Raw genomic sequence first — 57,671 nt, 5'->3', positions numbered from 1 at the left:
CTGGCCAGGTTGTAGAGTGCCGGGACAAGAAGACGGTGCGTCAGGTCCCCGCCCCCGCCGAATATGACAAATACCCCCGGTGGCCCGCGACGCGGCACGTTTTCATGCTGCGTGTCGTCAATCTGCGAGGACGCGGATGCGACAATGCTCTCCATCTTGCTTCTCCCTGAACTCTTTAGCGTTAAAACCCGACGGGCCGCCCGTGGTCGTTATGGTGCCTGCGTGGTCTGGCCTGCCGGGTGGGTTATCAGGCGCGCGCCATCAGTTGTTCGTGCCTTCGATATGGCCACCAAAGCCGAAACGCATGGCAGACAGCATCTTCTCGGCAAAGTTGTTGCCTGTGCGGGAACGGAAACGCGTGAACAGGGCTTCCGTCATCACCGGAACGGGCACGGCTTCTTCAATCGCGGCCTCGATGGTCCAGCGGCCTTCACCGGAATCCGCTACGTCGCCCTTGTAATTGGACAGGTCCGGGTTGCCCGCCAGCGCGCATGCCGAAAGGTCGAGCAGCCAGGACGAAACCACGCTGCCACGCCGCCACACTTCGGCAATATCGGCCATGTTCAGCTCGAAGCGCTGGTTTTCAGGCAGATCGGTGGAATTCTTGGACTTCATGACATGGAAGCCCTCGGCAAAGGCCTGCATGATGCCGTATTCAATGCCGTTATGGACCATTTTGACAAAATGGCCTGAACCCGCAGGCCCGCAATGCAGGTAGCCCTGTTCGGCGCGCGGGTCGAAACCGGGTTTGTCACGGTTCGGCGTGCGGGGGATATCGCCAAGCCCGGGTGCAAGGGCCGACAGGATGGGGTCGATATGATCGGTGGCGTCCTTCGTGCCGCCGTACATCATGCAGTAGCCACGTTCCAGGCCCCACACGCCGCCCGATGTGCCGACATCAACGTAGTGAACGCCCTTTTTCGTGAGTTCGGCGGCCCGGCGGATATCGTCCTTGTAGAAGGAGTTGCCACCGTCGATCAGGATATCACCCTTGCCCAGCAGGCCACCAAGTTCCTTGACTGCTGCCTCGGTAACCTCGCCTGCGGGCAGCATGAGCCAGATGATCCGCCGCTCGGCGGTCAGTTTCGTCACCATGTCCTTCAACCCGGATGACGAGACGGTTTTTCCAGCCTCGGCCCGTTCCGCCACTTTGGACATTACGGCAGGCGTACGATCATAAAGCACCACATCGTGCCCGTGACGTGTCAGGCGGATGGCGATGTTGCCGCCCATCTTGCCCAGACCCACTATACCAATCTGCATGATTTTTACTGCTCCCGTGGCAGGGACCGGCCCTGCGCCTCGGCCCATATTCGGGCTGGTGAAAAAAGAGGCCCCACCATGTCCACCGGTCATGACGGGGCGGTTTCGCCGCGCGATCAGACCGCGGACTTGATGACCTGCGCCAGTTTTTCAAGGCCGGATTTCAGGTCGCCGTGGATATGCACGCGCAGGGCGCGACGGCCGCGTTCGCCCAGCACTTCCAGGTCCCCACGGGCCTGGGCTTCCTTCACGATGCTGAAGGTATATTTCTCACCCGGCACCGGCAGGTTGACATCGTCATCACACGTGATCTGCACGAATACGCCCGTGTTGGGCCCACCTTTGTAGGCCTGTCCGGTGGAATGCTGGAAACGCGGGCCGAATTCCGCAGCCGTGGCCAGTTTCAACCCATCACGCACCGACAGCCGCACCTGCTGGAGCCATTCGCGCGTGGCGGTGTCGCGGTCGATATAGGCCAGCAGGGCGACATAATCGCCTGCCCTGCCCCGGGCGAAATGGGCCTTCAGGATGGCTTCCGCCGTGCCGCCCTTCAGGGCCGCAGCGTTTTGGGGGTCGGCATAGAAGGCGAACGGGCCATCCTTGGCGAACGGCTCGTAAGGCGGGAGCTTGCCAGTCTCGTTATAGGCAGTGGTGATCTTCTTGGTCTCGATCTTCGAGGCCTCGACATCGGGCTGGTTGAAGGCATTGATGCCGATGATCGAACCGGCGACGGCGGTGGCGAATTCCCAGCGGAAGAATTCCTGGGCAATCTGGTAGCGGTCATGCAGTTCGATGGTGACGACCGGCTCCCCCGCCGCGATCAGCTTCTTGAACGCCGCATCCTGTTTCTCACACGGTTTTTCGCCCAGGCGCAGGTAGATGAACACGCGGTCCTTGCCATAAACGGAGGCGGGGCCGGCGGTTTCCCCATCAATGGGGATCAGGCCGCGGCCGTCCTTGCCCGTTGATTCCGCCAGCAACTGTTCCAGCCAGGCGCCCATGTCATATATGGCAGGCGATGCCAGCAGCGTGATCTTGTCGCGGCCAAACGAGCGGGCTGCCACGCCGAGCACCGCGCCAAGCACCACGCCGGGGTTCTGCGCGGGCGGGACGGAGGCCGCGCAGGATTTTTCACCCCGCAGGGCGGAATCCAGCAGCCGCTTCAGCGGCAGGCCCGCGATGGCTGCGGGCACCATGCCGAAATCGGACAGCACGGAATACCGGCCACCGATCTGTTTGTTACCGTAGAAGATTTTCCAGAACTTATCCTTCTTCGCCACGTCTTCCATGTGCGAGCCGGGGTCGGTCACGGTGATGAAGTGCGACCCGGCCTTGTCACCGAGCACCTTTCTGGCCTGATCAAAGAAATAGGCCTTGAGGATGTTGGGCTCCAGCGTGCCGCCGGATTTGGACGAGACGATGAACAGCGTCTTGCTGATGTCGATCCTGTCCTGAAAATCCCGGATCTGCTGCGGGTCGGTGCTGTCGAGCACATACAGGCGGGGGAAGCCTTCATGTTTGCCGAACGTGACTGACAGCACTTCCGGCCCAAGGCTGGAGCCACCCATGCCCAGCAGCAGCGCGTCACGGAAGCCGCGCGCCTTCACCTCGGCCTGGAATTCCTCGAACTTCGCCAGATCCAGCAACTGGTCATCGACAATGCTGAGCCATTTCAGCCAGCCTGCCTCGTCATGGCCCGTCCACAGCGTGGCGTCCTTTGACCACAGGCGGCGGACGTTACCCTGCGTGCGCCATGTTTCCAGTTCGGCCCTGACCGCCGTATCAAGGTCGGCAGGCAGGTTGAGCGTGGTGGTGGTAAGCCTGTGGCCAAGGAACGCCGCCTGCTTGGCGGCAATCGCGCCAAGCAGGGCGTCGAAGGCTTCCTCGAAGCCGCGCACCCCTTCATCCACAAGGGTCCGGGTCACGCCATCCAGATCAAGGCCAAGGCGCCGGGCTTCGCCGATCACCGCATGCGCGCCCGCCACGTCCTGTGTCAGGGTCGGGGCGACCCTGCCGTGATCGCGGAAATCATCAAAGGTGGCAGGCGGAATGGTGTTGACGGTTTCCGGGCCGATCAGGCCGTCCACATACAGCACGTCGCTGAACGTCTTGTCCTTCGTGCTGGTGCTGGCCCACAACAGGCGCTGGGGCATGGCGCCTGCCTGCGCCAGTTTCTGCCAGCGCGGGCTTTTCACCACGCCCTGCCAGTATTCATAGGCCAGCTTGGCGTTGGCAATGGCCACCTTGCCACGCAGGGCCTTCAGGGCGGCGGCGTCCCTGTCACCTGCCGCGACACGATCATCAATTTCCTTATCAATTTTGACGTCAATGCGGCTGACGAAGAAGGAAGCGACGCTTGCGATCCCCTTCACGCTTTCGCCACGGCTCAGGCGGTCCTCCAGCCCGGCGATATGGGCTTCCACTACCTTCTTGTACGCATTGAGCGAGAACAGCAGCGTGACGTTGACATTGATCCCGGCGGCGATGGCGGCCTGTACCGCGGGCGCGCCTTCATCCGTGCCGGGTATCTTGATCATGAGGTTGGGTGCCCCCACCGCAAGCCACAGCCGCCGTGCTTCGGCAAGCGTGGCATCGGTATCACGCGCCAGATAGGGCGAGACCTCAAGGCTGACATAGCCATCCACCTTCGCGGTCTGTTCATAGACCGGGTGCAGCACCTTTGCCGCGGCACGGATGTCATGGATCGCCAGTGTTTCATACAGCGTTCCGGCATCCACGATCTGATGGGCAAGGATCTGGCGGATCTGCGGATCGTAATCGGTGCCGTGGCCCATGGCTTTCTGGAAAATGGACGGGTTGGAGGTGACCCCTTTCAGCCCGTCTTCCTCCACCAGCTTTTTCAGCCTGCCGCTTTCGGTATAGGAGCGCTGGATGAAGTCCAGCCACGGGGACTGGCCAAGGCGGGCCATCTGCTTCAGCGGATTGGCGGCGTCACTGGTGCCGGCGTCATACGCGGTCATGGTATGTTTCCTTCATGTGTTGCTGGCAGCCACCCGGCGCGTGGTGGCTGTGCTGTCGCAATTATGGTTGTGCGGGCGGTCAGCGCCGGGCGGCAAGCTGCTGGCGGGCTTCGGTCAGGACGGCGTCCACCGTGAATCCGAATTTGACCTCCAGTTCACCCGCCGGGGCGGACGCGCCAAAGCCATGCATGACGATGGTCGCCCCCTGCAGGCCGACATAGCGTTCCCATCCTAGGCGGGCAGCCTGTTCCACCGCCACGCGGGCAGTCACATCGGGGGGCAGGACGCTGTCGCGGTAGGACCGGGGCTGGGCCTCGAACAGATCCCATGACGGCATGGAGACGATGCGGACCTTGACCCCTTCGGCCTTGAGCTGTTCGAAAGCCTTCACGATCAGCCCGACCTCGCTACCCGTTGCCATGAGGATGACATCAGGCGTGCCGGGGCTGCTGTCGGCCAGCACGTAGGCCCCCTTTGCCAGGCCGGTGGCCGGGGCATAGGTCTTGCGGCAGAGGGTGGGCAGGTTCTGGCGGGTCAGCACCAGGACGGTGGGGCGATCAGCCAGCGGGACAAGGGTGCGCCAGGCCTCGGCTACCTCGTTGGCGTCCGCCGGGCGGATCAGGGTGACACCCGGCGTCGCGCGAAGCTGGGCCAGCTGTTCGACCGGCTGGTGGGTCGGGCCGTCCTCCCCTACCCCGATGGAATCATGGGTGAAGATATACAGCACCGGCAGCTTCATGAGTGCTGCAAGGCGGATGGGTGGCTTCATGTAGTCGGAAAAGATGAAGAAGCCAGAGCAGTAGGGCCTCAGGTAAGAGAGCGCCAGCCCGTTGCAGATCGACCCCATGGCATGTTCCCGCACGCCAAAGTGCAGGTTGCGCCCGCCATAGGTTCCACCCCATTGCGGGGGCTGGAAATCACCGGCGCCATCGAATGTCAGGTGCGTCTTGGTAGAGGGCGACAGGTCGGCTGAGCCACCGATCATCCACGGGTAGCTGGCAGCGACCTGGTTGAGCACGGTCGCGGAACTGGCGCGGGAGGCAAGGCCCTTCGCGTCAGCAGGGAAATCGCTGATCTGTGCATCCCAGCCTTCGGGCAGCTTTCCGGCCAGGATCAGGTCGAGTTCGGCCGCAAGGTCGGGGTGCGCCGTGCGGTAACGGGCCAGCAGGTCGTGCCATGCCTTGCTGGCGGCCGCCCCGCGTGTGGCGATGCCCTGCTGGAAGTGTTCGGGCACGCCCTCGGGCACATAGAAGCTCCTGTCTTCCGGCCAGCCGTAGAATTTCTTGGTTTCGCGTATTTCTTCCACGCCCAGGGGCGCGCCATGCGCCGCAGCCGTGCCCGCCTTGTGCGGCGAGCCCCAGCCGATGATGGAATGCACGATGATCAGCGTGGGCCGGGATGTTTCCGCCTTGGCTTCAGTCAGCAGGCGGCGGAAATCAGCCGTATCGTTCGCATCCTTGAGTTCCAGCACATGCCAGCCATAGGCCTCGAAGCGTTTATGCACGCTTTCGGTAAAGGCGATGCGGGTATTGCCCTCGATGGAAATATGATTGCTGTCATAGATCCATGTCAGGTTCCCCAGCTTCAGGTGACCCGCGATGGATGCGGCCTCGCTGGATACGCCTTCCATATTGTCGCCATCACCACAGAATGTGTAGGTGTGGTAGGTGAACAGGTCGAAGCCGGGTTTGTTGAAATGCGCGGCCAGCCATTTCTGGGCGATGGCCATGCCCACAGAGTTGCCACACCCCTGCCCCAGCGGGCCGGTCGTGGTCTCGACGCCTGCGGTGTGCCCGTATTCCGGGTGGCCCGGCGTGCGGGAATTGAGCTGGCGGAACTGCTCGATATCCGCAAGGGTCAGCGAAGGCTGGTTGGCCAGAACGCGCCCGTCTTTCACATCACGGATACCGGCAAGGTAGATCAGCGAATACAGCAACATGGAAGCATGGCCGATCGACAGCACGAAGCGGTCGCGGTTGGGCCACAGGGGGTTGGCGGGATCGTAGTTCAGGACCTCGCGCCACAATGCATAGGCTGGCGGGGCCAGCGCCATGGGCGTGCCCGGGTGGCCGGAATTGGCTTTCTGCACCGCATCCATGGCCAGTGTGCGGATTGTATTGATGCACAGGGTATCAATATCCACCCGTGCAGTGCCGGCCCCATCGGGTGCCCATACGGGACAGGGAAATAATGAACGCATGAAAACCGTCCTCCATTGTCACGGCCAGCCCTGTGAGTTCCGGGCGTTACATGAAACTGCATGAAGGGACGGCTTTCATCCTGTCATGCCCGCATGTCACGTACGTCACATATCTGTGCCGGGATCCATTACCCTGCTGCCATCCATGACAGTACAGGGACTGATGCGCTGACATCTTTCCAATATAACCCGAGGGCTGGATGTAATTGATTCAGTCCTGCGGTTCATTCACATGGAACAGGCCGTCATGTCCGGCGCGGCAGTTCCTGCATTGAAGTCCCAATCCTGCCCTAATGCCAGCCTCGGTCATTCACGAGTTCTTGATCCTTATTTATTCTTTCTGCGCATGGGAATACATTTTTCATATGCTGTTATGGGAATGTGACAAGATATGTCAAAGCCTGAAAATATCCTGTTTTCCGCCATTTTCAGCAGGAAACAAGGTCCGGGAACATATGGGCGCACGCACGCTGCCAGACATCCTGAAACAGGCCCGGATATTGCTCCGGTACACAAAAATATGTGCAGGATCACATATTGAAGAAATAACAGGGAGTCAGAATCGGATTTTTGTTAGAATTTATGGATATTACATATGTAAACATGAAATACGTTTACAGACTCGATTCAGTCCGTAAAATGATTCTTATGCTGGTGCCGATTCTGTTACTTATATCTGAAATACGGATTGCTCATAACACGTTCCGGATACCCTTCCGTGGGGCATTTTCCTGTCCATCGCACTGAAAGTGACGGCTATCAGGTATGACGATTGGCCTTTTGTCGCCATTATCAGGATTTTCTTAGATTTATATAAAAATTTTAGATATCCGGGTCACAGAAAAATGTTGGCGAGCGGGTTCATATCTGTTGTTCAGCAGGGGGCAATCCATGCATTGATACATGCATGTCAGCGTCTGTAATGACCCGGTTGTTCATGATGGCCGGGCCGGACCTTTCCCGTCAATCATGTAGCGGAACAGCCGCATCCCAATAAATAACAAGAACAAGGTGTCACGCATGCCCGAAGAAGATCAGGTTCCCCGCGCCATGACACATGCCCGCCCGCAGGCGCACGCCCCCTCTCCTGCCGCGCCAACGACAGGGCATGCCATTGTGGTGGGGGTGCTGGCGGCCCTTGCCGGTCTCATGTTCGGGCTGGATACCGGGGTGATCGCGGGCGCGCTGCGCTTTATCGGCACGGACTTCAATGCATCGCCACGCACGCAGGAATGGATCGTCTCCTCCATGATGGCGGCGGCGGCCGTGGGGTCGCTGATTGCGGGAACGATCTCTTTCCGCTTTGGGCGCAGGCGCGCGCTGCTGGGGTCGTCCATCCTTTTTCTGGCCGGGTCCCTGATCAGCGCGCTGGCCCCCTCCGTCACGGTGCTCATCATCGGTCGGATTTTTCTGGGCTTCGCGGTGGGGATCGCCGCCTTTACCGCACCGCTCTACATATCGGAAGTCTCGGCAGTGGCGCAGCGCGGGTCGATGATCGCGTGTTACCAGCTGATGATGACGGGCGGCATCTTCCTGTCCTACGTAACCGATGGGGTGCTGGCGAATGGCGCGCACTGGCGGTGGATGCTGGGACTCATGACAGTGCCCGCGACCGTCTTCCTCATCGGCTGCCTGTTCCTGCCCGATAGTCCACGCTGGCTCATGATGCGGGGGGAAAAGCTGCGTGCCCGCACGGTGATGCGCTACCTGCGGCCAAGCCCGCAGCAGGCGGACCGGGAAATATCCGATATTGCCACGGAACTGACCCGGGGCCGGTCGGAGGGATTTTCGTTTTTCCGCAACAACGCCAACTTCCGCCGCTCGGTCGGGTTGGGCATCGTATTGCAGATCATGCAGCAGCTGACCGGCATCAATGTGCTGATGTATTATGCCCCCAAAGTCTTTCAGGCCGCCGATTTTGGCGCATCCGCCGCAGGCTGGGCCACGGCGCTGATCGGCCTGATCAACCTTGTCGCCACGTGCGTCGCGATCGTGACGGTTGACCGCTGGGGCCGGCGGCCACTGCTGCTGCTCAGCTGCGCCATCATGACAGGCAGCATGCTGCTAGCAGGTGGCCTGGTTGAATATGGTGGCCATGACACGACAGCCCAGATCGCCATGGTCGGGTCGCTGCTGGTGTTTGTGCTGGGGTTCGCCATTGGCGCCGGGCCACTGGTCTGGACATTATGCGCCGAGATCCAGCCCCTGCGCGGTCGTGACTTTGGCATTGTCTGCTCCACCTTTACCAACTGGGCAACCAACTGGGCGGTCAGCAATACATTCCTCAGCGTGCTTGATACATTGGGGGAAGCCCATACCTTCTGGCTGTTTGCTGGCATGAATGCCCTGTTTATCGCCATCACGCTGTTTTATGTGCCGGAAACGAAAGGGGTTTCACTGGAGGACATTGAATCCCACCTGCTTGCGGGCTGGCCGCTGCGTGAGCTGGGCGCGCGTTCCATGCCGCAGGACGGAAAGGCATCCACGCGCCCATCGGCCTGAAACGGAGAGGCAGGGGAACAAAAAACGGCTTCCGGAGTGAACCGGAAGCCGTTTTTTTTGCCTGAGATGGAGAAGGCCGGGCATCAGGCCTTCTGCGTCGAGGCCTTGAATATCTGTTCGATGGATTTTGCGAGGGCGGCATCGAATTCCGCATCCGTCATGGTGTAGCGCAGGTCCTGCAGCAGCGCGCGCGAGAAACTGGCGATCATGCCGTGGTTGGCTGCCAGTCGCTGGCAGGCTTCATCACGCGGATACCCGCCGGACAGTGCCACCACGCGCTGCACGCGGGGGTGCCTGATCAGGTCAAGGTAAAGATCAGCCTTTTCAGGGATCGAGACCTTGATCATCACCTGATAGTCACCCGGCAGCGCATCCAGCCCACGGTGCAGTTCATCATGCAGCAGCGTTTCCGCCCCCGCCTTGTCCGGGCTTTTGATCAGGACCTCGGGTTCCATGATGGGAACAAGACCACGTGCCGCGACCTGCTCGGCCAGGGTGAACTGCTGCTTTACGATGGCGGCAATGCCCTCGCGCTCGGGCAGGCGGATGACCGAGCGGGCCTTCGTGCCGTAAATGCCCTTGCTGACCGCCTGCTCCAGCATGGCTTCAAGGGTGGGGATTGGCTTCATCACCTGCACGCCGCCTGCTTCAGGCTCCAGCCCCTTGTCCACCTTCAGGAACGGGACAACCCCCTTTTCCTTCCACAGGTAGGTGGGCACGGGCGTGTCGTTGACCAGTCCGTTCATGGTCTGCTCGAACAGGATGGCGGCGAGGATCTTCTTGCCCGTAAAGGCCGGGGCGGTCATGACCCTGACCCGCATTTCATGCATAAGCGCAAACATCTGGGCATCGGTGCTGTAGGCGCTGTCAGGTATGCCGTAATGTCGCAGCGCGCCCGGCGTGGACCCCCCGCTCTGGTCCAGGGCCGCGATGAAGCCCGCATTTTCCGACATGCTCTTGTGCATCTGATCAACAGGCATTTTTATTTGTCCTATGCTTTGTATTTATATGTGGTCGTGGTGATGAGTGCTTACCATATATGATTCCGGCTACCCTGATTGATCAGCAGGATAAAATATGGGTGAATAAAAATAAATACAAGAAACGCATGCCAGCATACGCCGGCATGTCCGGGTCCATCAGCCTGAATTCCGTGAATAACACTTTCCGTTCAATCAGTTGGACGTGATGAGGCTTCTGGCCCGATGCCTTCTATCGTGAGGGAAAGATAATGCGGAGAAACTGTCATGCCTCACAATCCCGTCGCCCCGGAATTTCGCGCGGCCCTGAAAGTCCTGCCTTCCTTTGATGGCCTTGCGGATGAGACACTGGGCGAGACCCGCAAGGCATTCATTGCCGCCATCCGCAGCGTCAGGGTTGCCGAATATCCTGATGTCATGGTTGAGGAAGGCCGCGTGCCCGGCCCCGACGGCGCGCCTGCCGTTCCGGTCGTGACCTACAGGCCCGTGGCCAGCCACCCGAATGCCCCTGCGCTGGTCTATATCCATAGTGGCGGGATCGTAAGCGGCACACCGGAGGTTGATGATGCACGCTGCCGGCAGATGGTCAGCGAACTGGGGCTGGTGATTTTTTCGGTTGATTACCGTCTGGCACCAGAAGCCCCCTACCCTGCGGCAATCGAGGACTGCTATGCCGCCCTGAAATGGGCACATGACCACGCAGCCGATCTGGGAATTGACCGAAACCGCCTGATTATTGGAGGAGATAGCGCAGGCGGCGGCCTGACAGCCTGCCTTGCCCTGCTGGCACGCGATCGGGCGGAAATCAAGATCCTGTTCCAGCTCCTGATTTATCCCATGCTGGATGACCGGACCGGCACAACACTCATGCCATCGCCCGCCCTGGGCGAATATATCTGGACGCGTTCCGCCAATCATTACGCATGGAACGCCTATCTTGGCAAAACGCCCGGGAGTGCAGGCATTTCAGAATATGCCGCGGCCTTTCGCGCAACGGACCTGACGGGACTGCCCCCTGCCTATATTGGCGTAGGCTCCCTGGACCTGTTTCTGGACGAGGATCTGGAATATGCCCGGCGCCTGATGGCTGCTGGCGTGCCGACGGAGGTCTGTGTCATTCCCGGTGCCTATCACGTCTTTGACGTGTTCATTCCCGACGCACCGATGAGCACACAATTCAGGGACTCTTATTTCACTGCCCTGAAACGCGTTATTTCCCAAGGATTGCCTGAAAATTCAAACTGACGGGTTTTTCGGGGCGCCCGGCGTGTGGTTCAGATGCTGCATGCCTGCCCCGAAACCGACAAGGCGGTTTCCACCGCAAAACAGTGTCTGCTCATCCCGGCGTGCAATGGCGATCAGGGTCTGGTTCATCTTTTCAGCGGTACGGAAGGCACGATATGTCGGGGCAGAAATCGCGACCACGATGGCGATGCCTGCCCGCACGGTCTTGAGCGCCATCTCGAATGAATAACGGCTTGTCAGCAGGCAGAAGCCTTCATGGAACGCTTCGGGGTGGCGGGCGCGCGCACCGATCAGCTTGTCCAGCGCATTGTGCCGGCCTACATCCTCCCTGATCATGTGAATACTGCCGTTATCATCTGCCCATGCGGCTGCATGCACCATCCGTGTCGCCGCGTTCAGCGTCTGCCACGTGCGCAGTTCATGCAATGCCTTGCGTATTGCCGTTACCGGCAGGCGCGGTCCCTCCCCCAACGGGGCGGCTGCTACAGCGTCATATTCCGGTACGGTCCCGCTGCCGCATATGCCACAACTCGAATGGCCGGTCTGCATGCGCACATTACGGCGCATGAGCTGCGTCAGCGCGCTGCCCTTTATAAAAATATCAAGGGTCAGCCCGTCTTCTGCTGTTAAGATGTTCACCGAGCGGATATCTGCAACAGAGCCTACGATCTGTTCGGTCATACAGTATCCATAGGCGAAATCCTCCAGGTCCGCAGGCGTCATCATCATCGTGCCGTATGGAAAAATTCCGTTGAACATGAGGCTGACCGGCACTTCTTCCGCCACGTTCAGGCTGAATTTCTCATCCGGACGGGACAGGGCGCTAACATCTAACGGGTAAAAAAGGGCGGACATGACGGTAGCCTCGGGCATGCGGTGGGCACGGTTCAATGGTCAGGGTGTGGGGCACGGCACTTTCGCACTCACGGTGCCCGCGTCATGCTCGGTTTTCCAGGCCGGGATGCGGGGCTTGGTCTTATCGGTAATGTCATGGCAGGCACTGAAAGCCGTGTTCATCATGCAGCGCGGCTCCATCCTGAGGCTGGATGAAATACTCTAACTTTATACCGAGCATTTTACTTCCTGCCCTGCACATCCAAGGCGCTTCAATGCCCGGTCGCGTTCATCAGGTGCATTTACGTTTTCCAGCGCGCCTGCTTTCTTTACTTCAAGGAGACGGACCGTTGAACCGGTGAGCATCTGGCGCGGTCGAATTTTCTGCCTTGCTGCCTGCCTGTTCAGGGCGGCCAGCGTAGCAGGTTCCCATATCGTGCAGAGTGGCTCGGGCAGTCCGTCGCTTTCACTCACATAGGCCGTGGCGGCCAGAGCCGCATTGCGTTCCTGCACAAGGGCGGCAAGCGTTGTGTCGTCCAGCATCGGCAGGTCACAGGCAACGACGAGCCAGGCTGCTTCTGGGTAAGCTACATGAGCGGACAGCACGCCAACCATTGGCCCGCCGCCGAGCCTGTCCATGATCTCCCGCCTGTCCATGATGCAGGGATAGGACGCCCGGAGTGGGTCAGGCTGCTGATCGGGACGGATCGAGACAAAACAGCGCCCTGCATGCCGCTGCACGAGGTCAAAAGCACGGGCAAGCTGCGGGCGGCCATCATAAGGCAATGCCGCCTTGTCCTGCCCCATGCGGCGACTTTCGCCACCGGCCAGGACCAGCCCATACAGGAACGCCGTCATGGCCTGCGCCCCAGTGAATCCTGGGATGTGCACATGAAGCTCACGTCATCCCCCAATATAATGCATTTCGATTTTTTCCGGGTCGGATTTCCTGCCTGCCGAGAGCGTGCGCTCCTCGCTATAGCGATTCGCCCGGTGGCGCCAGACCTGTGAGAGGGTTGCACGCAGCCGCTCATCACTTCCCCCATCACCGGCATTTGCACGCAGGAGCGTGCGCAGGTCCGTGCCGGTTGTTGCGAAAAGGCAGGTGTAAAGCTTGCCGTCGGAAGACAGGCGCGCGCGGGAGCATGCACCACAAAATGGCGCGCTGACGGACGAGACGAACCCGATCTCCCCTGCCCCATCGACGTAGCGGTAACGACGCGCCACCTCGCCGCGATAGCGGGGCGGCAGCGCTTCAAGGGGCCAGAGTGCGGCAATGCGGGCACGCAGTTCGCTGGAGGGCACGACATCGCCGCGCGCCCACCCGTTGCGATTGCCCACGTCCATGTATTCAATAAGCCGGACCGTTACACCGGTATTGCGAAAGCGTGCCAGAATATCCGGCACGCCCGCATCATTCACGCCACGCTGGACCACGGTGTTGATCTTGACGCCGCCTTCAAAGCCTGCGGCACATACAGCATCGATGCCCTTCAGCACGGCAGGGAGGTCACCCCTGCCGCCGCTCATATGGGCGAATACGACCGGGTCCAGACTGTCGAGGCTGACCGTCACGCGCCGCAGCCCCGCCTGACGCAAGGCTGGCGCGAAGCGCGGCAGCAGCACGCCATTGGTTGTCAGCGCCACATCCTCAATGCCCGGCAGGGCGCTCAGGCGGCGGACCAGGTCAGGCAGGCCCGGCCGCAGGAGAGGCTCCCCGCCGGTCAGCCGTATTTTGGTCACCCCCAGTGCGGCGGCCATGCGCGCGACCCGTTCGATCTCGTCAAAATCCAGCCGTTCCTTCGGCCCCAGGAACCGGAAGCCCTCGTGGTAGGTGGCTTCGGGCATGCAGTAGGGGCACCGGAAGTTGCAGCGGTCCATGACCGAAATGCGTAGGTCGCGCAGCGGGCGGCCAAGCTGGTCGACAGGCGGCACGGCACTGTTCTGAGCGTGATCCATGACCGCCGGCCCTGTCAGCCCGCAATCCGGATGGGCGGTGCGGATGCAACACTTTCCACAACCCTGACCGGGATGGATTTGGCCGCAGGCGTTCCACTGATCTCGTCAAAATAGTCCAGTGGCAGCAGCGGATTCAGTTCCGGGTAGTATCCGGCTATGGCGCCGCGCGGCATAGGATAGTCAAGCACGTTCAGGCCATCGACATAGCGCCTGATCCCGTCATCACTGTAGGTTTCAAGGCCAATTACATCCCCGTTCGCCAGACCGCGTTCGGCCATGTCGTCCCTGTTCATGAACACGACAAGGCGGGTGTTGTACACGCCACGGTAACGGTCGCTGTTGCTGTAGATGGTCGTATTATACTGGTCATGCGAACGGATGGTGGCCAGACGCAGCATGGCCGGATCCTTGACCGGTACATCGACTTCCAGCCCCGGCAGCACGAGGAAATTCGCCTTGCCATTGGGTGTTTTCCACACGCGGCGACGGGGCGGGATATCGAGGTGAAAACCATGCGGGTCTTTGATCTTTTCGGAAAAATCCGCATAGATTTCAGGATAGACGTCGGCGATCCTGTCCCGGATCAGGTTATAATCGACCATGTAATCCGCCCATGGCGTGCGGGAGTTGGGCAGTGCCGCCATGGCCATGCGGCACACAATCTCGGTCTCCGGCAGTACGTGCTCGCTCACGGGTTCGAACACGCCGCGTGAAGCCGTCACATTCGCCATCGCATCCTCAATGGTCACGAACTGCTCGCCTGCCTGCGTGCGGATGATTTCCGAGCGGGCAACAACCGGCAGGAGCAGCGCATCCTTGCCATGCACCAGATGCCCCCGGTTCAGCTTTGTCGCCACGCCAACCGTCAGGTTGAGGTTGCGCATGGCGGCATAGGAGCGGTCCGTATCGGGCACGGCGCGGATGAAATTGCCGCCCATGCCGAAGAATACCTTGGCGGTACCCGCTTCCATGGCCTCGACCGCTTCGAGCACATGGTGCCCGTGTTCGCGCGGCGGTTCAAAGCCGAACACATCGCGCACGCGGTCCAGATAGGCCTGAGTCGGTTTTTCATCAATGCCCACCGTGCGGTCGCCCTGCACGTTGGAGTGGCCACGGATTGGCGCGATGCCAGCACCGGGCTTGCCGAAATTGCCGCGCAGCAGCAGCAGGTTCGCCACCTGCTGGATCAGGCGCGATCCTTCCTGATGCTGTGTCAGACCCATGCCGTAACAGATGATCGTGGCATTGGATTTCATGTAGATATCAGCGATCTTGCGGATCTGTGCCTCGGTTATGCCCGAGATGCGGGTAATCTCGTCCCAGCTACAGCCCATCACATCATCACGCAGGGCATCCAGCCCGGCGGTGTGTTCATGGATGAAGTCAAGGTCCAGCACTTTCTCGCCGCGTGCTTCCGCCTCAAACAGCGCCTTCATCATGCCCTTGAAGATGGCGAGGTCGCCACCAATGCGCACATGCACGAATTCGCTGGAAATGGGGGTCGAGCCGAATGTGCCCATCTGCAGCACATCCTGCGGCTCCGTAAAGCGGATCAGCGCGCGCTCGGGCATCGGGTTGATCAGCACGATCGGCACGCCGCGCTTGCGGGCTTCGACCAGGTTGGTCATCATGCGCGGCGAATTGGTGCCGGTATTCTGCCCCACCACGAAGATTGCCTCGGCATGCTCGAAATCGCCCATGACGATCGTGCCCTTGCCAATGCCGATGACGGGCGGCAGGCCACGGCTGGTCGGCTCGTGGCACATGTTCGAGCAGTCGGGGAAATTGTTGGTGCCGAATTCACGCACGAATATCGAATACAGGAAAGCGGTCTCGTTCGCCGTGCGGCCGGATGTATAAAACTCGGCCTGATGCGGGCTGTCGAGAGCGCGCAGGTGCTGGCCGATCAGGGCGAAGGCGTCATCCCACGCCACAGGCACGTAGCGATCACTTTCCGCGTCGTAACGCATTGGCTCGGTCAGGCGGCCCTGCATTTCCAGCCAGTAATCGCTCTGCTGCATCAGTTCGGTGACGGTGTATTTTTCAAAGAACTCGCGCGTCACACGTCCCTTTGTGACTTCATGCGCCAGCGCCTTGGCCCCGTTTTCACAGAACTCCAGTGTCTTGCGATGGTCGGGGTCAGGAAATGCGCAACTGGGGCACTTGAAGCCACCCGGCTGGTTCATGGCCAGCAGCCCGCGTGAGCCCTTGACCAGCACGCTCTGTTCCATCAGCACTTTTGCGGTGGCCCCGGCCGCACCCCACCCGCCTGCCGGATGGTGATAGGGTTTGTATTCCGGCGTTTTTTCGTTGCTCATGATCTCGGCCCTCTCGGCTTCATTCAGTTGGGCAGGCGTGTGTGGGCACCCGCATCATGCAGCACCCCGGCATGCTGTTGCAGCAGGCCGAACTCCCGCATCGCTGGCACGAAGTTTTCATTCTCATGCTTCGAGCGGGCCAGCTTCACCAGCGCAAACCGCTGGAGTGGCAGCAGGCTGGCCCATTGCCGCGCCGTGGGTGGCGCTATGCCATCAGCCTGTGCCTGTATCCTGACTGCCTCGGGCATTCGGCCTTCTTCGCGCCAGTCTTCCAGTCCGCGCACGGCAAGCGGGCGCAGCGGCTCGTCACTGCGGGTTGCGATCAGATGGGCGACCAGTTCGCGGTAGGCGGCCTGTTCGGGCGCGGTCTCGCATGGCAGGTCGGCAAGCTGGCCCCGTTCCTCGCGCGTAAACCGGCTCCACTGGCGCAGGCTCAGTTTGATGCCGACAATATCAAGCTTCTGCCGCGCGATCATGGGAATGCACCGCAAAGAACCAGCAAAGTCACGTTCAAAATCAAAAAGCATTGGACCAGATCCCGTATTGGAGGGAAGGAAATGTCGGGCGGCCATGCCACCCGCTTTATCGGGGAACGATCAGGTGCAGCAGCGACGCCACCCCGAAAAATGCGCCGGTGCTCAGTGACCAGATCGCAATGAACCATGCGATCCGCACGCCGGTGCGTGGGGGTGCCTCGTCGCCATTGCCGCGGACAATCTCAGTGATACCCATCGGTTTCCGTCACCTTTCCGCGAAAGACGTGGTAGGAATAGATCGTGTAGGTCAGGATGATCGGCAGCAGGATGGCGGTGCCGATCAACTGGAAGAACTGGCTCGATGGCGGGGATGATACATCCCACAGCGTCAGGCCCGGCGGCACGGCATAGGGCCATACCGTAATGCCCAGACCGGACAGGCACAGGAAAAACCAGCCCAGCGCGCACAGGAACGGCCCCTTCGAATGCCCCCTGCGCAGCCCCATGATAAACAGCCCTCCCAGCACGACTACCAGAACCGGCACGGGGGCAACGAATGCGATGTTGGGCCAGTCGGTCCAGCGGCGCAGGTAAGGTGCGTGCAGCAGCGGTGTCCACAGGCTGACCGCGACAATGCCGATGAACAGGCCCACGGCCAGCCGGGCGGCCCAGCGGCGGCAGGATTCCTCCAGCACGCCGGTGGTGCGCCAGATCAGCCACGTTGCACCCAGCAGGGCGTAACCACACATGACGGACAGGCCACACAGGATGCTGAACGGGGTCAGCCAGTCGAGCGGGCCACCGGCAAAGGCGCCATCAACAACCCTGATGCCCTGCACCACGCCGCCGAGGATAGCGCCCTGACAGAAAGCGGCGATGGCGGAGCCTGCCATGAAGCCGGCATTCCACATCCCTTCCCGTCCCGTGTCGCGCGTCATGATGCGGAACTCAAACGCAACGCCGCGGAAGATCAGGGCCAGCAGCATCAGCACGATCGGCAGGTAGAAGGCGGGCAGCAGGGTAGCGTAGGCACCGGGAAAGACGCCGTACAGCACGGCCCCGCCCAGCACCATCCACGTCTCGTTGCCATCCCAGACGGGGGCGATGGTGTTGACCATCACATCGCGGCGGTCCGGGTGGCGTTCGAGTGCGAACAGCATGCCGATGCCAAGGTCAAAGCCATCAAGCACGACATAGATTGAAATGGCGGCGACCAGAATGACGGCCCATATGATGGGGAGCCAGTATGCGAAGTCCATCATGCCTCAGGCTCCTTTGCCAGTAGAGGGATCAATCACGCCCGGATGCATGCTGGTGGCCAGAATCCCGGATGCGTGGGATGGCGGAGTATCATGCTCGCCTTCCTGCGGGGTGCGGCCCAGCATGCGCACCAGAATACCCATCCCTGAGCCAAACACGAGCACGTAGACCACCACGAACGCCGTCATCGAAAATGCCATGGAGGACAGGGCAACCGGCGATACACTGTCAGACGTGCGCAGCAGGCCATAGACGGTCCAGGGCTGGCGGCCGACTTCCGTCGTGATCCAGCCGCACAGCAGGGCCAGGAAGCCCGCAGGCGCCATGCACAGCGCAACACGATGGAAGAGCGGGTTGGTGAACAGCGTGCTGTTGCGCCGCAACCAAAGGGACCACAATCCGACCAGCATCATCAGCATGCCAAGGGCCACCATGATGCGGAAGGAGAAGAAGATGACCGGTGAAGGCGGCCGCTGGTCACGCGGAAAGTCCTTCATGCCCGGCACCTTGCCGTTCAGGCTGTGCGTCAGGATCAGCGATCCGGCCAGCGGCAGTCTGATGGCATAATCCGTATGCTCGGTCTTCATGTTGGGAATGCCGAACAGCAGTTCTGGCGCATGATCTTCCGAGACCCAGTCCCCTTCCATCGCCGCAATCTTGGCGGGCTGGTATTTGAGCGTGTTCAGGCCGTGCGCATCGCCAGCAAGGATCTGCAAGGGGGCCACGATCGCCGCCATCCACATGGCCATGGAGAACATGACCCGCACCGGCTCGCTGGAAATCTTGCCTGCCTTGCGGGCCTTGAGCATATGCCACGCCCCCGTGGCTCCCACGATGAAGGCCACCGACAGGAAGGCCGCCAGCCCCATATGCACCAGGCGGAAGGGAAAGGACGGGTTGAAGATAATGGCCAGCCAGTCCGCCGGCATGAAGCGCCCGGTGGCCGGGTCGATGGTGTAACCACGCGGCGTCTGCATCCATGAATTGGAGGACAGGATCCATGTCATGGAAATCAGGGTGCCGACCGATACGCAGCATGTGGCCGCAAAATGCAGTTTGCGCCCCACCTTGTTCATGCCGAACAGCATGACGCCGAGGAAGCCTGCCTCGAGGAAAAAGGCGGTCATGACTTCATAGGACAGGAGCACGCCGGTAATCGGCCCGGCTTTTTTGGAAAAGACCGACCAGTTGGTACCGAATTCATACGACATGACCAGTCCCGACACGACGCCCATGCCAAAGACAATGGAGAAGACCTTGATCCAGTATCGGTAAAGATCAAGGAATACGGGCCGTCCGGTCCTGAGCCACAGCCCTTCCAGAACCGCCAGATAAGCCGCCAGCCCGATTGAAAAGGCCGGAAAGATGATATGGACGCCTACGGTAAAGGCGAACTGAAAGCGCGCCAGAAGGAGTGCTGGATCATGTGCGTACTGCATCGATACTTTCCAAAACTTATGACGAGAGAAGGAAATACAAATAAATTCTCGCCATAGTGGCCCCGTAAGCAATGAACCGGCCTGAAAAGCCGCTGTATGCCCCGGTGTCGTGGAAAAGGTAGTAGATCAATCAGGCGTATGACGTCCAAGAGAGATTATACATAAGATCATAAACAGCATTTATAACCGCACCATTGATAAGATATGTATGGTTATGGACAAATATAGACGATCGGAAATATTGGGAACCGACCATAAGATATTTGGCGGGGATCTCCTGTTTTCAGGCAGAGATTGTCTCATCGGTCGCTCTGGTTATTCATTCTGAATATAATGCGGGCGAGGCAGATTTTTTCCCTAGACCTGTCATGCCTGCATTCCTGAGTATACGGAACTGAATGGGAGCGCCCGTATGACAGCACAAAATATAATCCTGCGATTTTGTTCCGGTCAGAAAATCCAGAAGTTAGGAGCCAGAACGTAACTATTCTCGATCGCGCAGAAGGTCATCGGCAGGGGCATTGGAGATCCTGACAGATGACAGGCGCACTGAAAGGGTCAGCCCAGGTCAGATATGGACGGGGAAAGACTCCCTACCCCGCGTGATGTCTCTCGCGCATCGTGGCGTCCCCGCTCAATGCGGGCTGCATGATTATCGCAACCCATCAGGGGAATGTCAGGGATCAGTCATACGGCCCTTCGGAAAGGTTCAAGCCGGGAAGATAAATATAACCGGTTCATGCAGCGCAGTTCATCCGGCGCCCCCGGCGCTGTCGGCGCATCCCCATAGATCATGCCGACCATGACTTTCATATTGTTCAGCACAACGGCAGCAATATCATCCGCCGTTTTCTGGTCCAGTCCGGGGGCACAGGCCCGTAGCGCCATCGCTATGCCAGGCAGTGCCTGAGCGCGTGACTTTGCACGGAGTGCCGCACTGTCCGTGCGGGCGGCCATCAATGCGGGGAGCGAGTGCACGCGGGGATAGAGCCCTGCCATCAGGTCAATAAAGCCATCCGCCAGCTCACTGGGGGAACGGCCCGCTGCGCGGCGCCCTATCGCTTCATATTCTTCCTGCAGGATTGCCATGTGCTGTTGCAGCAACGTCTCGGCAATCGCCTCCTTGTTGGGAAAGAAGCGGTAAAGCGAACCAATTTTCGCCCCTGCCCGCGCGGCTATTTCCGCCATTGTCGTCGCATCATAGCCGCGTTCCGCGATGAGATCGGACGCGGCGGCCAGCAGTTCGGCCACACGTTGCCGCCCAACCGCCCGCCGGGGCTGAAGGGGGGCGCGCTTTTTGCTTGACGTAATTGAGTCCATCCTCAAATAGTATCCCTGTTTGAGTATATGCTCAATTTCTATCAACTCCTGCCCTTCCAGGCAACGACCCGGAATACAGGAGCCTGATAACAGGAGAAGACCGCCATGCCATCGTTTTCCGCATCCCGGACCGCACTGATCCTGATCGACCTCCAGAAGGGCATCGTTTCCCGTCAACTGGCGCCTTACACGGGTGAGAGGGTTGTCGAGCGCTCAAAAACCCTTGCCGCACGCTTCCGTGCCGCCGGTGCGCCGGTCATTGTGGTCAATGTCGCGTTCGCCCCCGATTTTGCCGATGCCCCGCATACCCCTGTCGACCAGCCATTCGCACCGCCTCCCGGCGGCTTTGCGCCTGACTGGACCGATCTGGCCGAAGGGCTGGCCCAGCCGGGCGACCTGCATGTCACCAAGCGGCAGTGGGGCGCTTTTTACGGGACGGATCTCGACCTTCAGTTGCGGCGGCGCGGCATTGCCACCGTGGTCATTGGTGGCATTTCCACTAACCTTGGCGTGGAATCCACCGCCCGCGCGGCGCATGAACATGGCTATGCCGTCGTCCTTGCCGAAGACATCACCTCCACCTTTTCCGAAGAGATGCAGCGTTTCGCATATGACTGCATTTTCCCCCGGCTCGGGCATGTGACGACAAGCACCGCAATCGATCTCGCATCCTGACGGCAGGCGGCGCGGCCCTGTAAGGCGGTAGAGCGCGAGATCATAACATTCCAGCGCACTTCCCGGCGGGCATGTCCATGCCGCGCGGCGCGGTTCGCCTGCCGTCAGGCTAACGCGGAGTGTGCCCGGGCTGCCTGTCATCCGGCCATCCGCCCTTCAGGCATCATCCTTGCGGGGCGGCCTTGCCGGAAACAGGCTTCAGCCCGTCGCCTCAACGGCCCTTGGGTGCCAGGGCTCCCTCACTGTTCGTAATGGTCGCGCCTTTTGCCAGCGCGTTTACGACAAGCGCCGTCTGTCCCGCTTTCCAGGCCATGTCGAGCAGGCTGTAGGGAATTTCCGCATTGCCCTGTGGCACCAGCATTTCCGTCGTGCGGATAAGCAGGCGGCTGTATTCCCCTGCCGTGTAGGTTACGCTGCGGAACCTGCCTGCCCCATCCGCGGCATGCAGCAGAAAGAAGGGTGCATCGGGGTGCATGACTGCGGGCGGGTAATCAGGCTCGTACCAGTCCACCACGTCATTGTAGAAATGGTCACGGCCCGGCTTCATGGGGAGTTGCGCGCCCTCGGCAGCCACAACCAGCACCAGCCTGACCGCGCAATGCAGCCCGATCATGGCCAAGGCCCTGTCCAGCATGGCCTTGGGCTGCGCATGACCTGTGCCATCGCCTGCCACAATGGCCACGGCGCCACAATCGGCCAGCCGTTCGGCCAGGGCGGGTGCATCCAGCCCTTCAGGCATGAGCACATGTACCGCCCCAATGCGGATGCAGGCCAGCACGGCCACGATACTTTCCACCATAAGGGGCATGTCGACCGCGACCACATCGCCACGCTGCACGCCCTGATCGGTCAGGGCATTGGCCAGGCGGCAGACCCGTTCATGCAGGTCGCGCCACGCGATATGCCCATCGGGCGCCCTGCCGCACAGTATCGCGGGCTTTTCGGCATGATCGCCCAGATGCCGGTCCACGCATAGCGCGGAGACATTCATTACCCGATGGCCATAATCCGGCCATGGGACCATACGGGCCGGAAACCCGCCTCCGGCCAGTTGCACGAAGGGCCGCCGCGCATGGAAAGCGGGCAGGACGAAAACATTCTCATCGGTCCTGATGGTCATGAACCTGTTTCCTGTTGTCAGGCTGCCTGCACGCTGTAATGCAGGATGCAGCGGTCAATTAAAGGAGAGGCCAGACGTGGTTTACATGCCGGGGCGCATGACATGCCTGCCTCTGCGCTATGCCCGACCGGACCTACGTCTGCCTCATGCCACGGCGGATAACCGGGGCAGAACATCACGGTTCATGTTGCAGGCTGTGCCGCAATGGAGGCTTCGCCCGGTCATGGCAGTTCATCCGTGTTGCCCTTGTGCGTTTCTGCTGATGGGGACTGTGACAAATCCCGGTTGCGGGCGGAAGATATTTTGCCGTTTAAAGAAGCGAACGCCGCGCCGATATTTGCAAAGATTGTGAAGATGAAAAAACCCGCCACCAAAATCTTCACCGGATCGCGTATCCGTCATCAACGCACCCGCATGGGCATGACCCAGAGCGCGCTGGCCCTGCAACTGGGCATATCCGCCAGTTACCTCAACCAGATCGAGCATGACGTCAGGCCGCTCCCCCTGCCCCTGCTCAATGCATTATGCGATATATTTTCCGTCGGGGTGGATTATTTCAGCGATACTGAAGAGGCGCGCGGCATACAGGCATTGCGCGAAATACTGGCCGACCCCGTATTCGACATGGGCGCAGTGAAGCTGGACAGCATGCAGGCCGCGATGCGCGTGGCGCCCGATCTGTGCATGCAGTTCGTCCGGCTCTACCGCGCCTATCTGCTGCGCCACGAACAGGCGGCCGTGCCGCTGGTCGGGCATGCGCCGCACCCGGACACGACCACACCGGATGCGCCCGACCGGGTGGAGCCATATGAAGCCGTCAATGACTGGGTGCAGGCCCAGCGTAATTATTTTGATGAAATTGACCGCACGGCTGAACGCCAGGCCGCGCTCATGCGCCTTGATGAGGGCAGCCCCCGCGAGCAGCTCGGGCGCTACCTCATGGACCACCATGGCATCCGCACCGAGATTGACCTTGGCCTGAGCCAGCGCGGCCTGATGTGGCACATGGACCGGCGCAACCGCACTCTTTTCCTCTCGCGCATCGCGCCATCGGAAAGCAGCACGTTCTGGATGGCCCAGGCGCTGGGGCAGATCGAGCATCAGGCGATATTCGCCCGTATCATCCGTCGTTCGCGGCTGCGTGAAAGCGAGGCCCGGGGGCTGGCACGCGTCTATCTGACCAATTATTTTGCTGGCGCACTCCTGCTGCCCTATGAACGATTCAGGACAAGCGCACATGAGGTGCGTCATGACCTGGAACGGCTGCAGCGCCATTTCGGCGTCAGTTTCGAGCAGGCCTGCCAACGGCTCAGCACCCTGCAGCGGCCCGGAAGCGAAGGGATACCCTTTTATTTCCTCAAGACAGATATCGCGGGCAATATCCTCAAAAGCTTCAGTGCAAACCGCTTTACACAGTCCCGTTTCGGGGGGCCATGCCCGCTATGGAATGTTTTCCGTGCGTTCACCACCCCGCAGCAGGTGCAGGTCCAGCTTTCACGCACGACGGATGGCGCGCTCTATCTCAACGTGGCGCGCACGGTAGGCCGTGACAACATATCCTACCTTGACCGGCCCCGCCTGGCGGCCGTGGTTCTGGGCTGTTCCATCGCGGATGCCGGGCACCTTGTCTATTCCGCCGGGCTGGACCTGAATGATCCGCGCATGATCATTCCCATCGGCCCGGGCTGCCGTGCCTGCACGCGTGAAAACTGCCACCACCGTGCATTGCCTATGGTTGGCCATCGTGTGGATACTGACAATGAAGGCCGTGGCATCGCCCCTTATCGCACCGCGTTATAAAGCGCCGTTCGTGACGCCAATGTTACCGACCCAGTATTACCTATACGGAGGCGGTTATGCCGCCATCCACCATAAGCACATGCCCATTGACAAAACTTGATGCGTCAGAGGACAGAAAGACCGCAGCCCCGACAAGTTCCTCCACATTCCCCCAGCGCCCGGCCGGCGTGCGCTGGCACAGCCATTGGGTGAAGGCTGTATCCGCCACCAGTTTTTCGTTCATTTCCGTTTTGAAATAGCCGGGCGCCAATCCGTTGATCTGCAGGCCATGCCGGGCCCAGTCCGTTGCCATGCCTCTGGTCAGGTTCCTCACCGCCCCCTTGGTCGCGGTATAGGGCGCGATGCCGGGGCGGGCCAGTTCACTCTGCACCGAACAGATATTGACGATCTTGCCGCGCCCACGCGGCAGCATGTGGCGTGCCACGGCCTGCCCCACAAAGAAAACGGCGTTGAGGTTGGTCGCGATCAGCGCATCCCAGTCCGCCCGGCTGAACTGCTCGAGTGGCGCGCGGCGCTGGATGCCCGCATTGTTGATCAGAATGTCGATCGGGCCATGTTCATGCTCAATTCTTTCCACGCCTGCGATGACGGCATCCTGGTCCGTTACGTCAAAGGCAGCCGTCACGGCATCAAGCCCTTCGTGTTCGAGCGTGGCGCGGGCTGCCTCGAGTGCTTCCGGGTTGCGGCCGTTCAGCACGATTTCAGCGCCGTACTGGCCCAGCCCCCGCGCCAGGGTCAGGCCAATGCCACGGGAGGCCCCGGTAACCAGTGCGCGCCTGCCCGTGAGTGAAAAAAGCGTATTGGCCTGCATTGTGGCATTCTCCTGTGCATCAGGGCTCCTACGTTGGCAGTGCCGGGGCATCACGGCTTCACACATCTTTGTGTCATGGTGCAGGGCAATGCTCCGTCCGGGCGTGCGGGCCAGGTCACATGCGCGCTCAGTTCGGCCCCTGCGGCACAGGGTTCGGTTCGTACTGGCGCGAGCAGGGAAAATGACGATTTCAGCCGGGCGACTGGATTTGATCGCAAGATTTGAGGTATTTGATATGCAGGAGACCTGATCAGAAAAAGGCTGCATGATGATCCCTGCCAATGAATGCGAACGCAAGGGCGATGCCTGGATGGCGAAAGCCATGGATACCAGCAGAAGCGAGGCTGAGCGAAGAAAAGCCGCCAAGGCTGCGATGTTCGCCTATGAAGATGCCCGTAAACTGTTTCCGTCTGATAGTGCGGACAGCCAGCGCGTGCGCAAGAAAGGCTACCGGACGCATGATATGGTCAACCTGCCGATTGATGAATGGCCTTCACAATAACGTCTGTCCCAGTCGCGGCGGCGCCCTGTAGATGGAACCTGTTATCGCGCCACGTGCAGGCGGGATGATGATGGCATTCACCAGGTGTGGGCTTGAACGGCCTGCAGGCAACCCGCGCCCCTCACCGGCTGCCTGATCGTGCTCGGTGCGGGCAACTGCTCGCCACAGAACCAGCCCGTGCAGGCCCTGCTGGTGGCCGGGCGGGCGCGCTGCCGCAAGGATATTGCGGCCTGCGTGGAGCGGGCCGTGGCGCAGGGTGCACTGATCCCCTCGCCCATGACCGAAACCCTGCCGATCTGGAATTACTGCTCCACCATCATGCTGAGGCCTGGTAACGGACGGCGAGCGCACGTTCATCCGCTGGAAAGGACGGTTTGAAGCCAGCCCCGATCATGCTACCGCATGCAGGCATGCCCACCCTGATCCATCAACCGGCATTCGACAGCCATGCCGGCAGGTTTTGTGGCAGATAAGCGCGATCGAAACGGCGTTCTCTGCCTGTATGCATAAATTGGCGCAGCCGGAACTCATGCAGGAAGCCGACCTGTTGCTAATCGACCTTCTGGAACTTCAACTCAAAATTGTCGCCCTCGCCAATCGCCTGGTATCTGGCATGATCGACAGTGCCGAGCGCGTAAGTGGGGGGCAGTGTCCACACGCCTCTGGGCCAGTCGGTCGTATCCCTGGGGTTGGCGGCGACTTCTGACGTGCCAACAAGTTTGAACCCCGCCCGCTCAATAAGCGCGATCGCGTAATCCTGCCGCACGTAACCACTTCTGGCAGCGGGGTCCTGCGGGCCGGTCGGGCGGGCGCGATGGTCTTCCACGCCAAAGATGCCGCCGGACCTGAGCGCCTTGTGCACCGCCGCGAGCAACTCGGGTGCATCGTTATCCTTCATCCAGTTATGAACATTGCGGAAGGTCAGGATAACATCAGCGCTGCCCGCCGGTGCGAGGTCAGGGTGACCGTGCCCGAACTGCGTGTAACGGATCTGGTCATAAAGTGCCGGATGCGCGTCGATCCTTGCCTGCATGCCAGCGGGCCAGTGCGCGTATTCACGTTCGACTTTCGTGCCATCAGCAACACCCATGGCGGCATAGTAGGTGCCATGGTTTCGCAGCAGCGGGGCGAGGATTTCGGTCCAGTAGCCACTGCCGGGCCAGATCTCGACAACCGTGGCCTGTGGCGTGACGCCGTAAAAGGAAAGCAGTTCGTAAGGGTGGCGGGCGCTATCGCGGCTGACCAGAGCGGGGTCGCGGGTGGTGGCTGCCACCGCGTCGTGAAGGGGCTGGTCAATGGGGGGCGCTGCCATGGCTGGCCCGGCGAGGGAAAGGCAGGCGATGGCGTAAAATGCGTTCCGCATGGACATTTTTCCCGATCCTCGCAGGTAAGGCGTTGCAGCCCTGAGCGTAGCACATCGCGTGCCGGGCAGGCCAGCAGCGTCCGCCGTTCCCGTTCACCTTTCATGGCATGGGGGCCGTGGCGCGCAGGCCGGGGCAGAAACCATCACCGGACATGCCGCGCCGCGTTGACGTGGCACGGCGCCCCCCGTAATAGTCCGCCCTCCCGCACCAAGCGAAGCCCGAACAGGCGTAGCCTTTACAGAGCGCCGGAGGCGCTGCTTGACCATGTCCATGACTTTTGCCGATCTTGCCCTGGCGCCCGAACTCCTGAGCGCCCTGGCCGAGGAAGGCTACGCCCACCCTACCCCGATCCAGGCCGGGTCCATCCCGATGCTGCTCGCAGGCCGCGACCTGCTGGGCATGGCCCAGACCGGCACGGGCAAGACGGCCTCGTTTGCGCTGCCGCTGCTCCATCGCCTTGCCCTGAACCCGCGCCCTGCCCCCAAAGGTGGCGCGCGCGTGCTGGTGCTGGCCCCCACGCGCGAACTTGTCTCCCAGATCGCCGATGGGTTCACGGGCTTCGGGCGGCATCTCAAGCCCAGCATTACGACGATTTTCGGCGGCGTCAGCCCGTTTCACCAGATCAATGCGCTCAGGGAGGGGGTGGACATCATCGTGGCCACACCGGGGCGGTTGCTCGACCTGATCACCCAGGGCGCATGCGACCTGTCGCAGCTTGAGGCGCTGGTGCTTGATGAGGCGGACCAGATGCTCGACATGGGCTTTGCCAAGCCCATCGAGCGTATTGTCGCAACCCTGCCCGCAACACGGCAGACCGTGCTGTTCTCAGCCACCATGCCCAAATCCATCACTGTGCTGGCCGAGAGCCTGCTGCGCGACCCGGCCCGGGTCGAGATCACGCCGCCCTCCACCACCGTGGAGCGGATCGAGCAATCGGTCATGTTTGTCGATGCGGCTGACAAGAAGGCCGCCCTGCTCGAACTGCTGCGCACGCCGGGCATGGGCCAGGCCGTGGTCTTTACCCTGCAGAAGAACATTGCCAACGAGGTCTGCGCCTTCATTACCGAGGCGGGCATTACGGCCGAGGCCCTGCACGGCAACAAGTCACAGGGGCAGCGTGAGCGCGCGCTCGAGGCCTTTCGGTGTGGTGCGGCACAGGTGCTGGTGGCCACCGACATTGCAGCCCGCGGCATTGATGTTGATACGGTAACGCATGTGTTCAACCATGACCTGCCCAGCCTGCCTGAAAGCTATGTCCACCGCATTGGCCGCACCGGGCGTGCGGGCCGCACGGGCTTTGCCATAACGCTGTGCGATGCGGAGCAGCGCGCCTGGCTGCATGACGTGGAGCGCGAAATTGGCCGCCCGCTTGACGTGCAGGACGACCACCCCTGGCATTCGGAGGCCGCGCGCAACTCCACCATGCGTGCCCCCGTGCTGGGGGGCGGCCCGGCCAAGAAGGTCAAGCCGCCGAAAATACGCGAGCGCAAGGTCTGGACCGAGGAAGAGAAGAACGCGGCCCGCGCGGCGGCTGCCGCGGCGAAGGCTGCCAAAGCCTGATGATGCATTGGCGCGGTGGTTCTGCCAGCCGCCGCGCCAATCAGCGGAAGTTTTCTATCCCATGCCCTGCTCAGGCCGGCACAAGCGCTGCCGGAACGGGCTTGAGCATCGGCGGCACCTGCCAGCGGCCCGTGTCGACATTCTCGATCTCTCCATCGATCTCGCTGACAACCTGCCGCGAAAACGGCCCAAGATGCAGGTAGAGCGCGCTAGTCATGACCACATAGGGCAGCGCGCGCGGGTTATGCAGCGCGCAATCGAGCATCATGCGCCAAAATGGCCCGGTCGTGCCGGGGCCCGCGCGGTGAATGCGCAGCACAAGCCGCATGAAACTGCGCAGGTCGCCCTTGATCATCCGGTGGCTGCGCTTGCGCCCGAGCATGCGGCCCAGCCTGCGCACCCGGCCAAAATAGGCAACGGGATCATAAATCGCCTTGAGCACCGTCCTGTAGTCGCTCAGCACGTCACGTCGTGGCCGTTTTGTCTCGAAATTGAGGCCCGCCGTGCACTGATCGCCCGACTGGGTCTGTTCGCTGCCCGAAAACAGCCGCCCTTCGGCCAGCAGGCGGCGCGTCAGCTGGGTTGTGGGCAATGCGTAAAGCAGGCCAACCATGCAGACCGGGATCGAGGTATCCTCGATGCATTCGATCATGCCCGGGGCGACGCTGCCCTTCTCGCTGTCAAACCCCACGATGAAGCCGGCATTCACGAAAATTCCGGCCTTATGGATCGTGTCGATGCTCTGCTGCAGGCTGCGCCTGGTGTTCTGCTTTTTCTGCATCAGCACCAGCGAGTCCGTATCCGGGCTTTCGATGCCCACGAACACGGCGAAGAAATTCGTATCGGCCAGGCTGCGCAGCAGGTCGGCGTCGTCAGCGAGGTTGATGGAGGCCTCGGTTGAAAATTCGAAGGGAAATTTCTTTTCCTCCTGCCATTGCTTCAGGTCGGGCAGGAATTTCTTGAGCGCCTTTTTATTGCCGATCAGGTTGTCATCAACAAAATCGACATGGCCACGATAGCCAAGCGCGTAAAGGGCATCGAGTTCAGCCATGACCTGCTCGTTGGTCTTGGTGCGCGGCACCCGGCCATAGAGTTCGATAATGTCGCAGAACTCGCAGCTGAACGGGCACCCGCGTGAAAACTGGATGCCTACGTGCAGGTACTGGTCCAGCTTGAGCAGATCAAAGCGCGGCAATGGGCTTTTTGTCACATCCGTCTTGCCCATTGGCGCTTCAAACACGCCCTGCCGGGCGCCGCTGCGCCAGGCCGCGACGAAATCATCCATGATCTCCTCGGCCTCGCCCAGCACCTGAAAACTGGCGGCGCTGTAAAGCGGCGGGCTCGACGTGACATCGGGGCCACCCACCACCACCGGCTTGCCGCGCGCATGGCACTGCGCGATGATGTGCAGCGCATCATTGCGCTGTGGCAGCATGCCGCCGGTCATGACCATGTCGGCCCAGTCAAGATCGGCGTCGGTCAGCTCTTCGGTATTGCGGTTGACCAGCCGTATTTCCCAGTGTTCTGGCAGCAGGGCCGCGACCGTGACCAGGCCAAGCGGGGCCGCCGGGTAGCGCGCGCCCGCCAGGTCGCAGGCTTCCTTGTAGTTCCAGAATGAATTGGCATTGAAAAGCGGGAAGATCATCAAGACCTTGCAGGTATCGGTCATTATGATGAAATCCTTTGGCGTGCCTCCTTCGCATGATCACAACGGCCTCCCCGATCGGGGGTGGGGCACATGGGAATGGGGAAACCCTGTTGTGGTGAAGTGGCGATAGTCCGGCACACGGTCGTCATAGAGATCTTCCATCAGGATGAAGTCCTGCTTCTACACCCCCTGCCCCGCAATAGCGAGAAAAGAGCCTTTGCAATGCCGGATATGCCCCTTTCAAAATGTAACAGCCCTGCTTGCAACCGTGAAAAACTTTTGTCCCGAGCCCGCATTGTCACGCTGATGGGGCCTTATGTGCCACGGCACCCCAGCCCCGGCAAACGCATGAACAGGAGCATGGATCATGCCGCGCGGTGACAAATCCGCCTATACAGGCAAGCAGAAGCGACAGGCCGCCCATATCGGGGAAAGCTACGAGCAGCGCGGGCTCAGTAAAGATGACGCCACGCGCCGTGCCTGGGCTACGGTCAACAAGGAAACCGGTGGCGGGCAGAAAAAGGGTTCGGGTAAAAACGGGGCCTGAAAGCGCCTTTCAGGCGGATCGCCCCCGCGTGCCGTGCTGGCCTGCGTGTGTGCACGGAACAAAGATGAAATGCGATGAAGAGATAGGATCCACTGAATGGAGACTGGTCCGAGCCTGACGCACTGGCCTGGTGGGGCAAGGCCTGCCAGCCGCCCTTGAGCCGCCTTGGTTACCCCATATCGCTTATAACAGCACCTGCATTGACGTGCTGGCCATAGGTCGGCTGCTTTTGCCGGAATTCGTGGCATATGAGGGCAGCGTGTTTCTGGGCATTCATTTTACAAAGGACAGTTTTGCCCGGTGGATGCGGGTGCTGGGAAACATGAAGGACGTGGAGAACATGCTCAATCATGTACACGTTTATGATATTCTTGGGCATGACATGAAAATGTCCGTGCATGATGCCTGCCTTGTTGCCCATTTATTGAAAAGATGCTGGGCGCTTGCCCTGCACGCGGCGTTTCCGGGCAAGGAATTCGATATTGTCGTGTCTGATGCGGAAGACGGATACGGGCCGGTCCTTACTTTCTCAGGCAAATAAAACATGGCGGTTCCGGGCGCTGGCCTCCCCCTCTTTCCTTTTTGCCGTTGCCAGCATAGGCACAGATACAAATATGAATTTTTCAAGAATGTTGAATGAAGTTAAGATGAAATAGAATGACGCAGTGTATAAATAGAATTTGGAATTTGTTAGAGTGCCTCCATTAAGATTCATTTTGGAACGCTCCATGGCAATGAGAAAAGTTTTACTTCTGAGTGCGGTCTGTTTTTTCACCCAGAACATGACGGCATTTGCCAAAGAAAAAACCGATAACCGCCACGGCGGCGTAAAAAAGGCGGACCAGGGCGCATCGGATTCCCATCACGACAAGACGGATGAGGAAGGCGAAAAGATTTCGGTGCGTGCCAGGCACAAAGTGCTCGGCGGTGGAATGATGGCCTACCATACCACCCCCAAGACGGTCAGTTCCCTCACGCATGACTATATCGACATGCAGTCGCCTACCTCCACGATTGAATCCCTTATCCAGACGCTGCCCGGCGTCGTCTCGGCAAGTGAAGGCCCGTTGACGACCTCTTATTCCATCATCCATATCCGTGGCATGGGGCAATCCGAGATCGGCGTCACGTTCGAGGGTATTCCGGGTGCCAACCCCTTTACCTACAGCACCTATACCCCCTCGCTTGTCGATAGCGAGAACATAGGGCAGATCAATGTCATGCAGGGAGCGGTTGATATCAATTCGCCCACCTACAATGCCACGGGCGCTGAGATTTCAACATCCATCCGGCGTCCTTCCGCAAAGCAGAACATCTATACTTCCGCCTCCGGTGGGTCTTATGGCACCAACAAGGACTTCATCCGCTATGATACGGGTGAAATCGGTCATTCAGGGGTGCGGGCCTTTGTTTCAGGCTCTTACGCGCGCAGCGACATGTGGCGCGGCGTGGGCGATGTGCGCAAGTGGCATGTCGATGCAGCCCTGGTCAAGACATGGTCAAAGGGCAATGAAACCGAAGCCATATTCGGCTGGACCCAGGCCAGGCAGAATGAATGGCTCTATCCCTCCATGGCCAACTGGAAAACCTATGGCACGAATTACGGGCTGAACGACCAGTATTATGAAGGTGACACGGATTATGCCGGGCTCGATGGCAAGAATACCGGTTCCATATATGGCGCACTGAAAAACCATTTCACCTTTGGTCATGGCCTCAGCCTTGATGCCGAGGCCTACTCGGTCGAATTCCATGGCCCATATGAATATGGTGAAAGCAACCTGCCCGTATCCAGCGGCTATATTGGTGCCGAGAAATATAAATACCTTGATAATTACAAGAACCTGCCCGGCTACGACCCGAAAAGCAAGGAACTGACAGCGGCAGAAGTTTCAGATTGGTACACACTCTCATCGGGCCTGACGCTGGTTGGCAAATGGCACCACAAATTCAACACGCTTACCTTCTCCTACTGGTATTCATACGCAACCGAAGCCGCGCGCGACCGCTATTATCCCGTCAACAGCAAGGGGCAATGGAGCACGTCCGAGCCTTACCTGACCGCAGGTGGCATTCCCATCGGTGAAGATAACGAAAACGGCAAGCAGCAGCTCAACAGTTTTGCCGTTGACGATAAACTGTCGTTTCTACATGACCGCCTGACCATTGATGGCGGTATTCGCATGGCGATGGTCAGCCGCCAGTTCACGCAGGACCTGCCGGGGGTCAGCACGGCGCCTTCCATCCGCAACCTGTTCATTCCCGCCCCGCAGGTGCTCATCAGCTATCGCTTCAACCCGAACCACCAGATCTATGTCAATGGCACCACGGGCTATCATCTGCCCGCCTCGTTAAGTTCACAGCTGCCCGAATACAGCTACACGACCGGCAAGCCCCTGCAAATGGCCATGAGCCAGTACAAGCCGGAATACATGATTACCGAAGAACTGGGCTATCGCTACAGCGGCCTGTTCATGGCCAATGTTGCTGGCTTTCATTACAACGTAACGAACCATCAGGTCTCATCGGAAACGTACCAGCCGGGCACCACGACCGAAATCTCGCAGGTGATCAACGCGGGCGGGCTTGAAGCCTGGGGCCTGCAGGCCGAACTCGCAACCCGGCCGTGGCATCATGTAAGTTTTTATGCCTCGGGGCAGTATATGTACACCCAGAATGGCAACAACATTGCCTATGGCGGCGGTTATCTGCAGACAAAGGGCAAGCAGGAAGTAGGCGCGCCCAAATTTTCCGGCTCCCTGGGCCTGACGTATAATGATGGCAAATGGTTTGGCAATTTCACCTTGCAATATACAGACTCCCAGTACGCCACCCTCATGAACGATGAGAGCATTCCCAGCTATGTCACGGCCAATCTTGGCTTTGGGCGCACCCTGCCGCAGGTTGGCCGGGTCAAGCCGCGCATCAAGATCAACCTGACCAATCTTGGCAACGAGCATTACCTCTCTTCCATGTATTCCTACACCACCAATGCAACGGCAGCAGCGGGTGTTGGCGGCAAGTCTTCCGCGCCCACCTATGTCATCGGCGCGCCCTTCGTGGTCATGGCGACCCTTTCCGCCAATTTCTGATGCCCTGAACCCCGCCCTTCCCAGACCCATCCCTGCCGCGCGAGCGAACCATGACGACACGTAGAGATTTCCTGAAATATGCCCTCCTCACGGGTGCTGCGGGGGCATCCTCCCGCCTGCCCGCTTCCATCGGCCGGGCCTTCGCCATTGCGCCCGAAGTCGGTTCTACCTGGCACGATGCCGAGCATGTCGTGATCCTGATGCAGGAAAACCGCTCTTTTGACCATGTATTCGGCACCCTGCAGGGCGTGCGCGGGTTCAACGACCCGCGCGCCATGCGCCTGCCCAACGGTAACCCGGCCTTTGTGCAGGGCAGCGAGGCAGGCGAGACCTATCTGCCGTGGCGGCTCAACATCCGCGATACGCGCGTGACATGGATGGGCTCCATCCCCCATTCCCGCGACAGCCAGGTCGATGCGTGGAACAATGGCGGCCATGACCGGTGGATCGACGCCAAGAAGTCGCACCACAGGGACTATGCCCGCTATCCGTTGACCATGGGGCATTACACGCGCGAGGACCTGCCCTTTTACTACGCCCTGGCCGATGCCTTTACCGTATGTGACCAGAATTACTGTGGCGCCATGACCAGCACCACCCCCAACCGCCTGCTGTTCTGGACCGGCACGGTGCGCGACCGGCAGGACCCCACGTCGAATGTGTACATGCGCAATGGCGAGATCCTTGAAGGCGGCATGACGTGGCGCACCTTCCCCGAGCGGCTGGAACAGGCTGGCGTTTCGTGGAAATTCTACCAGAATGAACTCTCGCAATCGGGCGGCATGAGCGGGCCGGAGCGGGCGTGGCTCTCCAATTTCGGGTGCAATGTGCTGGAGTGTTTCGACCAGTATCATGTCACGGCCAATCCCGGCTTTGGCGCGTGGCTTGAGGAGCGCATCAGTGAATGCCAGTCGCATATCGACCGGCTGAACACGCATGAAATGCTCGTATCCGGCACGCACGCCGAACAGCTGGCCGAAGCGCGCAGCCTGCTGGCCGTGCTCACGCGCCGCCGCACGGCCGTGGGCGAAACGCCTGAAAAACTGACACCGGCGGAACGCGCCCTGTTCGAGAAAGCCTTTGTGACCAACACGGGCGACAAAAACTATCGCAAGCTGGAAAAACTGAAATTCCACGATGGCAAAAAAGCCATCCACATGCAGGCCCCCAAGGGCGATGTGCTTCATCAGTTCCGCCAGGATGTGAGAACGGGCAGGCTGCCCACCGTGTCATGGCTGGCAGCGCCCGAGCATTTTTCCGATCATCCGACCTCGCCATGGTACGGGGCATGGTACGTGTCGGAAATCATGGATATCCTGACCGAAAACCCCGAGGTGTGGAAAAAGACTATCTTCATCATGACCTATGATGAAAATGACGGGTATTTCGACCATTGCTGCTCCTACGCAGCCCCCGACCCCGCCCGGCCCGAGACCGGCGCGTCATCGCGCAGTATTGGCCAGAAGGGGCTGGAATATACGAGCGCGCAGGCTGAAATCGATCGTGGCGTGCCCAGGCGCCTTGCACGCAGCGGGCCCATCGGGCTGGGCTTTCGCGTGCCGATGGTCATCGCCTCGCCCTGGAGCCGGGGGGGATGGGTCAATTCGCAACTGTTCGAGCATACCTCCACGCTGCGTTTCCTTGAGGCCTTCGTGCACGCCAAATTCGGCAGGGACGTGACCGAGACCAATATCTCGCCATGGCGGCGGGCCATCAGCGGCGACCTTACATCGTGCTTCCGCCCCTATGATGGCAATGTGCCCCGCCTGCCTTTCCTTGAGCGCAATGCGTATCTGCACACCATCGAGAGCGCGCGCAACCAGCCCATGCCGGGCGGCTACCAGGCGCTTGATGATGCCACGATTGCCGCCCTGCGCGCCAACCCGGCCAGGGTGCGTGAAAGCGTGATGCAGGAATCCGGCACGCGGGCCGCCTCTCCCCTGCCCTATGAGCCGTATTGCGATGGCGGGGTCTCGGCTGATGGCCGGCAGGTGGCCGTGCATCTGCGCGCGGGCACGACCCGTTTCGGTGCCCGTGCTGCTGGCGTGCCGTTCAATATCTATCGCCACGGCGTTACGGCCGGCAGCGGCATGCAGGCGGGCACCTACGGCGTAGCGGCAGGCGATGCGCTTGACGCGGCTTTTGCCCAGTCCATGTTCCGCAATGGGCTCTATGACGTGGACGTGCATGCCCCCAACGGCTTTTACCGGCGTTATAGCGGCAAAAAAGGTGGCCTGAGGCTGCAGGCGGCATGTACCTACCTGCGCGGGCCGGGGAAGGATCTGGTCGTGACCATAAGCAATCATGGCACGAAAAATGTGAACCTGACCTGCACCATGGCGCCCTCCGGCACCACGCGGGCGGTGCACGTGGCGGCGGGCGGTAGCACGGACGTGGCGTTTGACCTGACGCAGGGCATGCTGTGGTATGACCTTACGGTGTCGAGCGCTGAGGAGCCGGAACTGCGGTATCAGTTCGCCGGGCGCATCGAGACCGGGCAGCCGGGGCGCACGGATCCGGCCATGGGGGCGGTTCACCCAGCCTGACTGGCGTGCCTGTGCCGCGTGCCTGAAACCTGTTAGGGTCCGGCCTGCGGCACCATGAAAACACGCAGGGCAGTCAGATGAATGATGACGTAAGGCTCGATCTCATCAGGCCGGATCTTGTCGAGCGCGGGCGCAGGCTTGCCCCGGTGCAACGGGCCGCCATCGCCCGCGCGGTGGCGGCATGCGCTTGCCATGCCAGCCACGCCGAACCGTATCTTGATGCCGGCGTGCGGGCCTGGCTTGCCACGGGCAGAACCGATCCGTGCCTCGACCGGGATGCCATAGGGTCCGTTATCGAATTTCTGGATAACGCCTGTTTTGATGCACAGGATGCACGCGATGCGCAGGCGCAGCCCTGCGGCCATGAAGCACAGGTCATGACGTGGTTCAGCAAAGCCCGGTCAGTCAACGCCGTGCTGTATGCGCTTGATGGCGCGGACCTGCAGGCTTTCTACGATACAATATACGAAGCCCATGCCGCGATGGGGAATTGCAGCCAGATCGAGGCCATCTGGGCGCGACATGGAACGTAAGCGATAAGCATCAGGAAGCTTCAAAAACGCACCCTGTCCTCACGCCTGGCGGATCAGTCCATGCATTGGCGTTATCGCCGTACCGGGAAAGACCATGGCCATGCCCGCAGGCTTCAGCCGCAGGTGATCGCATAACAGCCCCGCCGCAACGCAGCGCAGGTCGGTGGTGGGGGCAAGGTCGCGGTTTTCAAACAGCTGGTCAGGGCGCAGGCCCGGCCATGTGCCTGCCACCCGCCCCCCTGCCACGGCGCCACCCGCAATGAAGGCAACCGTGCCCGTGCCATGATCCGTGCCGCCCGTGCCGTTGATCCGTACCGTGCGGCCGAACTCGGTCATGGCCAGCACGACGGTGCGCGACCATGCCGGGCCAAGGCCGTCCCGCAGGGCGGCAAGCCCCCGGTCGAGCTGCGTCAGGGGGCGGCCAAGGCGGTCGACCTGCCGCGCATGGGTGTCCCATCCCCCAATTTCGAGGGCGGCGATGCGCGGGCCGTGCCGGTTGGCCAGCATGCGGCCTGCCGCGGTTGAAAGGGCGAGGAACGCATCGGGCCTGCTGCCCTTGCGCGGGGCGCCCGGGGTGGGCCTGCCGCTTTCCATCACGGTATCGGAAAAGCCACGGGCCTGCAGGGCATTGCGCAGCGCCGGGCCTGTGACCGGGTCATCCGCATTGAGGGCCGCGATCTGGCGGTACAGATCCGGGTCGGGATGATGACTGGCCGCGGGTGCGTAACTGCCCACCTGGGCCGGGCCACGCAACAGCAGCGGCACGGTCAGCCCCATGGCCAGGCCATAGCCATCCGGCCCTGCATCGTGCTGGGGCATGAGTGATACGGCCCGGTTGAGCCAGCCGCTATCCATGCGTTCATCCGCGCCACTTTCAAGGTAGTCCTGCGCCTCGAAGTGCGAGCGGCTGCGATAATTACCTGCCACGGCATGCACCGGCAGCAGCTGCCCGGCTGCGTAGAGCGCATGCATGTTCTGCAATGCCGGGTGCAAACCGTAGAAGCCCCCCATATCGAGCAGGCCCCCCGCTGCTCCCGGCTCGGGCAGGATGAGCGCGCGGCGGTGGGCGGCAAGGTTCGGGTCGCCATAGGGGGTGACAGCGGACATGCCATCAAGCGCCCCGCGCATGACAATGACAACAAGGCGCGGATCATCTTCATGGCTGGACGGGGCTGCCATGGCCAGCGAGGCACGCCCCAGCGCCCAGCTTGTGGCAAGGCCCAGCAGGGCCGCGCGACGACGGATCAACATGATTTAACGCCTCTGGAATTCGGGGGAGGAGAACAGGAGCGTCAGGGCATCCTGCCTTGAGCCTGCATGCTGCATGGCCATTACCGTCTGCGCCCGGAGTGCGGGGCCGAGCACGGCATGGGCAACATCCAGCGGGTCGCCATCGCGCACCTGCCCTGCCATCCGCCAGGCCCAGTCGCTGCGGGCCAGCATGTCGGCGGGGGCTGCCCAATCAGCCGCGCGGTCGCTCCAGCCATTGGGCAGCGGCGCGGTCCATAACGGCTGGCCCAGCGCTGCAAAAGCCGCAAGCAGCGTATGCGCGGGCGAGCGGGGATCATCCGGCTGGCTTGGCGTGCCCCCCATTGACAGCGCGCGCATCACCGCCGTGGCATAATCCATGGGCGAGCGGAATTTGCCGCCCTCCGGCGTCGTATCCACCAGCGTGGGCAGCACCAGGGCTGCCGCAGTCAGGTTGCCTCCCGTCTGCTGCAATACCCGGCTGACCTGTGCGACATCGTGCGCATCGGGCGTGTCGGTTATGAAATGGGTGACCATACGGGTGGCGATATGGTGGTAGGTGGCCGGGTGCGTGCCCAGAAAATGCAGCGCCTGCAGGCCACCTTCCTCCCCTTCCCCAAAGCGGTGGCCCATCAGGGTCTTGGTGCCGGGCTCATGCGCCTTTTCCCGAAAGACAAAGCCGGGCCGCTCCGCCTTGAGGTCCACGCCCCATCCGGTCAGGATGGCGGCAAAGGCCGTGACATCGGCCTGCGTGTAGCCGCCCTGTGGCGAGAGGGTGTGGAGTTCGAGGCATTCGCGCGCCAGGTTCTCGTTCAGGCCGCGATGCCCCCTGCGCCCGGCCGGGCTGTCCGGGCCGATGGATGAAGCGTTATCAAGATACATCAGCATGGCCGGATGGCGCATGACGGCGAGCAGCATGTCCACGAACCGGCCGGTGACATGCGGCCGTATGGCTTCGCGCATGTAGGCGCCAATGATCGCGCGCGTGCCGCCCTGCCTTAGGCTGACGGTAAAGTGGTTGAACCAGAACCAGGCCAGCCGCTCGCGAAAAGGCTGGCGGGTCAGGAGCAGGTTATCAAGCTGGGTTGCCACCTCGGCCTGAAAGATCGGTTTGACGAGCGGGTCGCCCTGCACCCTGTTCATACGCTGCGCATGCAGCGCAATCAGCCCATCCGCCGTGGTGCCCACGCCGGTAAAGCGGGCGGCATCAGGTTCACGCAGCTGGCGCGCCAGCCAGTCCTGCGGCTTGTCCGCCAATGTTTCCGTGCCGCGTGTTCCCCAGCCGAACCTGTTCATCATTTCCAAAGACTGCATCAGATTCCTGTCCTGAAAAACGGTCGGATAAGTGGCCAGTGCCGGTACAATACGATCAGGCTGCGATCAATCAAGGGAGCAGCGCAGGCGTGTGGGGCGCGGCTGCCCTTATGGCTGCGGTGGGAATATCACCCTGTGGCAAACCGTTTTATGGAACATTTATGAAATTACGGCATGCCGCCCTGATGGGCCTGCCCTTTATAAAAAATGCCGCCTTTCAACATGAAAGGCGGCATCGGAAAACGGCTCCTTAATAGGCGAACAACGCCCTTATTTTTTAAAGAAATCAGCAATATTCTGCCATACGTTGCGCGCGATGATGTCATGCCCGGTCTGGTTGGGGTGGGTTGTATCGGCAAGCCATTTTGTCTGGTCCAGCACATTGGCGAGCGGGTCGCCGGACACGAAAAGATCCAGTTCGGTATCGGCAGGGATCTTTCCATCCTCGACCGCATTGGCCAGCGCCTTGCGCGGCGCACCCTGCGTATTGGCCTCATCAAGGAAAGCAACGTGATAGCCAGCCTTTTTCAGGCGGCTGGTAATATGCCCGAGGTTATGGACCGTCTCGCCAGTGTCGATATGGTGCAGGTGGTCATTGAAGCCGCCAAACACGACCGCAACCTTGCGGCCGGGACGGGCTGCCAGCGCTTCCGCCGCGGGCACCATGTCCAGCATCTGCTTGGTCGTGGCGCCTGATACGGCAAAATTGTAGCTTTTGTAGCGGGCGTAGCGCTGCATGACATAGGGCCAGTTCGTGCCATCGCTCAGGCCGAAGCCTTCCGTCCGACTATCACCAATGGCAACAACCGTATCGCGCAGTTGCGGCATGTGGTCGCCCGCCACTGCGGCGGCCGCCTCGAAATCCTGTTCCTGCTCGGCCGTGGCATCCCGATCGGCGATGACGATACCGGTCCACTGCCCGGTATTGCGCCCCTGTTCAAACCAGGAGCCGCCATCGGCATTATACCCGATATACCCGCCCGAGTACGAACCCTCGGGCAGCGCGCCGCCGAGCACGGCGTGGTTATTGCCGTTTTCAAGCCGGTAGCCATTGGAGGTTGCGCTGAGGCCAAAGGCTGAGGGATCGTTGCTGATGATCATGTCCGTGCGCTGGTCCGGGCTGCGCATGTCGGCCACATGCACAAAGCCATCAAGCGTGTAGCTGCCCATGAAGACCTTGAATTCCTGCCCCTTCTGCCCCAGCATGAGCGGTACGGGAAAGGCCGAATAGCCGGAATTGGATGAGGCATACGTGCCCGTGGTGCCAAAAAAGAAGCTGTTGGCGGGCACCTTGAGCGTCTGCGGCAATACAAATCCGCCCGGCCCGTTATTCTCGCCCCAGGACAGGGTCTCCTGCCCCGAAACCTGCACCGCCCCGATATGCACGACATGGTGCCCCGGCGTGGCCACGAGGTGGTTGCCATGGCCCGTCTGGTCATACACGCGGGTTACGGTAGCAAACGTGCCCGCATCACGCGCGGCCAGGACGCGATCAAGCGTTGCGGTATCGAGCGTGCCATCGGGGCGTATGGCAAGCGTGGTGGCAACCGTCTGCCCGCCTGAAATCGTCTCGATATCCACGGCAGGGCCGGAATAGGCGCTGACCATGCGCGTCGGTCCGCCTGCAAAAATGGCATGCGGGCCAAAGGTATCGGCGGGGGCATTCGATGTGGCCACGGCGGCCCACTGCGCGGCCCCCGGCGTGACTGTGGTTGCGCGCCATGCATGCCCGCCCGCCTGCCACAGGTCGCCCAGCGCGTAACCCTTGTTCACGTCATCATCCGTGCCGGGCGGGCGGTTCAGCCCTTTATAGACGGTGTCATTGGCGGGAATGCAGGTTTCTCCGCCCTTATGGCCATCTGCCGGGCATTGTGCCGCCATGCCAAGGGCAGGCAGGCCAAGGGTGGCCATGGCCGTGATACAGGCCAGAACTCTTCCGCGCGCTTCCATAGTAATACTGTTCCTGGATACTGGGTTGAGGGCATGAACCTGCCCCGGATCGATTATATTACTGACCATCAAATGTATAATGCGTCATCAGCATGCCACTGGTTTCCGACCAGTTGCCTGCCCGGCTGTAGCCACCTTCCATGCCCATGCGCAACCGATGGGTAAACTGATAGACAAGGCGCCCGCGTACATTGCCCGCAAGGCCGCTCGCCCCGCTGCTCGAATAATAGTCAGGCGGGTTCGAGGCCGCGAGCTGCTGCAGGCTGGTGCTTGTCGGGTAATAGGGCGCGCCATCGCTGTGATAATGCTGGAACCCCGCCTCCCCGCGCAGGAACCACGTCCACCGCTGGTTATGCCCCGACCATTCAACCGGTACCATCGCGCCGTAATACTGCTGTGGTGAGAAGTAGCCGCCCTGCCCCCATGTAAAGAAGTAACTGTCACGCTTGTAACCGAAATACATGAGGTCCAGCCCCACGCGCAACCACTGCCGGTCATGGGTCTGCCATACCGTGGCGGTGCCGCCGGCGCCTGCCTCCACCTCGGTATTGCTCTGCACATGCGTGCCATCCAGATAGGCGAAGCCGCCACCGGCATAGATGTTCCACCCAGGCGCGGACCATTCCAGCGCGCCATGGCCGAACATGCGTGTCACACCACCCCACACCCGGTTCGTGCCCGGATCATGCATGCCCGCGTAGGACAGCTCGCTATCGGTGACCATGCGGCGGCCCCCACTTATGCGCAGGCCGAGGTTACGGGTCAGGCGCGGCGCGAATTCCACCCCCCCCACCACGTTGGTGATGGGGAAGCCCAGCGGGGACGACCCCACATCAGCCGAGAACCAGTGATTGACGTAGTTCAGGCTCAGCCCGACGCCCTGCGTATAGTAATGGTGGTACGCCCCCGGCAGGGCCCCATTGATGGAATAGGTGCCGAACTGGTGGGCTGAATAGGCATTGTTCAGCGCATCGCCGGTAAATAGCAGCGTGGGCGTGACCGAGAAGGACAGCCGGTGCTCCCATGATTCAAATGGCAGCGTGCCGGTTATGGGAATGGCGAATTCCGTCAGCTGCCCCAGCCCCGCAACACCCGTGCGGCTGCGCACGAAGCTGTTGGCGTCGAGCTGTGGCGATATGGAATCGCGCAGGTAGACAATCTGCCGGTCCATCGCCTCGGCGCCATCATCCTCGGGAATGTAATGATAGGTTGCAGGCAGGGTGGCACCCTGCAGGTCGATATAATTGCTGTCAATGAAGGGCCAGCGATAATCAGGCAGGAAGCTTTCATGGGCTTCATGCGTGTCCTCGCCATCAAGCGTGCGCTGGGCGCGGCGGGCGTGTTCCACATCAGCGAGCTGTGCGCGCGTATTGCCCGCCACGCGATCGATATCGGAGCGCACTTCCCAGCTCATCGGGCCATCGGGATCTTCATGCGCCAGCCGGTCGGCATAGCCCCGCGCCAGATCCACCTTGCGCGCGCCGCCCGCATCACGCGCGGCGGCGGCAAGGCCATAGATATTGTGCGGCTTGAGGCGCAGGGCAATCTGGTCTTCCTCCAGCGCGCGCTGGGGCATGTTGCGTGTCTGGTATATCCGCCCCATGGCCAGATGGGCCTCGGCTGATTCAGGATGGGCGCGCAGCACGGGGGCGAGTACCTGATAGGCCTGGCTGGTCTGGCCATAACGGTCAAAGCCATCGGCGGTCATGATGGCGAGGCCGATGGCGATATCGGTCCTTATCCGCAACTGTTCCGCCGTGGCGGAGCCCGGGTCATCGCGCACCATCGCATCAAAGGTGCTGAGGCAGCGCGTGGTGTCGAACGTGGCATGCAGGCGCAGGTACAGTCCGGCATAGGCCAGCATCTGCGCGGCCGTGGGCGGCTGGGTCAGGCGTTCTTCCTGCGCCAGGACCTGCTGGGCTTCCTGCGTGGCATGGCGGTCAAGCAGGGCGCTGGCAATCTGCACGCCCCGGTCGCCCGTGGGGTCGGGCTGGTTGGCCAGGGCCACGAGGGCGGCATTCTCCGCGCGCGGCGCACGGTTGAGCGCCTGTATGCGGCGGGCAAGCGCGATCTGGCTGGCAATGCTGGCCATGCCAGCGCTCCGCCCGCCTGCAGGCAGGCGCGCCATCAGGCGCTCGGCGGTGGCAAGGTCATGCTGCCCTATGGCGTAGATGATCCCGGCCTGCAGGTCATCTGGCGTAACGGATGGTGCGTTTGTCAGGTCATCCATCAGGCTCCGGGCCTGAAAATGGCCGCCCGCATCGTCAAGCGCATGGGCGAGCTTGAGGCGGATCCATGGGTCCGTGGGTTCAAGGGAAGCGGCCTGGCGCAGCAGGGCGACCCGTTCGTCAGCATCGCGCGTCTGGTCGGCACGGGCGGACAGATCGGCTGCCTGCAGGTATGTCGCCAGCGCCGGGCGCAGTGGCCTGAGGCGGGCGATGATATCCTGTGCTTCCGCCCCGCGCCCGGTCTGGATCAGGATGCCGCCCAGATTGAACAGCGCATCGGCATTACCCGGCGCCTGCGCCAGGATTTCACGATAGATGCGCTCGGCCTGTGCATCATGTCCCTGCTTGCGCTCAAGCATGCCTTCCAGCGACAGGAAAGTCAGCCTGCTGCCAAGGCGGCGGCCTAGGGCCGCGAGGTCCGTGCGTGCCGTATCATAGTGGCCAGCATTAATGGCCTGTAATATCCGCACCACCAGCGGGTCCATGCCCCCCGCACCAGATTGCAGGGCCTTGATGGCCGCCCGCCAGTGGGGGGCTGAATCCGGGTCCGCCTGTATGGCCTGCAGAAAATACTGCGTGGCCTGGGCAGGCTGCTGCCGGGCCTGGGCCACCAGTCCCAGCCCGCCCAGCGCATCGGCATCATGGGCATTGAGCGCGAGGGCGTGGTGGAAGCGTTCCGACGCCCCTTCCAGGTTATGGCGGGCCAGCAGGGCGTAGCCTTCCTGATGGGCGGTGGCGGCATCGATGGCGTTCTGTGTTTCCTGCGCCTTGTGCAGCAGTTCGGTCACTTCCGCATCATCGGGGTGCAGGCCGAGCCATTCGTTATAGAGCGGGATGGTCGGGCCTGTGATCGGCTCCCACAGCAGGGCCTCGCGCCAGGCGGCAACCGCCCCTTCGCGGATCGGGGCGGGAGCGTTGGAGCGGGCGAGTTCGCGCAGGCCGTCCAGCCCTTCGGGGCGCGAGGTGACACGGTAGGTCAGGATCCGGTCGAGCAGCAGCCGGGCATCGAGATCGCGCGGGTTGCGCTGCACCCAGGCGGTCAGCTTGGTCTGCGCCTCTTGGCGGCCAAGAATGGTCGCCCCCAGCACGCGGTAATATTCCAGCGCCAGGTCGGGTGGCGGGTCACCGTTCTTGAACAGGGCCTTGTACTTGAACATGGCAGGCATCATCTTGCCCGCCGCCGCAAGGGCGCGCGCCTCGGCCAGGCCCCTGGGGTCAACGGGGCCGGCCTTGATCTGCGCCGTAAGGTCGGCAACCAGCCCCGGCGCCGTGCCGTTGCGCTCCAGCCGGGCCAGCGCGGCCGAAGCCTGCGCCGCATTGCCCTGCGCCATGAGCAGGCGCCCCTGCAGGTAAAGGGCTTCAGGGTTGTTGGGCTCGATCGAAATCGCGCGTTCTATCGTTTCATGCGCCTTGTCAAGGTTATGCTGGCCCAGCCAGTAATAACCCTGGTTGAGCAGCAGTTCCAGCACGGCGGCCGCATGCGCCATGTGCGCGTTCATGGCCGCGCGTTCCGCATCCTGGTCCTGCGTGGGCGTAACCGTGATGGCCGTGCCGTCATTTGCTGCCGGGCTGTTCTGCGTCATCTGGGCAGGGTCCGCCTGCGCCATCTCGCCTGACAGCATGACTCCCGCCACCATGCCGCAAATGAGCTTCAGCGTGCTCCTTGCCGGGCGCATGGGCTGGGGCATCATGACCCAGGCTGCGGGCGCACGCCGCCACCCACGCCCCGAAGGCAGCGTGCCAGCGGCATGGTATCGTCCTTTTATGTCGTGTCTAATGAACACGGGACACATAAGAGATATAGAACAGGATCGCAGCCAACGTCATGCACGCGCCGACAAGCAGGGCAGCCCCACGGTTGCGGGCGGCAACCGCAACCCGGTCCTCATAATCAAGCCCGGTGCGCTCGATGAATACGTAGCTCAGCACGCTGATGACAAGGACGATGCCCAGCACGGCCGCCATCATCAGCCCATGCACCTGGAAGAAGAACAGGTAATTCGCCACCACGATGCCCGGCCAGTGCCACAGATAGACCGAATACGAAATGACCCCGAGCGGCGAAATGGGCACGAGGCACAGCCTGCCCACCTGCGTTTCGGGCAGCATGATGATGGTGGCCACCGCAAGGCAGGGGAACACGGTCATGTAGGACGGGCAGGCAAACTGAAGGGTATAGAACAGCCCCGCCCCCACGATTACCGCCAGCGCCACGGCATAGACAATATTGGCAACAACCGGGGAAAGGCGCGGCCGGGGAAATATCCAGATCATGGTGCCGAGTGAAAACTGCCACAGGCGATCGAAGATATTGTAATAAGCCTGCGTATCGCCCTTGACGTAGCTCCATGCGCAATAGGCCAGCGACACGGTAAAGATGCCCGAGAGCACCAGCTTGCGGTGCCTTGTCAGCGGCAGCAGCAGCGCCATCAGGAAGATGATGGTATAGAACTGCATTTCCAGCGAGAGCGACCATGTATGCAGGAACGGGTAGGCAATGCTCTGCCCCTGAAAATACCCGACATGCCCCGAAGCCCATATGTTGGACAGGTACACCAGCGCATAGGCCCCGTTGATGGCGATATCGGCGCGGTCACTTTGCAAGACCCACCACAGCATGCCCGCCGAGACCAGGCCAATCATGCACACCAGCGCGGGCAGCAGGCGGTAGAGCCTGCGGCAGACAAAGCGCAGCGGCTGGAACGGATGCTGCATGAGCGCCGAGCGCCCCATGAAATAACCCGAGATGACCACAAAAATATCGACACCGATAAAGCCGCCCTGCAGCCAGCCTGCATGGAACAGGACCACAAGGGTGATGGCAAGGCCGCGCAGCCCATCAATATCACGCCGACGGTTGAGGGGGAAAAAGTCTTTCTCAAGTATGTCACGCCACCTGCTTGTAGTAGGGGCAGGTTCATTCAGGTGCAGCATCAACAGATTTCCACGTTTTGTGCCCTTCATGGGCAGATACGCAAGCACGCAGCGCGGTGTCGGGCGTGCCTGCGTAAGGGGCGACCTTACTGGCCGGTGGCAGGCGGGGCGTCTTTCAGCTTTTCAAGCTCAGGCAGGGTCGCCTGCACGATCGCGTTGCCCCATACCTTGTAGCTTTCAGGCGTTGCATGAATGCCATCGATGGTGTTCACGCTGCCCTGCTTGAGCAGTGCTGTACCATCGACATAGGTGCAGGGCGCGACTTCGCCCTTGAGGAAGGACGCCATTTCGGTCGCGCGCTGGTCGGTCTTGCCGTAGCGCGGGCTGAACTGGCCCCAGGTCGGGCCAACCCAGATGCACGCGGTCTTGCCAATGGCATAGGTCAGGGTCTTGACCTGCTCGTCCACCCAGTCTTTCGAGACCGAAGCCTGGCCATAGGCTGCCATAGTATCGCCAAGAATCACCATTACCACGTTGGGATGCCATTTGGCCACGAGGTCGCTGATGGGCGGGGGCGATGCGGGCTTCATGTTGGGCGCGCCGATCGGGGCATCGCCAATGCGCTCTGCGGCGCCACAGCCGTTATTGGGGTTGGGCACGACCCAGTCGGCAGCGGTGGAGGAACACACGCCGTAGGTGACCACTTTCGCACCCTGCCGGCTGAATTCATCGGGCAGTACGGACAGGAGGGAGTCCTTGAACGTGACGTGGCTATCGCCGATGATCAGCAGCGTGAGGCCGGCAAGAAGAGCACTCATGAATTACTTCTCCGTATAAGAATTTATTTATGGACCAGGGTAGCGCTACGGGCAGGTTCCGCCCAGGCTGGCAGAACCTGCCTGGGCGCGGGCAGCCTGTTGCAGCGCCATGCCTTATGTTTCACCGCCCGTGCCATCATCCAGCACGCGCCTGCGCGACTTGGCGCGCAGCCAGCTCCACGCCCCGAAGGCGGTCAACCCCGCCCCTGATAGACCGGTCAGATAAAGAATGAAAGGATGATAACTCAGATACCGGTCCAGTTGCAGCCACAGGGGTAATGAACCCACTTTGTAGGTCGGCGCGGTGCGGTAACTGGTAAACTGTTCGGCGTTCTTGAGCACCAGATCCCCCTGGATGGAGGACAGATCCCTGGTGTTGCGCAGGCTGAGCACCAGGTCATGGATGCGCTGGGGCGTATCGCCCACGAAGGCAATGACCGAGCGCTGGCTGTCATAGGGCGACTGCGCGCCAATCATGACCCCGGCCTCGGCAATCGGTGCATTGAGGTGGGCGCTCACGCCGTTCAGCAGGCCAGCATGGTCGTGGTCCTGAAACAGGTACCAGATGCCCTGCAGCCCCATGTTCTGGCCAACCCGCACGTGTCCGTCCTTGATGACGTAAGGCGAGCGTGACAGCAGGTTGGAGGCTGAATCCAGCCGGTCAGCGGTGGAGAGCAGGATGATATCGCCCAGCGGGGCGGTATTTTTCATCTGGTCCGCCGTCATGACATGCACGCCTGCGGCGGGATACCACGTTGTGGCACCGAAGAAGCCCATGAGGTCGAGGAACGAGCCCGCCGTGCCCGCATCGGGGCTTTGGGGCAGGATGATCGTCGTCTCGGACAGGTCGGCCATGCGGGAGAACGGAAAGGCCGCCTCGGCGAAATAGGACAGGTTGGGCAGCTCGGCGTAATGGTAGCCCCGGCGGAAATCGAGGGTGGAATCTGAATCCACGCTCATGCGGATATCACCCGGCGTGCGGCGGCATGCGCCGCGGTCAATGGGGCGGGCATCAAAATTGAACTGGAGCTGGTTCTGGCCAAACAGTAGCCACGGCGGCAGAGCTGTCATGTGGCCCGTGGCCCCTGCATGCTGGTTGACCAGCCTTTCCGACCATTTCTGCCACACGCCGGGCGGCGAGAGCGAATAGCTCTGCAGGTAGTTGTTGTTGAGGCTGACATCGACGCGTGATGTCTCGAGGTCCACCACGGGGCCGCCTGGCGCACGTACCCACATGTTCATGAGGTAGGGCCGCCCCCGCCAGGTGTACAGGTCGGGCGGCAGGTGGAAGGGCAGCGTCATGCCCGCGGGCGTGTAGCCCCCGCCCTGCAGGTCGGCCGCCCCCACGAGTTCACCAAAGCGCACGGGCCGGTCCGTTGGCACGAAGGCAGGTGCATCATAAGGCTGGCGGGGGTCGAGGGTCACGTCCTCCACCACTTTCGAGGCGACGCCACCAAGCGTATCGTGCGAGAAAGCGAGGTTCCGCGCCGCCGCCTCGACTTCCTGCGCGGTGCGTCCGGTCACGATCAGGATGATGCCCCACGGGTCATTGGGGTTGGCGACCTCGGCCAGGGTCGGGCCGGTGGGCAGCGTGCCGCTGGCATCAAGCGGAATGTTCCGGCCCACTTCAACCGCATTGCCCGATGCCGGCACGGTGGTGGAGACGGGAAAGGACAGCGCGCGGAAATCGGCGATCTTGCCAAACCATGAGGCGATCACGCCAGCAGCCTTCAGGTCATCGCGGCTATCGGGGGATGGCATGACGAACGGAACCCGCAGCGCCGCACGCAGGTTGGGATCGAAAAAGGGGGCTGGCAGGCGCGAGAGCTTACGCTCGGGCGCGATCCGCACCGTGGTCAGGGTAACGCGCGAACTGTCGGAAATGCGCGCCCACAGGATCTCGTTGAAGAGATCATTGCAGTCACGCCTGTATTCACCGGCAAAACGGAAATTGAGCTTGTTGTCGCCAGTAAAATACAGCGGATCGACATCGAATGTGATGGGACCGAACTCGGGGTGCTCGGGGTTGACCTTGATCGTGCCGATATACTGCTCGTTCAGCGTAACCGTGACAGCGCTCGCCTCGGGCAGGAGCGAGGGCGAGAGTGCACCGGACAGGGTGATCTGCGCGTGCGTGACCACCCGGTTGGCGGGCACGACCACATCAAGCCCCTGCAGCGGGGAATAGCCGCGCAATGTCAGCGGCCCGGTCGTTGCGCCAAGGTCGCGGAATGACAGGGTGCGCGTCACCTCCGTATCACTGATCCGGGCCGCGGCCAGCGGGTCGATCGGGGGGGCGACATCAGGCACGATGCCCGTATTGCTGTCACCGAACGGGGTCTGGGCGCTGACACCGGTCTGGTCCACCGTGGCGGTGGCTGGCGCGGGCGGCAGCCCCTGTGCCAGGGCTGCGGGGACCAGGGCCGTGAAGGCTGCGAGAACGGTGGCGGATAGGGCAGCCCCAGTGCGGGCGCCGCGTTGGACGGGTTTCAGCACGAGGCTCTGTTTCTCCAGTTTTTCTTCCACCATGGGCACGGTGCTTTCCCCTGCCTGCGCAATGGGGCGGGGTTTTTCAGGCTTGCGCCATTTAAAAAGGTCGCCAATGCTTCTGAACACCATGGCGATACTGCGAAGCGGGCGGTCGGGGGGAAAATCGGCCCAGTTGGCCCAGGCATCGTTGCGCCCGAACACCATGTCGACCACCTGGCGTTCATCGTTCAGGTCCCGGCGCATCCATTGCAGGCGCAGGTTGCCCGGCTGCATGCCCATGACCTGGGCCGGCACATGCGTGTGAATGCCGTCGCGCTCGTTATCGTAGCTGACCATGACGGTCTGTGGCGCCTCGACATTGTGCGGCCAGTTCATGTCGACTGACAGGCCACCCAGCGAGATATCATGCGTATGGGCATGGAACGCCCTGCCCTGCCCGTCGGTCACGGTTACGGGCAGGCGCACGGTAATGCGCGGTGCGCCGCGGGTCTGGCGTGTTTCGCGCCCCACGGCGATGGCGGCCAGCACGATAATGAGGCTGATGACCACCCACAGGGTATTGAGCACGAAGGACTGGAGCGCAAGGCGGTCGTGATACTGCCAGATGATGCCGAATATGCCGCGCACAAGGGCTGCGAACAGGATAAGCGCCAGGATGATGTTGGGATAGACCGCGCTGAAATCAAAATAGCTGCGCTCCAGCAGGCCGCCCTTGTCGGTCACGTTGAACTTGCCCTTGTGGGGCTGGAGCAGGGTTACGATGGTGATCCGCACCAGGAACAGCGCGAGCGAGGTCTCGTAAATCTCGCTCCAGAAGGAATAGCGCCACCGTCCTTCAACACGTGAAAGCGTCATGATGGAATGGAAGATATGGGGCAGCGCATAGGCGCTGATGGCCAGCGGCGAGGCCGCGATGATGTTTTCACCCAAGAAGAGATAGGCCAGCGGCGAGACCAGAAAGGTTACGCGCGGGATGGCGAACAGGAAGTGCGACATGGCGGACAGGTAGCAGAGCCGCTGCTCCCACCGCAGGCCGCGGCCGAGCATGGGGTTGTCGAGCCGCATGATCTGGAGCATGCCGCGCGCCCAGCGCACGCGCTGGCCGATGTGCAGGATCAGGCGCTCGGTCGCAAGCCCGCCTGCAAGCGGCTCGCGCAGATACCCGGTACCCCAACCCCTGCGCTGCATCTTGAGCGCGGTATGGGCATCTTCGGTTACGGTTTCGGTCGCAAAGCCGCCAATGCCCATAACGGCGGCGCGGCGGATGACGGCGCATGAGCCGCAGAAGAATGTTGCATCCCAGAAATCATTTCCGTCCTGCACTAGGCCATAGAACATGTTGCCTTCAGGCGGCACATGTATGCCCGCGGCCAGATTGCGCTGAAACGGGTCGGGCGCATAGAAATGATGCGGGGTCTGCAGAAGGGCCAGGTTGGGGTCGGCAATCATCCAGCCGATGGTTCTTTTAAGGAAGCCACGGGTGGGCACATGATCGCAGTCAAAGATAACGGCGAACTTCCCGTCCGTCACTTTCAGGGCATGGTTGAGGTTGCCAGCCTTTGCATGGTTGTTTTCCGCACGGATAATGTAGCCTGCGCCTGACTCCAGCGCAAAATCACGGAAAGCAGCGCGCCTGCCATCATCAAGAATGTAGACATTGAGCTTGTCTGCCGGCCAGTCCAGTTCCAGCGCGCCAAGAACGGTCGAGCGCACGAGGGCCAGTTCCTCATTATAGGACGGCACATAGACATCAACGCTCGGCCAGTCGGCCGGATCAGCCGGCAGGGCATGTTCCCTGCGCTCCAGCGGCCATGACATCTGGAAGTAACTCAGGCACAGCGTGACCAGGGCATAGATCTCGGCCAGCAGGAGCAGCACGGACAGGCCGCCCTGTATCCACCCGTGGAATTCCAGCGTGGTGGTCAGTCGCCACACGATGTAGCGCAGCGACACCAGGAGCGACAGCATCATCAGGAATATGGTGATGCCCCGCCCCGGCCTGCGGTTGAGCACCAGCAGGAGCGTGACCGTGCCAATGCACAGCAGGCCCTGTGAATACAGGCTGAGCGTTATGGACCCCGCGAACCCCATGATGGACGCACCAACAACAACCGGCACCCATGGGGGCACCTGGCTGAGCGGTGTCTTTTTCATCAGGACCGTGATTTCGTCCGTTATGCGTTTTGCCCCGAACATGTTCAGCTATATCGCTGCCTTGCAATCGTTAATATTTAATCGAGTATTCCCAAGGGGTTGCGTCACCCTGCGGGAAAAGTGGTAACCTAATATGAACAATGTTCATTTTATGCCTGAAGTCAGATCCTGCACCTGGGTTGAATGGTCACCATTGGCACAATGGGGCGAGAGTGTAATCGGCTATGTGGGCACGAGGCTTTTGCCTCTGGCCATAGTGGTATTAATTTCTGATTAATTTCCTGTCAAGAAAAAAGGCAAGCCCTTGCATGACAGAGAATTATTTCCTTTTTCCAAGGAGGGGAAGTTTTTTTGTTATTATGTTTTTACGTATATAAACAGGTAGATATGTAATTATGTTTTAAACTAAACTACCCAATATGATGCGTAACCGTTCATCGCGGCGTCTATTTCAATGCCCCTTATGTTGACGGTGTTCATAATACGGATGGCCGGGGTTCGGGAAATAAATCCCATATCTGCATCTACCTTATCACTGGGAGGAGCATGGCTTTTCCCTGTGGTAACAGGCAGGGCCAAAGCAGTCGCGCAATGGCTGAAATCTCTGTCAAGGAAAAAATCCGTTCTTATATCAATGCGATGTACCATGAAGTCAGTTAAAATGACACGCCACATGTGCAGGAGTTAATGTTTTAGCAGTGTAGCCCTTGGCCTCTGCTGGCCCGATAAGATGTTGTTAGGAATTTAAGGGCAAAATGTTTTATGTATGTAGGCATTTTATGACAATCGCTGGATAAATAGGAATTATTTCATAAATTGTATAAAATCTATCACTTTTTTTGTCATACTCAATCGCAACATAATTTCTGATTATAATCCAAAATTCATACGCTTATGCTGCCTTTTCAGAAGGATGCCTTCCCATTTCAAGACGCTATCATAAAGGAAATGTTCCCGAAGACCTGCGCATTGCGACTGTCAGAATACTTGAATCTGAACGGCTCGAAGCCCTTTCGGTGCGTCGCCTCGCCAAGGAAGTCAAAGTCGCGCCGGCCAATTTCTACAATCATTACGGGAGCCTGCATGATCTCCTGCTAGAAATTGCCGTGGAATATTTTCAGATTTTCCGCAAGCAGATCGCCCATATCAACCGCACTTGCGCCAATCGCACCGATGCGCTCAAGCGAATTGTATTTTACTGCGTGGATTTTGGTTGCACCCATCCCCAGCTCTACCGACTCATGTTCGGTTACATACCGGATGCCTATGCCTATCCGCGCTATCGCATCATCGTCGGTGCCGCATTCGAAGATCTGATGGAACTGATATATGGCAAGCGGGTTTTTACGCTAACCGATGATTTCGGCCCCAATGATATGGAAACCCTGAGCCGGAAAGTGCAGGCCGGTTATGGCATGTACGCCATGCTCTGCGGTTTATCGAACCTGTTCGTCATAAAAGCGCCCAACGGACCTCTTTTTGATGGTGATAACCCGCGTGAAAGCATGGCCGCTTTTCTCGGTGATATTCTTGATGCCTTCATCAGGGGCGATCTGGCCCGCGCGCTTGATGCCGAACCGGGCGAAGAAGAAAGTAACCGGAAGGACTGATCAACGCCCTGCCCCGATGAACTGCGGACTGGAGCGGAGTGGGAATCAGGGTTGGGAAGGCGGTTCTGAAGGGGGCATGGCACGAGTTTCACGCAGAATCACTTCTATGGCCCAGCTTATGGCGGCGCCTGCCTCGCTGCCGTTCATATCGAACTCCTCGCGGAGCGTCAGCCACGACAGGACATTGTCCAGGCAGGCAATTACGGCTTCTGCCCGGCGTCGATCGGCGGCGGGCACGTCTGGCGTATCGCGCCATAGCGTTCTGCGCCGACGGACGAGAAGTTCATTGCGAAACTTGATCCGCATTGAACGCCCGACCCGTGTCAGGGCAAGAATGCGGGAAAGATTCGGGTGCTCGTCAAACCGCGCCGCCGCGATGCGGAAGCCCTGCACCAGATCATCCGCGTCCGTGCCCAACGCAAAGCCGAATACCTGCGTATTCAGCCATTCACCCGTCGCCCGCAACAGGGCATCACGGCAGGAAAAATACTTATAGATAGTCCTTACGGAAAGGTTGGCGCGTTCTGCAATATGGGCCGTGGGGACCGTGACATCATCGCGCTCTTCAATAAGGGCGACAAAGCTTTCAATAATGCGTTGCCGTGTCTGTGCGGCAGCTTTATCGCTCGGCATACGTCATTCCCCTGACTTTATAACACGGCTTTGTCATGAGAGCATGTATGATGTCAATGTTGTTGATGTAATGCCCTCCCACAGCCCATGTTGTCAGTAATTACAAAATTCTCAAATTCAGGCCAGCCTTTCTGATTTTCCTATGGGCCGTTTGTTTCCTGTCCCCTTACGTGGGGTCTGGATGACATTTTGTGTTTCTTGTCCTGAATCACATCAGGACCCTTGAGAAAATTCAATTCTCAACAGATCCTGAAAAACATTTACCAGAAAATTATTTATCATTCATATCATTAAACAAATCACGCGCACCGGAAGTATGACTGTTACAGGTCCAGAGTGATGGAGGGCGTGCGGGCGCGTGAGCAGCACAGGGCAATGCTGCAGGCCTGTTCCTCCTCGCTCAGCACCATGTCACGGTGCGCGCCTTCCCCGGCCAGCAGCGGCACGACACAGGCCCCGCACATGCCCTGTTCACACGAGAGGCTGACCGCGATGCCTGCCGCCATCAGGGCACCGGCAATACTCTGGCCAGGTGGCACGGTTATGCTGCGCCCGGAGCGGGCCAGCACGACCTTGAATGCCTGCTCATCATCGTGAGTTACCATTTCCGTTGGGCGGAAATATTCCGTATGGACCTGCGCAGGCTTCCAGCCTGCGGCAATGGCATGGGAGGAGACCGCCTGCATGAAGCCATCCGGCCCACACAGCATGATGGCCGTATCGGTGTCAGGGCGGGACAGTGCTGCGGGATAGCCCTGCTTGAGGCTCCTGGCCATGTGCACGCGGCCCATATAGGGCGCGGCAAGCAACCGGTTCCTGAATGGCGCCTGATCGGGCGTGCGTGTGTAATAATGCAAGGTCCAGTCCGCACCCTGACGCTGCAGCCGCGCCATCATGGACAGCAGTGGCGTAATCCCGATCCCGCCCGCAATCAGCACATAATGTTGCGCAGCCGGGAGCATGAAGGCATTGCGGGGCGGCGAGATGTGCAGTTCCATCCCCTTCTCCACGGTGCTGCACAGGGACTCCGATCCCCCGCGTGAGGCTGCTTCACGCTTGATGCACAGTTCATAAAAACCGGGATCATCCGCATCGCCACACAGCGAATACTGGCGCACCAGCCCCACAGGGGTCAGGACATCCACATGCGCGCCGGGGGCGAAGCGGGGCAGCGCCCCCTGCCCCGGCGCGGCTGCCAGCCGCAGGCGGACACAGTCCGCGCCCTCGGGCATGACGTCATGCACGATAACAGGAAAAAGTGCTGACATGACGTTATGCCGTAAAAAACTGGCTCAGCCCCATCGTGCGTAGGGCACGGCGATAGGCAATGGAACTGCGGTCGGCCATGACATGGGCCTCAAGCGTGGGGTCGAGCGGCAGGTTCTCGGGCTTCTGGGCCTCGACAAGCGCACGGTCTTCCTCGAAGACGCGCAGGTTGAAGTCATAGACATCCTGCAGCGGCAGTTCCTTGTCGAAGTTGCGGCACATCGGCGCGAACATGCGTGTCTGCCGCGCTGATACGGGTGAGGCCGCATTCATGATGACCAGCCGCCCGTTATCGGGGAAGTGGATTTCCAGCGTGGCGGTAAAGGGCACATGCACCCGGAAGTGGCGCAGCCATTCAAAGCCGGGGCGCCCCCGATCAGTCTTGCCAATGGGGTAGTTGCCCACGCTGCTGCGATATTCGGCCTCGAACCCATCGGGCGTGAGGTGCGTCTTGTAAGGCGGCACCACGGGGTTTTCGGGGTCGGCAAAGGTGTCGGTATGCACGAAAGCGAAGTGGGCCACATCAATGAAGCCTTCCACCTGCCGCCCGGCAAAACCGGCAATGTCGATAAAGGGGCAGTTGATCTGCTGATAGGCCGGGTCATCCCAGTGTGGCATGGGCGGAATGACCGGCAGCCCCTCATCAGGGCGCAGGCAGGTCCAGATCAGGCCGTACCGCTCCACGGCGGGGTAGGTGCGCAGGTTCAGCTTGCCGGGAATGGCATTGTCCGGGTGGGCAGGCACCTTGACGCACCGCCCCTGCTGGCCAAAGCGGAAGCCATGATAGGCGCAGGCTATGCTTTGCCCGTCGCCCTTGCCCATGCTCAGCGGCACGCCGCGATGCGGGCACAGGTCATCAGCCACCACAATCGCATCGCCCGTGCGGTAGAGCACCAGCGGGGCATCAAGCAGGGTCACGCCCATCGGCTGCGTGCCCAGGTCACGCACCAGGGCGACCGGGTGCCAGCAACGGGCCAGGATCAGCCAGTCATCGGCATCAAATGTCATGTTGCGGGGCAAGGAGGGGGTGGCAGCGGCGAGGGTCATGTGGGGGGGTCTCCTGAACGGGCCGGAAAGGCTCTGGCGGCTTTCAGAAAGATCATTTCACATGCAGCATGCTCTCAAATATATCATAATTGAGCCTTTCCCATTCTCAAAATGAGAACGCATGCACCCCTTTTCGCGCTTTCTGGTCTATTTCCTGGCGGTTGCGCGCCATAAGTCCATCCGTCGCGCGGCGGAGGAACTGCACATCGCGGGTTCAGCCATCAACCGGCACATCCTGCTGGGCGAAAAGGAATTGCAGACCCCCCTGTTCGAGCGCCTGCCCACCGGCATGCGGCTGACAGCGGCAGGCGAGCTGCTTTACGCCTGCGCCCGCCGCTGGGTGAAGGATCTGGATGACCTGACCCGCCAGATCGATGACCTGAAGGGCATCCGGCGCGGGCAGGTTGACCTGCTGGCGCCTGAGGCCCTGTCACGCGCTTTCATGCCGCAACTTGTAGCAGGCATGAAGGCCAGCCATCCCGGCGTGGTGCTGAATGTGAACATCCGTGACAATAAACGGATCTGCCAGGCCCTCCTGTCTGGTGAAGGAGACCTGGCCCTTGTGCTTGACCCCGATGACATGCGCGACATCGTGGTCTTGCACCGCATGACTTTCCCGCTCGGCTTCGTGTGCCCGCCCACGCACCCGCTGGCACGGGAAAGTTCGGTCAGGCTGGCGCAGTGCATGGACTATCCTGTCATCATGCCTGAACAACCGCTTGCCATTGCTGCCGTGTTTGACAGGCTGCAGCAAAGCGGGCGCGTCAGCCCGCCTGTGGCGGCACGGGCGAACAATGTGCAGATGATGCTTTCTCTGGTGGCGGCGGGGATCGGGATCTGTTTTCTCAGTTCGCTCGATGTCATGGCCGAGGTCCTGCGCGGGGAGCTCGCTTTCGTGCCGCTTGCGGGCGGGCAGGTGCCCCATCTCACGCTTGCCCTGGTGCATGACCGTACCCGGCAGCTTTCCCGCCTGACGCGGCAGGTCGTCGCGAATTTCTCACACTTGAGGAAATTTTGGGTTATTTTGTAGAATTCAGTCATCCCACAGGAGCCCGATCTGGAAT

Annotated in this window: 41 protein-coding genes and 2 pseudogenes (1 of these 43 running past the window's edge); 14 read left to right on the top strand and 29 right to left on the bottom strand. The window is 60.8% G+C overall.

Annotated features, from left to right (window positions below; translation table 11 throughout):
* The 4 genes from zwf to tkt form a co-directional block, all read right to left on the bottom strand.
* On the bottom strand, positions 1–155 hold the start of the coding sequence (gene zwf / locus DV027_RS11315; protein WP_130731903.1) for a glucose-6-phosphate dehydrogenase. 1,378 nt of this gene lie to the left of the window's left edge; only the first 155 of its 1,533 coding nucleotides appear in the window; its start codon is at positions 153–155; its stop codon lies off the left edge, out of view.
* 106 nt (positions 156–261) lie between these two features.
* Positions 262–1,263 carry a phosphogluconate dehydrogenase (NAD(+)-dependent, decarboxylating) gene (gnd, locus tag DV027_RS11310; protein WP_130731902.1) on the bottom strand — a complete coding sequence of 334 codons (1,002 nt, stop codon included), beginning with the start codon at positions 1,261–1,263 and terminating at the stop codon, positions 262–264.
* Positions 1,264–1,379: 116 nt separating this feature from the next.
* On the bottom strand, positions 1,380–4,244 hold the full coding sequence (locus DV027_RS11305; RefSeq protein WP_130731901.1) for a bifunctional transaldolase/phosoglucose isomerase: 2,865 nt from the start codon (positions 4,242–4,244) through the stop codon (positions 1,380–1,382).
* Positions 4,245–4,323: 79 nt separating this feature from the next.
* On the bottom strand, positions 4,324–6,444 hold the full coding sequence (tkt, locus tag DV027_RS11300; RefSeq protein WP_130731900.1) for a transketolase: 2,121 nt from the start codon (positions 6,442–6,444) through the stop codon (positions 4,324–4,326).
* A gap of 1,020 nt (positions 6,445–7,464) precedes the next feature.
* On the opposite strand from tkt, the gene DV027_RS11290 reads away from it, so the two are divergent.
* Complete coding sequence (locus DV027_RS11290) at positions 7,465–8,946, top strand: sugar porter family MFS transporter (protein WP_130731899.1); 1,482 nt, start codon at positions 7,465–7,467, stop codon at positions 8,944–8,946.
* An 83-nt stretch (positions 8,947–9,029) separates the two neighbouring features.
* On the opposite strand, the gene DV027_RS11285 is transcribed toward DV027_RS11290, so the two are convergent.
* Positions 9,030–9,926, bottom strand: coding sequence for a fructose bisphosphate aldolase (locus DV027_RS11285; protein WP_130731898.1), 897 nt, complete (start codon positions 9,924–9,926; stop codon positions 9,030–9,032).
* A 267-nt stretch (positions 9,927–10,193) separates the two neighbouring features.
* Between DV027_RS11285 and DV027_RS11280 the strand changes: the two genes are divergently transcribed.
* The gene (locus DV027_RS11280; protein WP_130731897.1) at positions 10,194–11,171 is read left to right on the top strand and encodes an alpha/beta hydrolase; all 978 of its coding nucleotides are present in this window, start codon (positions 10,194–10,196) and stop codon (positions 11,169–11,171) included.
* Here DV027_RS11280 and fdhD read toward each other — a convergent pair.
* The 10 genes from fdhD to DV027_RS11235 form a co-directional block, all read right to left on the bottom strand.
* Positions 11,163–12,026, bottom strand: coding sequence for a formate dehydrogenase accessory sulfurtransferase FdhD (gene fdhD, locus DV027_RS11275; protein WP_130731896.1), 864 nt, complete (start codon positions 12,024–12,026; stop codon positions 11,163–11,165). The two genes, DV027_RS11280 and fdhD, sit on opposite strands and share 9 nt — an antisense overlap.
* 39 nt (positions 12,027–12,065) lie before the next feature.
* Complete coding sequence (locus DV027_RS18085; RefSeq protein WP_275101001.1) at positions 12,066–12,191, bottom strand: hypothetical protein; 126 nt, start codon at positions 12,189–12,191, stop codon at positions 12,066–12,068.
* A 42-nt stretch (positions 12,192–12,233) separates the two neighbouring features.
* Complete coding sequence (locus tag DV027_RS11270; protein ID WP_242621861.1) at positions 12,234–12,863, bottom strand: NTP transferase domain-containing protein; 630 nt, start codon at positions 12,861–12,863, stop codon at positions 12,234–12,236.
* 45 nt (positions 12,864–12,908) lie between these two features.
* A complete protein-coding gene (gene moaA / locus DV027_RS11265; protein ID WP_130731894.1) occupies positions 12,909–13,964 on the bottom strand; it encodes a GTP 3',8-cyclase MoaA in 1,056 nt (351 codons plus the stop codon).
* A gap of 14 nt (positions 13,965–13,978) precedes the next feature.
* On the bottom strand, positions 13,979–16,282 hold the full coding sequence (locus DV027_RS11260; protein ID WP_130731893.1) for an FdhF/YdeP family oxidoreductase: 2,304 nt from the start codon (positions 16,280–16,282) through the stop codon (positions 13,979–13,981).
* Positions 16,283–16,305: 23 nt separating this feature from the next.
* A complete protein-coding gene (locus DV027_RS11255; RefSeq protein ID WP_129552069.1) occupies positions 16,306–16,809 on the bottom strand; it encodes a nitrate reductase associated protein in 504 nt (167 codons plus the stop codon).
* 55 nt (positions 16,810–16,864) lie between these two features.
* A complete protein-coding gene (locus DV027_RS11250; protein WP_130731892.1) occupies positions 16,865–17,014 on the bottom strand; it encodes a DUF2474 domain-containing protein in 150 nt (49 codons plus the stop codon).
* Positions 17,001–18,020: a cytochrome d ubiquinol oxidase subunit II gene (gene cydB, locus DV027_RS11245; protein WP_130731891.1), complete on the bottom strand. Its 1,020-nt coding sequence runs from the start codon at positions 18,018–18,020 to the stop codon at positions 17,001–17,003. The genes DV027_RS11250 and cydB overlap by 14 nt, the downstream gene beginning before the upstream one ends.
* A 3-nt stretch (positions 18,021–18,023) precedes the next feature.
* Positions 18,024–19,457 (bottom strand): cytochrome ubiquinol oxidase subunit I, encoded by a 1,434-nt coding sequence (locus DV027_RS11240; protein ID WP_130731890.1) that lies wholly within the window; start codon positions 19,455–19,457, stop codon positions 18,024–18,026.
* Positions 19,458–20,144: 687 nt separating this feature from the next.
* Positions 20,145–20,777 carry a TetR/AcrR family transcriptional regulator gene (locus DV027_RS11235; RefSeq protein ID WP_130731906.1) on the bottom strand — a complete coding sequence of 211 codons (633 nt, stop codon included), beginning with the start codon at positions 20,775–20,777 and terminating at the stop codon, positions 20,145–20,147.
* 105 nt (positions 20,778–20,882) lie between these two features.
* Between DV027_RS11235 and DV027_RS11230 the strand changes: the two genes are divergently transcribed.
* Entirely contained in the window at positions 20,883–21,452 is a 570-nt protein-coding gene (locus DV027_RS11230) for a hydrolase (protein WP_130731889.1), read from the top strand.
* 211 nt (positions 21,453–21,663) lie between these two features.
* On the opposite strand, the gene DV027_RS11225 is transcribed toward DV027_RS11230, so the two are convergent.
* Positions 21,664–22,572 carry an AMP-binding protein gene (locus DV027_RS11225; RefSeq protein ID WP_130731888.1) on the bottom strand — a complete coding sequence of 303 codons (909 nt, stop codon included), beginning with the start codon at positions 22,570–22,572 and terminating at the stop codon, positions 21,664–21,666.
* Positions 22,573–22,926: 354 nt separating this feature from the next.
* Between DV027_RS11225 and DV027_RS11220 the strand changes: the two genes are divergently transcribed.
* Positions 22,927–24,372 carry a helix-turn-helix transcriptional regulator gene (locus DV027_RS11220; protein ID WP_130731887.1) on the top strand — a complete coding sequence of 482 codons (1,446 nt, stop codon included), beginning with the start codon at positions 22,927–22,929 and terminating at the stop codon, positions 24,370–24,372.
* A gap of 40 nt (positions 24,373–24,412) precedes the next feature.
* Here DV027_RS11220 and DV027_RS11215 read toward each other — a convergent pair whose 3' ends face one another.
* A complete protein-coding gene (locus DV027_RS11215) occupies positions 24,413–25,183 on the bottom strand; it encodes an SDR family oxidoreductase (protein WP_130731886.1) in 771 nt (256 codons plus the stop codon).
* A 265-nt stretch (positions 25,184–25,448) separates the two neighbouring features.
* On the opposite strand from DV027_RS11215, the gene DV027_RS11210 reads away from it, so the two are divergent.
* The gene (locus DV027_RS11210) at positions 25,449–25,685 is read left to right on the top strand and encodes a hypothetical protein (RefSeq protein ID WP_130731885.1); all 237 of its coding nucleotides are present in this window, start codon (positions 25,449–25,451) and stop codon (positions 25,683–25,685) included.
* A 123-nt stretch (positions 25,686–25,808) separates the two neighbouring features.
* A pseudogene (locus DV027_RS17745) lies at positions 25,809–25,979 on the top strand (TetR/AcrR family transcriptional regulator); the annotation flags it as partial.
* A gap of 256 nt (positions 25,980–26,235) precedes the next feature.
* On the opposite strand, the gene DV027_RS11200 reads toward DV027_RS17745, so the two are convergent.
* Positions 26,236–27,048 (bottom strand): class I SAM-dependent methyltransferase, encoded by an 813-nt coding sequence (locus DV027_RS11200; protein ID WP_242621860.1) that lies wholly within the window; start codon positions 27,046–27,048, stop codon positions 26,236–26,238.
* 265 nt (positions 27,049–27,313) lie between these two features.
* Between DV027_RS11200 and DV027_RS11195 the strand changes: the two genes are divergently transcribed.
* Positions 27,314–28,609 carry a DEAD/DEAH box helicase gene (locus DV027_RS11195; protein WP_130731884.1) on the top strand — a complete coding sequence of 432 codons (1,296 nt, stop codon included), beginning with the start codon at positions 27,314–27,316 and terminating at the stop codon, positions 28,607–28,609.
* Positions 28,610–28,679: 70 nt separating this feature from the next.
* Here the strand turns inward: DV027_RS11195 and DV027_RS11190 are convergent, their stop codons facing one another.
* Entirely contained in the window at positions 28,680–30,278 is a 1,599-nt protein-coding gene (locus tag DV027_RS11190) for a B12-binding domain-containing radical SAM protein (protein ID WP_130731883.1), read from the bottom strand.
* Positions 30,279–30,624: 346 nt separating this feature from the next.
* Between DV027_RS11190 and DV027_RS11185 the strand changes: the two are divergent.
* The 5 genes and pseudogenes from DV027_RS11185 to DV027_RS11165 all read left to right on the top strand — a co-directional run.
* Positions 30,625–30,801: pseudogene (locus tag DV027_RS11185) on the top strand (plasmid stabilization protein); the annotation flags it as partial.
* A gap of 133 nt (positions 30,802–30,934) precedes the next feature.
* Positions 30,935–31,345, top strand: a complete 411-nt coding sequence (locus DV027_RS11180) for a hypothetical protein (RefSeq protein WP_130731881.1) — start codon at positions 30,935–30,937, stop codon at positions 31,343–31,345.
* A 241-nt stretch (positions 31,346–31,586) separates the two neighbouring features.
* Entirely contained in the window at positions 31,587–33,896 is a 2,310-nt protein-coding gene (locus DV027_RS11175; RefSeq protein WP_242621859.1) for a TonB-dependent receptor, read from the top strand.
* A gap of 50 nt (positions 33,897–33,946) precedes the next feature.
* Positions 33,947–36,442, top strand: coding sequence for a phosphocholine-specific phospholipase C (locus DV027_RS11170; RefSeq protein ID WP_130731879.1), 2,496 nt, complete (start codon positions 33,947–33,949; stop codon positions 36,440–36,442).
* Between the two features lie 77 nt (positions 36,443–36,519).
* On the top strand, positions 36,520–36,975 hold the full coding sequence (locus DV027_RS11165) for a hypothetical protein (RefSeq protein ID WP_130731878.1): 456 nt from the start codon (positions 36,520–36,522) through the stop codon (positions 36,973–36,975).
* A gap of 39 nt (positions 36,976–37,014) precedes the next feature.
* Here the strand turns inward: DV027_RS11165 and DV027_RS11160 are convergent, their stop codons facing one another.
* From DV027_RS11160 to bcsA, 7 genes are all read right to left on the bottom strand, one after another.
* Positions 37,015–38,226, bottom strand: coding sequence for a DUF1501 domain-containing protein (locus DV027_RS11160; RefSeq protein ID WP_130731877.1), 1,212 nt, complete (start codon positions 38,224–38,226; stop codon positions 37,015–37,017).
* A gap of 3 nt (positions 38,227–38,229) precedes the next feature.
* Positions 38,230–39,522: a DUF1800 domain-containing protein gene (locus DV027_RS11155; protein ID WP_242621858.1), complete on the bottom strand. Its 1,293-nt coding sequence runs from the start codon at positions 39,520–39,522 to the stop codon at positions 38,230–38,232.
* A 285-nt stretch (positions 39,523–39,807) separates the two neighbouring features.
* Positions 39,808–41,487 carry an SGNH/GDSL hydrolase family protein gene (locus DV027_RS11150; RefSeq protein ID WP_130731875.1) on the bottom strand — a complete coding sequence of 560 codons (1,680 nt, stop codon included), beginning with the start codon at positions 41,485–41,487 and terminating at the stop codon, positions 39,808–39,810.
* 58 nt (positions 41,488–41,545) lie between these two features.
* Complete coding sequence (locus DV027_RS11145; protein WP_242621857.1) at positions 41,546–45,406, bottom strand: cellulose biosynthesis protein BcsC; 3,861 nt, start codon at positions 45,404–45,406, stop codon at positions 41,546–41,548.
* 82 nt (positions 45,407–45,488) lie between these two features.
* Positions 45,489–46,649, bottom strand: a complete 1,161-nt coding sequence (locus tag DV027_RS11140; RefSeq protein ID WP_130731874.1) for an acyltransferase family protein — start codon at positions 46,647–46,649, stop codon at positions 45,489–45,491.
* A gap of 86 nt (positions 46,650–46,735) precedes the next feature.
* Positions 46,736–47,407 carry an SGNH/GDSL hydrolase family protein gene (locus DV027_RS11135; protein WP_110569848.1) on the bottom strand — a complete coding sequence of 224 codons (672 nt, stop codon included), beginning with the start codon at positions 47,405–47,407 and terminating at the stop codon, positions 46,736–46,738.
* Between the two features lie 114 nt (positions 47,408–47,521).
* Positions 47,522–52,051 carry a UDP-forming cellulose synthase catalytic subunit gene (bcsA, locus tag DV027_RS11130; RefSeq protein WP_242621856.1) on the bottom strand — a complete coding sequence of 1,510 codons (4,530 nt, stop codon included), beginning with the start codon at positions 52,049–52,051 and terminating at the stop codon, positions 47,522–47,524.
* A gap of 1,016 nt (positions 52,052–53,067) precedes the next feature.
* Here bcsA and DV027_RS11125 point away from each other — a divergent pair.
* On the top strand, positions 53,068–53,661 hold the full coding sequence (locus DV027_RS11125) for a TetR/AcrR family transcriptional regulator (protein WP_242621855.1): 594 nt from the start codon (positions 53,068–53,070) through the stop codon (positions 53,659–53,661).
* Between the two features lie 45 nt (positions 53,662–53,706).
* On the opposite strand, the gene DV027_RS11120 is transcribed toward DV027_RS11125, so the two are convergent.
* From DV027_RS11120 to DV027_RS11110, 3 genes are all read right to left on the bottom strand, one after another.
* Positions 53,707–54,294, bottom strand: coding sequence for a TetR/AcrR family transcriptional regulator (locus tag DV027_RS11120; RefSeq protein WP_130731871.1), 588 nt, complete (start codon positions 54,292–54,294; stop codon positions 53,707–53,709).
* Positions 54,295–54,617: 323 nt separating this feature from the next.
* Positions 54,618–55,562, bottom strand: coding sequence for a PDR/VanB family oxidoreductase (locus tag DV027_RS11115; protein ID WP_130731870.1), 945 nt, complete (start codon positions 55,560–55,562; stop codon positions 54,618–54,620).
* Between the two features lie 4 nt (positions 55,563–55,566).
* Complete coding sequence (locus tag DV027_RS11110; RefSeq protein ID WP_130731869.1) at positions 55,567–56,607, bottom strand: aromatic ring-hydroxylating dioxygenase subunit alpha; 1,041 nt, start codon at positions 56,605–56,607, stop codon at positions 55,567–55,569.
* A 121-nt stretch (positions 56,608–56,728) separates the two neighbouring features.
* On the opposite strand from DV027_RS11110, the gene DV027_RS11105 reads away from it, so the two are divergent.
* Positions 56,729–57,637 (top strand): LysR family transcriptional regulator, encoded by a 909-nt coding sequence (locus DV027_RS11105; RefSeq protein ID WP_130731868.1) that lies wholly within the window; start codon positions 56,729–56,731, stop codon positions 57,635–57,637.
* Positions 57,638–57,671 lie beyond the last annotated feature (34 nt).

This window comes from Komagataeibacter xylinus, assembly GCF_004302915.1.
In the GTDB taxonomy this organism is placed as follows: Bacteria; Pseudomonadota; Alphaproteobacteria; order Acetobacterales; family Acetobacteraceae; genus Komagataeibacter; species Komagataeibacter xylinus_C.
Note: the sequence above shows the minus strand (reverse complement) of the source record. Positions and strands in the feature narration are given on the sequence as shown.

What these genes read in the sequence shown, in the direction of transcription:
- DV027_RS11215 (WP_130731886.1), bottom strand. Translation starts at nt 25,183, where the DNA reads ATGCAGGCCAATACGCTTTTTTCACTCACGGGCAGGCGCGCACTGGTT.
- DV027_RS11305 (WP_130731901.1), bottom strand. Translation starts at nt 4,244, where the DNA reads ATGACCGCGTATGACGCCGGCACCAGTGACGCCGCCAATCCGCTGAAG.
- DV027_RS11225 (WP_130731888.1), bottom strand. Translation starts at nt 22,572, where the DNA reads ATGACCATCAGGACCGATGAGAATGTTTTCGTCCTGCCCGCTTTCCAT.
- DV027_RS11115 (WP_130731870.1), bottom strand. Translation starts at nt 55,562, where the DNA reads ATGTCAGCACTTTTTCCTGTTATCGTGCATGACGTCATGCCCGAGGGC.
- DV027_RS18085 (WP_275101001.1), bottom strand. Translation starts at nt 12,191, where the DNA reads ATGATGAACACGGCTTTCAGTGCCTGCCATGACATTACCGATAAGACC.
- bcsA (WP_242621856.1), bottom strand. Translation starts at nt 52,051, where the DNA reads ATGAAAAAGACACCGCTCAGCCAGGTGCCCCCATGGGTGCCGGTTGTT.
- DV027_RS11230 (WP_130731889.1), top strand. Translation starts at nt 20,883, where the DNA reads ATGCCATCGTTTTCCGCATCCCGGACCGCACTGATCCTGATCGACCTC.
- cydB (WP_130731891.1), bottom strand. Translation starts at nt 18,020, where the DNA reads ATGATGGACTTCGCATACTGGCTCCCCATCATATGGGCCGTCATTCTG.
- DV027_RS11190 (WP_130731883.1), bottom strand. Translation starts at nt 30,278, where the DNA reads ATGACCGATACCTGCAAGGTCTTGATGATCTTCCCGCTTTTCAATGCC.
- DV027_RS11290 (WP_130731899.1), top strand. Translation starts at nt 7,465, where the DNA reads ATGCCCGAAGAAGATCAGGTTCCCCGCGCCATGACACATGCCCGCCCG.
- DV027_RS11250 (WP_130731892.1), bottom strand. Translation starts at nt 17,014, where the DNA reads ATGGGTATCACTGAGATTGTCCGCGGCAATGGCGACGAGGCACCCCCA.
- DV027_RS11140 (WP_130731874.1), bottom strand. Translation starts at nt 46,649, where the DNA reads ATGCTGCACCTGAATGAACCTGCCCCTACTACAAGCAGGTGGCGTGAC.
- DV027_RS11160 (WP_130731877.1), bottom strand. Translation starts at nt 38,226, where the DNA reads ATGTTGATCCGTCGTCGCGCGGCCCTGCTGGGCCTTGCCACAAGCTGG.
- DV027_RS11285 (WP_130731898.1), bottom strand. Translation starts at nt 9,926, where the DNA reads ATGCCTGTTGATCAGATGCACAAGAGCATGTCGGAAAATGCGGGCTTC.
- DV027_RS11120 (WP_130731871.1), bottom strand. Translation starts at nt 54,294, where the DNA reads ATGCCGAGCGATAAAGCTGCCGCACAGACACGGCAACGCATTATTGAA.
- DV027_RS11135 (WP_110569848.1), bottom strand. Translation starts at nt 47,407, where the DNA reads ATGAGTGCTCTTCTTGCCGGCCTCACGCTGCTGATCATCGGCGATAGC.
- DV027_RS11195 (WP_130731884.1), top strand. Translation starts at nt 27,314, where the DNA reads ATGTCCATGACTTTTGCCGATCTTGCCCTGGCGCCCGAACTCCTGAGC.
- moaA (WP_130731894.1), bottom strand. Translation starts at nt 13,964, where the DNA reads ATGGATCACGCTCAGAACAGTGCCGTGCCGCCTGTCGACCAGCTTGGC.
- DV027_RS11170 (WP_130731879.1), top strand. Translation starts at nt 33,947, where the DNA reads ATGACGACACGTAGAGATTTCCTGAAATATGCCCTCCTCACGGGTGCT.
- DV027_RS11240 (WP_130731890.1), bottom strand. Translation starts at nt 19,457, where the DNA reads ATGCAGTACGCACATGATCCAGCACTCCTTCTGGCGCGCTTTCAGTTC.
- DV027_RS11165 (WP_130731878.1), top strand. Translation starts at nt 36,520, where the DNA reads ATGAATGATGACGTAAGGCTCGATCTCATCAGGCCGGATCTTGTCGAG.
- DV027_RS11270 (WP_242621861.1), bottom strand. Translation starts at nt 12,863, where the DNA reads ATGACGGCGTTCCTGTATGGGCTGGTCCTGGCCGGTGGCGAAAGTCGC.
- DV027_RS11110 (WP_130731869.1), bottom strand. Translation starts at nt 56,607, where the DNA reads ATGACCCTCGCCGCTGCCACCCCCTCCTTGCCCCGCAACATGACATTT.
- DV027_RS11255 (WP_129552069.1), bottom strand. Translation starts at nt 16,809, where the DNA reads ATGCTTTTTGATTTTGAACGTGACTTTGCTGGTTCTTTGCGGTGCATT.
- gnd (WP_130731902.1), bottom strand. Translation starts at nt 1,263, where the DNA reads ATGCAGATTGGTATAGTGGGTCTGGGCAAGATGGGCGGCAACATCGCC.
- tkt (WP_130731900.1), bottom strand. Translation starts at nt 6,444, where the DNA reads ATGCGTTCATTATTTCCCTGTCCCGTATGGGCACCCGATGGGGCCGGC.
- DV027_RS11175 (WP_242621859.1), top strand. Translation starts at nt 31,587, where the DNA reads ATGACGGCATTTGCCAAAGAAAAAACCGATAACCGCCACGGCGGCGTA.
- fdhD (WP_130731896.1), bottom strand. Translation starts at nt 12,026, where the DNA reads ATGTCCGCCCTTTTTTACCCGTTAGATGTTAGCGCCCTGTCCCGTCCG.
- DV027_RS11235 (WP_130731906.1), bottom strand. Translation starts at nt 20,777, where the DNA reads ATGGACTCAATTACGTCAAGCAAAAAGCGCGCCCCCCTTCAGCCCCGG.
- DV027_RS11200 (WP_242621860.1), bottom strand. Translation starts at nt 27,048, where the DNA reads ATGCGGAACGCATTTTACGCCATCGCCTGCCTTTCCCTCGCCGGGCCA.
- DV027_RS11145 (WP_242621857.1), bottom strand. Translation starts at nt 45,406, where the DNA reads ATGATGCCCCAGCCCATGCGCCCGGCAAGGAGCACGCTGAAGCTCATT.
- DV027_RS11155 (WP_242621858.1), bottom strand. Translation starts at nt 39,522, where the DNA reads ATGATGAACAGGTTCGGCTGGGGAACACGCGGCACGGAAACATTGGCG.
- DV027_RS11220 (WP_130731887.1), top strand. Translation starts at nt 22,927, where the DNA reads ATGAAAAAACCCGCCACCAAAATCTTCACCGGATCGCGTATCCGTCAT.
- DV027_RS11105 (WP_130731868.1), top strand. Translation starts at nt 56,729, where the DNA reads ATGCACCCCTTTTCGCGCTTTCTGGTCTATTTCCTGGCGGTTGCGCGC.
- DV027_RS11210 (WP_130731885.1), top strand. Translation starts at nt 25,449, where the DNA reads ATGATGATCCCTGCCAATGAATGCGAACGCAAGGGCGATGCCTGGATG.
- DV027_RS11150 (WP_130731875.1), bottom strand. Translation starts at nt 41,487, where the DNA reads ATGGAAGCGCGCGGAAGAGTTCTGGCCTGTATCACGGCCATGGCCACC.
- DV027_RS11280 (WP_130731897.1), top strand. Translation starts at nt 10,194, where the DNA reads ATGCCTCACAATCCCGTCGCCCCGGAATTTCGCGCGGCCCTGAAAGTC.
- DV027_RS11260 (WP_130731893.1), bottom strand. Translation starts at nt 16,282, where the DNA reads ATGAGCAACGAAAAAACGCCGGAATACAAACCCTATCACCATCCGGCA.